Below are 54513 nucleotides of genomic sequence, written 5' to 3'. Positions count from 1 at the left end.
GACCCTGCCCGACAGCGCGACAGCGCGCCGCGCGATGATCGACAGCCAGCTGCGCACCAGCGGCGTGAACGAGGAATATGTTCTGGCGCGGATGCTGGCCGTGCCGCGCGAGGATTTCCTGCCTGCTGAAAAGAGCGCGCTGGCCTATATCGACCGCGCTGTGATGATGGGCGCTGGTGGACACCTTGGTGCACCGCTGTTCTATGGCAAGCTGCTCACGGAGGCGGCTCCCGGGAGCGATGACCGGGTGCTGGTCGTCGAAGGCGGCACGGGCTATCTGGCGCAGCTGCTACGCCCGCTGGTTGCCGACGTCGCAACCGCAACCGCCGCCGATGCCGCGGCAGGCGAGGCGCCTGCGGGCAGCTATTCGCTGATCCTTGTCGACGGCGCGATCGAGCAGTTGCCCGAAGCCCTCACCGCGCTGCTGGCCGAGGATGGCCGGATCGTTTCGGGCCTGCTGCTGCGACAGGTCACCCGGCTCGCATCAGGCCGCAAGGTCGGCGGGAGGATCGCGCTCCAGCCGGTGGAGGATATGGGAATTCCGGTGCTCCACGCCTTTGACGCACCGAAGGGCTGGTCTTTCGCGTGACACGTCTGCCCGCCTCACTGCTCCGGACCGCTTCGGCGAGCCTGCTGGCGCTGTCCTCGCCTGCGGAAGCGGACAATCTGCGCGAGGCGCTGGTACAGGCCTATACGACCAACCCCACGCTCGAAGCGGCACGCGCCAACCAGCGCGCAACCGATGAAGGCGTGCCGATCCAGCGTGCGCCCGGCCTGCCTTCGGTCGATGTCACTGCGACCCATATCGAATTCATCCGCCAGTCGGCCAACGCCTTCGCCCCGCCGGAACGTAACCTCGGCGTGACGACCGCGCTGCTGGTGCCGGTCTATTCGGGCGGAGCGGTGCGCAACGGCATCGCCGCAGCCAAGGAACGGGTCGAGGCCGGGCAGGCCGACCTGCGCAATACCGAAAGCACGATCTTCGCGCAGGTCGTTGCCGCCTATATGGACGTGCTGCGGACCGAGGCGCTCGCGGCGCTGGCGGCAAACAATGTCGCGGTGCTGCGGACCAATCTCGAAGCCACCAGCGACCGCTTCCAGATCGGCGATCTGACCATCACCGATGTCGCCCAGTCGCGCTCGCGCCTCGCTGTGGCAGAAGGCGATCTGCAATCGGCCGAGGCCAACCTGATCGCCGCGCGTGAAACCTACATCCGCCTTGTCGGCAGCGCCCCGGCCGCGCTCGAAGCGCCGCCGCCGTTGCCAGGCCTGCCCGACACGGTGGGCGAGGCGATCGTGAGCGCGCTCGAAAACAACCCCAATCTCGAAGCCGCCAAGCTGCGCGCCGAGGCCGCCGGATTCGACACCAAGGTCGCAGGCGCCGGGCGGCTGCCGACAGTCGGGCTGTTCGTCAACGGCCAGTACAGCGACTTCTTCGGCACGCTGGTCAGCAACTTCCCCGGGCTCGTCCAGCGCGAGGTGACCGCCAATGCCGGGGTGCGGGTGACCGTGCCACTGTTCCAGGGCGGCCTGCCCGCCGCCCGCCAGCGTCAGGCCGGAGCACGCGAATCTGCCGCGCTGGAAGACGTGATCGCCTCGGAACGCCAGATCGTCGCCGAAACCCGCTCGACCTGGTCGAACTGGCAGGCCGCCAATGCCGTCATCAAGAGCGCGCAGGCTGCGGTCGAAGCCGCCGAACTCAGCCTTGAAGGCGTGCGCGCGGAGAACTCGATCGGCAACCGCACGATCATCGAAGTGCTCAACGCCGAACAGGAACTGGTCAGCGCCCGCGCGCAGCTCGTGACCGCGCGGCGCAATGCCTATGTCGCCGGGTTCAACCTGCTGGCGTTGATGGGCAAGGCCGAGGCGCGCGATCTCAATCTCGATATCGAAGGCGTGCTCTACGATCCCACAATCAACGCCGACCGGGTCAGCAGCAAGATGTGGGACTGGGACCGCGATCCCGAACCGCAGGCCAAATCGACCAGAACCGTTGACATTCCGGCCCCCGACGCAACAATCGGCCCGCAACTCCTGCCCGGCGAAAAGTAAGTCCCGATTCGGGACGCCGGGTGGCGTCACAAGGGTGGAAAATGAGTCACGAAGGCGAAGCGTCGGTCGAGGAAATCCTTGAATCGATCAAGAAGGTGATCGCGCGCGACAATCGTGCCGTGGCGCTCGAAGCCCGTCGCCGCCGCGAACTCGCAGCCGACGAAAGCGAAGCGGCGCCGCAGCCGGCATCGCAGGCGCGCGACGAGGACGAAGTGCTCGATCTGGCTGACATGGAATGTTCGCCGGAGACCGAAGCCAGCGCGATGCCGCTCGGCAGCGGTCAGGCGACCGGCGACGAAACCCCGCTGATCGCCGATGCCGTGCGCAGCGCGATGCAGGAAAATCTCGCCGCGCTGGCAATGCTCGCCGAACCGGGCGCCAAGCCGCAGATCGTGCGTTCGGGCGAGACCTCGCTGGAGGGGCTGACCCGCGAATTGCTGCGCCCGATGCTGGCCCAATGGCTCGAGGCAAACCTGCCCGCCATGGTCGAAAAGCTGGTCCAGGCGGAAATCGCCCGGATCGTCGGCAAGAAGTCCTGAAGGCTGGCGCAGGCGAGCGCGGCGGGCTAATCCTGCCGCCATGCGAAACCATACCTTTTCCGGCACCCTGATCGCCGCCGCCCTTTTTTCCGCACCAGTCGTCGCGCAGGATGGCCCTGCACCCGTCGCCGCCGAAAACGAGTCCGTTCCCGGTGTCTCTGCTGCACCGATGAGCGCGCGCGACCTCGTCACGCTCCCTCGCCTCGGCGCGCCCACGGTCAATGCGGCGGGTACAATCGCAGCCTACACGGTCACCGTGACTGACCCGGAAAGCCTTGTGCGCAGCCCGCGGCATTACCTCATCGATCTGACCCGCCCGGGAGCGAAGCCGGTGGCGCTCGACTTCGGGCTCAAGGCGTCCGGTCTGGCTTTCGGGCCGGATGGCGCAGTCTATTTCCTCAGCGGCGAACATACCGACAAGAAGGCCGAGAGCCGCAGCCGCGTGTGGCGGGTGAGCCCCGGCAAGGACGGGCGCAGCGGCAAGCCGGAGGTGGTTGCCGATATTCCGGGCACCGAAATCGCCGGCTTCAAGCTCGCGCCGAACGGGAAGGCGATTGCGCTGTGGGGCGAGGTGCCGCGCGATTGCCCGCGCTTCGGTTGCCCCGACGTGGCACCCGCCCACCTGCCCGGCCCAGGCACCGGGCGGCTCTACGACGGGGCTGACGGCTTCTATCGCCACTGGGACCGCTGGGCCACGCCAGGCACGCCCAACCGCGTTTTCGTGTTCGGGCTGGAGGATGGCAAGGCAGTCGGCGACGGGGTTGCCGTCGACGGCACCGACCCTGCAACCGGCCTCGTCGCCGACACCCCCACCATGCCTTTTGGCGGGGGCGAGGACATCGCTTTCTCGCCCGATGGCGAGCAGGTCTATTTTGTCGCCCGCAAGGCCGATGGCACGGAGCCGGGCTCGACCAATCTCGACATCTATGTATCGGACCTGTCAGGCGGCGCGCCGGTGCTGCTGACGGCGAACAATGCCGCCACGGACACCGCGCCCACGCCCTCGCCCGACGGGCGTTATCTCGCGTGGCTGGCGATGGAGCGGCCGACCTACGAGGCTGATCGCCTTTCGGTGCGCCTGCTTGATCTCAAGACCGGCAAGCTGCGCAATCTCACCGCAAACACCGATCTCAGCTTTGGCACCCTGACGTGGACAGCCGACAGCAAGCACCTGATCGCCACCGCCCAGAAGGTTCTGGACACCCCCGCCTTTCGCATCGATCCGCAGACCGGCAGCGTGACCGAGCTCAATCTCATGGCGGGTAACGAGGCGCATATCGCCAACCTCGCCGCGCTGCCCGGCGGGCGGCTGCTGTTCACCCGGGATTCGCTCGGCGCACCGTCCGAGCTCTATCTGGCAGATGCAGGGCAGAAGGGTCGCCCGCTGACAGATGTCGCCACGACCCGCATGGGCGGCCTTGCGAACATCGTCACCCGCCGTTTCAGCTTTGCAGGCGCGAACGGCGGCACGGTGTGGGGTCAGATCACGCGCCTTGCCGACCAGACCGGGCCGATCCCCGCCATCCTGTATATCCACGGCGGGCCGCAGGGCAGCTTCAACGACGCCTGGTCGAGCCGCTGGAACCCGCGCGTCGTCGCGAGCCGGGGCTATGCGGTGATATCGGTCGATTTCCACGGCTCGACCGGATACGGCCAGGCCTTCACCGATGCGATCAACCGTGATTGGGGCGGCAAGCCGCTGGAAGACCTCAAGAAAGGCCTCGAAGCCGCGCTCGCGCTCGATAGCCGGATCGACGGAACCCGCGCCTGCGCGATGGGCGCAAGCTATGGCGGTTACATGGTCAACTGGATCGCGGGGCAGTGGGCCGACCGCTTCGATTGCCTCGTTCAGCACGATGGCATCTTCGACACTCGCAGCTTCTATTATTCCACCGAGGAATTGTGGTTCCCGCGCTGGGATTTCGGCGGTTCCTATGCGCAGGCGCGCGAGATCTACGAGAAGTGGAACCCCGCCAACCACATCGACAAATGGCAAACGCCGATGCTGGTGGTGACCGGCGAGCGCGATTTCCGCGTGCCCTATACCCAGGGGCTGCAAAGCTTCACCGCGCTGCAGGAACGCGGCATTCCCTCGCAATTGCTGGTGTTCCCGGATGAAAACCACTGGGTGTTGGGCGCGAAGAATTCGCTGCAATGGCATGATACGGTCTTCGCGTGGCTTGATCGCTGGCTGAAGCAGGACGCGCCCGAATGAGCCGGCAGGAGCTGCTTTCGGCGCAAACCTCGCTGGCCAAGCATTACGGCGATCCGGCCAAGGGAACCGCGATCACCCGCCACATCATGCTGTGCGCGGTGTCCGACAAGCAGAAATGCTGTTCGCGCGCTGAGGGCGAGGAGGCATGGGAGTTTCTCAAGTCGCGGCTGAAGGAACTGGGCCTTGTCGGCCCGCAACGGGGTGAGGACAGCAAGCGCGGTCCGGGCGGCGGTATCCAGCGCAGCAAGGCCGATTGCCTGCAGATCTGCGCGGCCGGACCGGTCGCGGTCGTATGGCCCGACGGGGTATGGTACCACTCCTGCTCGCCCAAGGTGCTGGAACGGATCATCCAGGAGCACTTGGTAGGCGGCGTGCCGGTGGAGGATTACCGCCTTACCCCACCCTAGTCTTCAGGGGGCATCCACAATTCGTCGCGGGCAGGCATCCGGTTATCGACCGATTCGTCATGCCCCGTTCCGTTGGACAGGAAGGCAAGGCCCATCAGCCCTCCGCCAAGCAGCATGGTGAGACTGATACCGAGCGCGACCGCGATGTAGAAATGCACGGAAATCATGCCATTATAGGCAAACAGCAGCCCCATCGCGACCGCCACCACCAGCACCGTCACCGCCAGCAGCAGCTTCATGATCTGGCGATAGCGGGCCCAGGCATGGGCCGCATTCACGGGATCATCGAGCGGGGATTTGCGGGTCATGGGCCCGACATGGCCCGCGCATGACCGCATTGCAACGCGCAAAAGCCGCAAGCACCGGTTCGCGCCATGCAAGCTGCCACTGTGCACAGATTCGCTTTTTGTGTGCGGACATGGCATTTTCCATTCCCCAGAGAGAGGGAGTCGGCCATGAACATTGCCAGCATCATCGCCCTGCGCGGCGCCTCCGATATCATCGCATGCGACGTTGCGACCCCGGTCGCAGACGCCGTGCGCGTCCTTGCCAGCAAGCGTATTGGCGCCCTGCCGGTGCTGCGCGATGGGCGCGTGGCGGGCATCGTGTCGGAGCGGGACGTGATCTACCGGCTTGCCGACCACGGCGAGGCCTGCCTGTCGATGCGCGTCGAACAGATCATGACCTCGCCCGCGGTAACGGTCGAGCCTTCGACCACCATCGACGATGCGCTGGCGATGATGACCCGCCGGCGTTTCCGCCACTTTCCGGTGGTGGACGACGGGAGGCTGGTCGCCTTCATCTCGATCGGCGACCTCGTGAAGCACAAGATCGACGAGGTCCAGCACGAGGCAGAGGCGCTGCGCAACTACATCCAGGCGGTGTAGGCCTTGAGCGCGCGCGGCTCTCGCCCTAGATTGGCAGCATGAGCGCTGAACCCCTGATCCTGACTTCGTCGGCCGCCAAGCGTGTGGCCTTCATTGCAAGCAAGCAATCGCGCCCGGCGATCCTGCGTCTGGCAGTGGAAGGCGGGGGCTGTTCGGGCTTCCAGTACAAGTTCGACCTCGCCGAAGCGCCCGAGGCGGATGATTCAATCTCCGAGACTGATGGTGTGAAGCTGGTGGTCGATCCGGTGAGCCTCGATCTGATCGCGGGCAGCACCGTGGATTTCGTCGAATCGCTCGGCGGTGCGGCCTTCAAGGTCGAAAACCCGCAGGCTGCTGCCGGCTGCGGCTGCGGGGCAAGCTTCGGGATTTAGGTTAGACCCGCGCAGCGGTTTGGGGCATCAGTAGCCCCATGAAAATTGCCACCTTCAACATCAACGGCATCAAGGCGCGCCTGCCGCGCCTCGTCGAATGGCTGGAAGAAACCCGCCCGGCGGTCGCCTGCCTGCAAGAAATCAAGTCGCAGGACGAAGGCTTCCCCGCCGCCGATATCGAAGCGCTGGGCTATGCCGCGATCTGGCACGGACAGAAGGCCTTCAACGGGGTCGCGATCCTCGCCGACAGGCAGGCAGGGTACGACATCACCGAAGTCCGGCGCGGGCTCGGTATCGACGGGCCGAAGGACGGGGAGGGTGAACAGGCGCGCTATCTCGAAGCCGATGTGAACGGCGTGCGCATCGCCTGCCTCTACCTGCCCAACGGCAACCCGCAGCCGGGGCCGAAGTTCGACTACAAGCTGGCATGGATGGAAAAGCTTCGCGGGCGCATGGCCGCCATCTGGGCCGAGGAAGTGCCCGCGGTGGTGCTCGGCGATTTCAACGTCATCCCGCATGACGATGACGTTTGGTCGGTGAAGGCGATGCGGGACGATGCGCTGATGCAGCCCGAATCGCGCGCGGCCTATGCGCGCCTGCTCGCCGACGGCTGGACCGACGCGATCCGCGCCCACAACCCGCGCGGGGGCGTGTGGACCTATTGGGATTACCAGGCCGGAGCGTGGCAGCGCGACCACGGCTTCCGGATCGATCACATCCTGCTGTCACCCGAATGTGCCGACCGGCTGGAAGCGGCGGGCGTCGACAAGGCGCATCGCGGGCGCGAGAAGGCGAGCGATCATGCGCCGGTGTGGGTGAAGTTGCAGAGCTAGGCTCTGCAACTTTCCCTCAACGATAGAAAATATGCGTGTCGATCTGGGCGAGGCGCGTCTTGCGGTGGCTCCAGCCGGGACGGACATACTTGGCGTGGAAGAACACCGCCTCGCCCGCTTCGGATTCCCACAGGCCCTGGTGGGCGATTGCGGCGATTGCGACAGCGCGGGTCCACGCAGGCGAACCAGTGCGGATCTGAGGCATCCGCGTGCCGCGCATGAAGGAGAATTGCCCCTTTTGGCGCACCACGCCGCAATAGCTTTCGGGGAAGCGGTTATCCTCGGAACGGTTGATGATCACCTGCGCCACGGCCAACTGGCCGGCGAGCGGCTCGCCGCGGGCCTCGAAATAGACCGCGCCTGCAAGACAGTGCATTTCTTCGTTCAGCGGGGCGGCGGTATCGACCATCCGGACCAGCTCGTGCAGTGAACCCGCCTCGGTCAGCACCGGCGCCTGGGCCACCTCGGGAAGCGGCTGCACCACTTCCTCGGAAATGAAAACGGGGGTTTCGGGAACCAGCTCGGTCGCCGGGGCCGGATCGGCCGCACCGGACAGGGCGAACTGCCCATCGGCCTGCGCTTGTGCGCTTTGGGCCAGAACCGCGGCGCCATCGACGCCGGGAAAGGTAATGGTTGCGGTCGCCACGGCGGCGAGGGCAATCATCGAAACGGTCTTGCGACTCATGTACTCTACAATTCGGGCGGTGAGCGCGCTCCGACGCAGGCGGAAACCCTGTGCGATTGTGTTCGCTTGAGAGAGGGGGGTTCAAAATGCCTGCCGGCGGCTCCCCGTCTGCGTGCTGCCCGGGCAACCGGATTGCCACCCGTCAGCCTGCGCGAGGAAGTGCGCGGGCCATTAGCGGCAAATGGCGAGAGGTCAAGTTAACGTATCGATTTGCGCGACGAAGCGTTCCGGAACGTCGATATCCACCTCGATCAGCCAGATATCGGCATCCTGACGCCGCCTCCGCGCCAGATATTCGGAAAAATCCTGCTGTTTTTCAGGATCTTCCTCTTTTGTCGTAACAAAGCTGCGCGAACCGTCGAGGTTGGGCATTCTTTCGTAAAGTCTTGCTGCTTTGCCACGACATGTGGTTACCAGCAGGATCGTCCCGGCATCGCGCTCGCCGCGGGCAAGCACCGTGGCAAAGCCGCCCTGCGATTCGGCCAGGCGCAGGATCGCGCCTACTTCAAGATGCGCCGGCAGGCGTTGGCTCATCCCGAAGCGCCCGCCTCAGCCGTCCGATGCATAGCCCGGCAGGCTGGAGAGCGCGATGCGCGAGCGCATGAAGGTGCCGGTGCCGCGCCCGATTTCATCGCCTTCCGCATCCACCAGCCGCGCTTCGGCCACGAACACCCGACGCCGCCCGCTTACCCAGCGCCCCTCGGCGATGACAGTGCCCTCGCGCACGGGCTTGGTGAAGTGCAGGTTGAAGCTGGTGGTGAGCAGGAAACGATCGGTTGCCAGCGTGTTCGCCGCGTAGAAGGCCGCATCGTCGAGCATCTTGAAATAGATCGTGCCATGCGCCGCACCCGCCGCGTGGTAATCCTCGGGGCTTACAGTGAAGGTCAGCCGCGAACGGCCTTCTCCCGGAATTTGGAGCGCGCTTGCAAACTTGGCGTTGACCGGCGCGGAGGCATAGAGCCGCTCCAACGCGCGGTAATGGCCCTCCGCCCCGGTGGCGGGGGCTGCATGATCGGCGTGGCTCATGGTCGGGTCACACGCGTCAGGCGGCATCCCGTTCGAACTGGTGGGTGAGCAGCGCATAGGCTGCTTCGGGATGGGGCGCATCAGCCAACATCTGCAGCTTCGCTTCGTCACGGGTCAGGCGCGAGATTGCGGCAAGCGCATGCAGGTGGGTTGCCCCGGCATTCTCGGGCGAGACCAGACCGCAGATCAGCGTCACGGGCCGGGCATCGGCCGCAGCGAAATCGATCGGCGCCTCAAGCCGGATCAGTGCGAGGCTTGGCCGGCGCACATCCTTGCTGCGACAATGCGGGATCGCCACCCCGCGCCCGAAACCCGTGCTGCCAAGCGCCTCGCGCGCTTCGAGGTTCTCGAGCACCTCGTGCGCGTTGAGCCCGTAGGCATCGGCCAGCAGCTGCGCGACCGCAGCGAGCACCTTGGGCTTGCTGTCGATCCGGTCGAACAGGATCGCTTGCGGGGAAAGAGCGAGGTTGACGTCCATTGTATTGCGAATCCCGAAAAAAATTGCCTGCATGCAGTGCAAGACCGGCCTGACAGGTTGGCAAATGCTCCTGCCGGCCGGGGCGATTGCCCCTCCTGCTGCTGCCGCGTGAGCCCTGTGCCTTGCATTGAAACCGCCCCTCCGCGGCTTGCCCGGACTCTATCTCGGCTCGACCCATCCAATCGAACCATCGGCGCGCCGATAAACCATATTATGCCGTCCGGTGCCAGCGTTTTTGAAGAACAGCGCAGGGGTATTCCTCAGATCCATCAGCATCACCGCGTCAGCGACCGAGGCGGTGGGGATGTCGACGCGGGTCTCGGCGATCACCAGCGGGGCATCGGCGGCGACCTCTTCCTCCTCGTCCTGATCGATGGCGAAGATAGTGTAGGCCGCCTCTTCCTCGTCACGGGCATGATCGGCCTGTTCGTGGCGATCGGTGAGGCGGCGCTTGTAGCGGCGCAGCTGCTTGTCGATCTTGGCCGCCGCATCGTCGAGCGCGACGTGGGCATCATGGGCCGAGCCCTGCGCCTTGAGGATCAGGCCCTGCATCACATGGGTCACGATATCGCAGGTAAACGCCCCGGCGGGCGCCTTGCCGAAGGTCACGTGGCTGGAAAGGGCCTTGTCGAAATACTTGTCCACCACGCCGCCGAGCCGCTCGGCCGCATGTTCCTGCAGGGCGGCACCCGTATCAACCTGGTGGCCCGAAATCCGTATATCCATGTCATTGCCCTCCCGTCCAAGATGGCGTTCGCTTGTAGTCCCGCGCGCCGACCCCTCAGCGCGCCCAGATGGCTTTTTCGATGCCGGCAATGAACGTGCGGTGGCGCTCCAACTCCTCCTCGCTGGGCGCATGGGGGCGAGGCGCACGCACGGGTCGTCCGGCAACAGGAGCGGTGACGACCACCGCTGTCTCGACCGCCGTCACGCTTTCGCTCTCGACCAAGCCGAGCCCGATCTGCCGCCCGCCGGTCAGCTCGACATAGACCTGGGCCAGCAATTCGGCGTCGAGCAGCGCGCCGTGCTTGACCCGGTGCGAGCGATCAATGCCGTATCGGGTGCACAGCGCATCGAGCGAGTTCTTGGCGCCGGGATGCTTCTTGCGGGCAATGGCGACGGTATCAACCATCCGGTCCATGGCGACGGGCGCGCGGCCGATGCGTTCAAGCTCGGCATTGAGAAAGCCGAAATCGAAGCCGGCATTATGCGCCACCAGCGGAGCATCGCCGAGAAATTCGAGCAATTCGTCGGCGCTTTCGGCAAAGCGCGGCTTGGTGGAAAGGAAGGCGGCGCTGAGGCCGTGGACACGCTCTGCCTCGGCCGGCATGTCGCGTTCGGGGTTGAAATAGGCATGGAAGGTGCGGCCCGTTTCGACCCGCCCGACCATTTCGATGCAGCCGATCTCTACCATGCGATCCCCGGATTTGGGATCGAGCCCGGTGGTTTCGGTATCGAAGATGATCTCGCGCATTTGCTCTACTATCTGCCCAAGATCAGCCGCTGGCAAGAGGCGCTTGCCGTCAAAGTGAAGCGATCAGCGCGGCCACCTCGGCGCGAGTTTCTTCAAGGCTGGTGCCGGTGTCGATGACATGATCGGCGCGCTCGCGTTTCTCCGAATCGTGGAGCTGGAGGCCATAGATATGTTCGAACTTGTCCACGGTCATGCCGGGACGTGCGAGCACGCGCGCGCGTTGCACCTCTTCGGGCGCGGAGACGACCACGATCATGTCGACGCTCTCGTGCCCGCCGCGCTCGAACAGCAGCGGAATGTCGAATACCACGGCGCGCTTGTCGGCATGGCGTTCGAGAAAGGCGGCGCGGCGCGCGGCGACGGCGGGGTGGACGATGGCCTCCAGCCGGGCGAGCGCGGCTTTGTCGGCAAAGACCTGATGGCCCAATCTGTCGCGGTCAACGCCGTCTGGCCCGGTCGATCCGGGAAAGGCGGCTTCGATGGCGGGGACAAGCTCGCCGCCCGGCCCCTGCATGCGGCGCACCTCGGCATCGGCATCGAACACCGGAATGCCCGCCTCGGCGAACATCGCCGCGACGGTCGACTTGCCCATGCCGATGGAGCCGGTGAGGCCGATGATCTTCGGTTTGGTCATACGGTAAGTATCCGGCGAAGTTCGGCATCGTGTTCGCGCGGCGGAGGTGCGCCGAAGAACCGCTCGAAAGCCACTGCCGCCTGTCCGATCAACATGGAAAGCCCATCAATGGTGCGGTGGCCCGCTGCGCGTGCGTCTTGCAGGAAGGGCGTGTCCAGCGGGGCTGTGACGATGTCATAGGCGATGCTGCCGGGCGGGGCGTGGCTCCAGTCGAAGGCGAGGGGGGGCTGGCCCAGCATGCCAAGGCTGGACGCATTGACGACAAGATCGAGGCATCCCTCGCGGTCGTCGAAAGCAAAGTCGGTCGGGTCGGCGAAATGGGCGAGGTCAATCGCATGATGCTCGCCCTTCGGTGCCAGTTCATCCAGCAGAGCGCGCGCCTTGGCCGGATCGCGCCCCGCGACGACCAGAGTGAAGCCCTCGCAGGCGAGCGCCGCGATGATCGCCCGCGCCGCCCCGCCGGTGCCGATGATGCGCGCCATGCGGAAGTAATGGGTCTTGGCCAATTCGTGGCTGAGCGGTTCGAGGAAGCCTGCCGCGTCGGTATTCGTTCCGGCCAGCAACCGATCAAAAGCGGGATAGATGGTGTTCACCGCGCCGATGGTCCCGGCGGGCGGCTCCAGGCTGTACAGCAACGGCATCACCGCCTGCTTGTGCGGCATGGTGACGTTGCAGCCGCGCCAGTCGAGGTCTTCACGGCGCGCGGCGAGATAGTCGGCCAGTTCTTCCGGGCGAACATGGCACGCGCGATATTCCGCCTCGATCCCCAGCTTGCCGAGCCAGAAGTTGTGGATCGCGGGGGACTTGGATTGGGCGATGGGATCACCGATCACCTCGGCATAAGGGCAGGTCATGCCAGCAGCACCCCTTCCTCCCGCAGCGCGCCGAGCAAGGGCAGCAGCGGCATGCCGAGCACGGTGAACTGGTCGCCCTCGATCCTTTCGAACAATTGCACCCCCGGCCCCTCGATGCGGAAGGCGCCGACGGTGTGGCCGATCGCCGGCCATTCGAGAGTGAGGTAGTGTTCGATGAAGTCCTCGGACAGGTCGCGCACATGCAGGCGGGCGATGCTGGCGTGGCTCCATTCGCACCCGTCTCCGCGCACCAGCGCGGCGGCGGAGTGAAGCTCCATCAGCTGGCCCGAGAAGAACCGCAGATGCTCTCCCGCCTCATCCCGGCTGCGCGGCTTGTCGAAACGGCGGCCCGCGCAGACCACCAGCGAATCCGATCCCAGCACCAGCGCCTCGCGGTGAAGCACGGCCACGGCAGCCGCCTTGGCTACGGCCAGCGCTTCGGCCACTTCGGCAGGGTCGGCGCCTTCCAGCCCGGCCTCCACCGCGCGTTCGTCAATATCGGCGGGGATGCTCTCATAGACGACCCCTGCCGCATCGAGCATCGCCCGGCGCGAGGCGCTTTTGCTGGCGAGGATCAGCCGCGGCGCGTCCGTCATATCGGTTTGCCCTGCCCCGCAGTCCCGGCCGGACGCCGCCCGCGTTCCTGCACCAGCCGGATGATCGCGGCGGCGGTCTCCTCGATCGAGCGGCGGGTGACGTCGATCACCGGCCAGCCATTATCGCCGAACATCCGGCGAGCGAATTGCAGTTCGGCCTTCACCCGGTCATTGTCGACATAGGCGGTCTCGGTCGCCTCGTTCAGCGACAGCAGCCGGTTGCGGCGGATCTGCACCAGCCGTTCGGGGCTGGTGGTCAGCCCCACCACCAGCGGGTGGCGCAGGCCGTAGAGCGCCTTGGGCGGCGGGCTTTCCACCACGAGCGGAATATTGGCGACCTTGTAGCCGCGGTTGGCGAGATAGATGCTCGTCGGCGTCTTGGACGAGCGCGATACGCCGACCAGCACGATGTCGGCCTCTTCCCACTCCTCGTAACCGATGCCGTCATCATGGGCGATGGTGTACTGGATCGCCTCGACCCGGCGGAAATAGTCCTCGTCCATCGCGTGCTGGCGGCCGGGGCGCCCGTGCGCCTCCTCGCCGAGCTGCGCCTCGAGCGCGGCGGTCACCTGATCGAGCACCGGAACGGCCGGCAGGCCCAGGTGGCGGCAATGTTCCTCCAGCCGCTTGCGCGTCTCGGGATTGACCAGCGTGTAAAGCACCAGCCCGGGATGGGCGGCGAGATCGGGCACGATCCGGTCGAGATGCTGGAGCGAGCGCACCATCGGCCAGAAATGGCGGCTGATGTCAGGATTGTCGAACTGCGCGAGCGCCGCCTTGGCGATCATTTCCAGCGTTTCGCCGGTCGAATCCGATACCAGGTGAAGGTTGAGTCGGTTCATGCGCGTGAGGCTCGGCGGGGGCTGTGGACAGACAGGCGCATAAACCACGGGAGGGGATGCCGAACAAGCTGCGGAGCGAATTTCCTGCCCGCTGCAAGGCTTTTCACCGGAGCATTTGTCGACACGGGACAAGTGTTGTCGACAGGCTGGGAAGAGTGGGGATAAAGCCCGCTTGACGTCGATTCCCGGCGGATTCGGTGGTCGTCAATCGGGGTTGTGCAACGGGGGGTTAATCGGGCAGGAACCGGTAATTCCCACTTTCCACAGGGCCAACAGACTCCATCAATCCTTTTATAATTTGATTTGTTTTGTTTTAAGGAACGCCATGCCCGGTCCGCTTCTCGATACGCTCAAAGGTGTCCGTCAGGACGTCGCCCCCGTCTGGCTCATGCGCCAGGCAGGACGTTATCTTCCCGAATACAGGGAGTTGCGCGCGGAAAAGGGCGGGTTCCTTGAACTCGTCTATGACAGCGAAGCCGCCGCCGAAATTACGGTGCAGCCGATCCGGCGTTTCGGCTTTGACGGAGCGATCCTGTTTTCCGACATCCTGATCGTACCGCACGCCATGGGGCAGGGTCTTGCCTTCATGGCTGGCGAAGGGCCGAAGCTGTCCCCTACCCTGCTCGAAGTGGGTCTTGATAGCTTCACCCCCGCCTTCGAGCGGTTCGAACCAGTGTATGAAACCGTGCGCCTCACCCGCCAGCAGATCGGGCCGGAGGTGACCATGCTTGGCTTTGCGGGCAGCCCCTGGACGGTCGCCACCTACATGATCGCTGGCGAGGGTTCCAAGGATCAGGGGCCGGCGCGACTGCTGGCCTATCGCGATCCGGAGCGGCTTCAGGCGATCGTGGATGCCATCATCGAGGTTTCGGTCACTTACCTGCGCGGCCAGATCGATGCGGGCGCCGAAGCGGTGCAGCTGTTCGACTCCTGGGCCGGCAGCCTTGCCCCCGACCAGTTCGAAAAGTGGGTGGTGGCGCCTAACGCCGCGATCACCGCGAAGCTGAAGGAAAGCCATCCGGACACCCCTGTGATCGGCTTTCCCAAGGGCGCGGGGGCGAAACTGCCCGCCTATGCCCGCGAGACGGGTGTGGACGCCGTCGGCCTTGACGAGACGCTCGATCCGGTCTGGGCGCATCAGAGCCTTCCGCAAGGCATGCCGGTCCAGGGCAATCTCGATCCGCTGCTGGTGGAGGCTGGCGGCCGGGCGCTGCCCGAGCGGGTACGCACCATCATCGCCGCTTTCGAGGATCGTCCGCATGTCTTCAACCTCGGCCACGGGATCGGGCAGCACACGCCGATCGCCCATGTCGAGGAACTGCTGGCTGCATTGAGGGGTTAGAACGCGATGGATTCCCTGCTTACCATCTATCCTTTCCTCAAGATCGGCCATGTGATCTTCATGGTTTTCTGGCTGGCCGGGCTCTTCATGCTCCCGCGCCAGTGCATCTACATGCTCGATCACGCGCCGGGGTCCGAAGGTGAGGCCAAATGGGCGGTGCGGATGGGCAAGCTGCGCAAGATCATTCTCACCCCGGCGCTGATCATCGTGTGGGTGCTCGGGCTTGCCATGGCGATTGCGGGCAATCATTTTGTCGGCGCGGGCTGGCTCCATGCCAAGCTGGCTCTGGTTCTGGTGATGACGGGCTTTCACGGCTGGCTGGTGGCGCAGACCAAGAAGATGGCCCGCGGGGAACGCCCGCTGACCGAGGCGCGGCTGCGCTTGCTGGGTGAACTGCCTGGTATCCTGCTGATCCTGATCGTGGCTCTGGTCTATCTGAAGCCGTTCTGAAGCCCGCTGCGCTCGAAGCGCATTTTCCGCGATTGACCGCGCCGCGCGGTGCATCTATTTCGCGTTCCACCATTCCGGTGACCGGGGCAATTCCCGCCTCGTCAGGTCTGCTTTCTCCAAGCCCGGCCCCGCGCACAAGGGGCGCCTCTGTCGCCCAGAGGTACTGACCATCCGGCCACTCCTGCTTTCGGAAATACACAATGCATCTCAAGGACCTCAAGCGAAAGACCCCGGCCGAACTGGTCGCGATGGCGGAAGAACTGGGCGTTGAAGGCGCCTCGACCATGCGCCGTCAGGATCTGCTGTTCAGCATCCTGCGCGAACTGGCCGAGGACGAGGAATACGAAGAAAAGATCATGGGTATCGGCACCATCGAGGTGCTGCAGGACGGCTTCGGCTTCCTGCGCTCGCCCGAGGCGAACTACCTTGCCGGGCCGGACGATATCTATGTCTCGCCCAACCAGGTCCGCCGCTGGGGCCTGCGCACCGGTGACACCGTCGAAGGCGAGATCCGTGCGCCCCGTGATGGCGAGCGCTATTTCGCGCTGACCAGCCTAGCCAAGGTCAATTTCGACGATCCCGAGGCGGTGCGCCTGCGCACCAATTTCGACAACCTGACCCCGCTCTATCCGGACCAGAAGCTGCGGCTCGATACGCTCGATCCGACCATCAAGGACAAGAGCGCCCGCGTCATCGACATCATCGCCCCGCAGGGCAAGGGCCAGCGCGCGCTGATCGTCGCCCCGCCGCGCACGGGTAAGACCGTGCTGCTGCAGAACATCGCCAAGGCGATCACCGACAACCACCCCGAGGTGTTCCTGATCGTCCTGCTGGTCGACGAACGCCCCGAGGAAGTCACCGACATGCAGCGCTCCGTGAAGGGTGAGGTTGTCTCCTCGACCTTCGACGAGCCTGCCCAGCGCCACGTACAAGTCGCTGAAATGGTTATCGAAAAGGCTAAGCGCCTGGTCGAGCACAAGCATGACGTGGTGATCCTGCTCGATTCGATCACGCGTCTCGGCCGTGCTTACAACACCGTGGTGCCGTCCTCGGGCAAGGTGCTGACCGGCGGTGTCGACGCCAACGCGCTCCAACGGCCCAAGCGCTTCTTCGGCGCGGCGCGCAATATCGAGGAAGGCGGCTCCCTGTCCATCATCGCCACCGCGCTGATCGACACCGGCAGCCGGATGGACGAAGTGATCTTCGAAGAGTTCAAGGGCACCGGCAACAGCGAAATCGTGCTCGATCGCAAGGTCGCCGACAAGCGCATCTTCCCGGCGCTCGACGTCGGCAAGTCCGGCACCCGCAAGGAAGAACTGCTGGTCGAGAAGGACCGCCTGTCGAAGATGTGGGTGCTTCGCCGCATCCTGATGCAGATGGGCACCGTAGATGCGATGGAGTTCCTGCTCGACAAGATGAAGGATTCGAAGACCAACGACGATTTCTTCGATACGATGAACCAGTAAGGTTGCGCGCGCCGGGGGGTGCGTTGCGAGAACGGACAGTGGACGGGTCGGGAAAAGTGCTTAGCCAGTATCTCTATATCAGCACCGCGCCGACTTTGCCGCGCGAGGAAGTCGACGCGATCCTTGCCACCAGCGCGCGGAACAATCCGGCGCGTGGCATCACCGGTCTGCTGTTGTTCAACGGCCGCAACTTCCTCCAGTTGCTGGAAGGCGAGGAGGGCGAAGTGGCGGTCCTGATGGAAAAGATCACCGCCGATCCGCGCCATTCGGGTGTCTCGGTGCTCGATCGCCGCGGGATCGATGTGCGCACCTGCCCTGACTGGGCGATGAAGCGGGTGATGATCGCCGAAAGCATCGAGGCGCGCCGCGAGATGCTCGAACGCGACCTGCCAGAGGCGCTCGACCCCGAAGTGCGCAAGATGATCGTCAACTTCGCGGTGCTGAACTAGTCGCTAGCTCTTCGCCTTCGCAAGCTGCGCGCCCATCATCTCCCAGACCTTGTTGATCGCCTTGAGTGGTCGGACCATCACCTTGAAATCGGTAATCTTTCCATCTTCGTTGAAGCGGATGATATCGACCCCGTTGATGCTGATCCCATCGATCTCGGTCACGAATTCGAGCATCATCTCGTCCCCGTCGACCAGCTCGCGGACATAGTGGAACTTGTCGTTTCCGAGCACGTGGCTGGCAGCCACGAGATAGGCCATGACGATTGCCTTGCCGGCCTGGGGCGTGTGGACCACCGGCGAGTGGAACACTGCGTCATCGGCCAGCAGGTCTGACAGGAGGGCAGGATCGCCGCCCCCCTCCATATAGGCATGCCATCGGGCAAGATTGGTCCGGCTCATCCCAGATGCTCGGCGAAAAAGGCGGCGGTGCGGCTGTCGGCAAGGTTTGCCGCATCCTCGATCCGGCGCTTGCCGTGCTCGGTGGCGAACCCGTGGTCTAGCCCTTCGTAATCGTGCAGGGTCACGCGCGGGTGATCGTCCAAGCCCTCGTGCATTGCCTTTTGCGTTTCGGGCGGGACGAAACCGTCCGCGGTGGGAATATGCAGCATCAGCGGATTGGCGATGGCGTGCTTTTCGCCCAGCAGGCCGTCGATGCCGACCCCGTAATAGCCTACACTCGCATCGATATCGGTGCGCGCTGCGGTCATGTAGGCGAGCCGCCCGCCAAGGCAGTAGCCCACGCAGCCGACTTTGGCGACGCCGAGCGTGCGGCGGATGTGGTGGATGGTCGCCTCGATATCGCGGATGCCTGCGTCCTGATCGAACCGCCCCATCATCTCGAGCGCGGTCTGGAACTCGGCTTCCACATCGGGATCGAATTCCACTCCCGGTTCCAACCGCCAGAACAGATCCGGTGCGACCGCGAGGTAGCCATCTGCGGCTAGCTTATCACATTTCTGGCGGATACCGGGGTTTACCCCGAAAATCTCTTGTATGACGATGATTGCACCCCGCGGCGTGCCTTCCGGCGCGGCGACATAGGCACCGAAGCTGGCATCGCCTTCTAGGGTGGGAATGGTTTGGTTGAGGCTCATGGTCTCTCTCTCGCTTTTGCGGGGGTCTCTGTCGCAACCCCTATCTCTTGCCTTGGCGGCCTGCCAAGCCCAAATGGGTGAGGAGGCAGGAGGAGCGCCCCATGAAGATCACCATCGAGTTTGACTGCACACCAGAGGAGGCTCGCAGCTTTCTTGGCCTGCCGGATGTCAGTGCGGCCAATAATATCTATGTCGAGAATATCGCCAAGGCGATGCAGGGCGTTTCCAGCCCCGACCAGCTCCAGCAATATGCCGCCGCGCTCGCGCCGATGGGACAGGTGGGGCTCAAGCTGTTCCAGAGCTTTGTCGAAGGCGGGATGAAGGCTGCATCGGGTTCGAAGTCTTCCGATTGAGCAGGTGAGCGACGGGCCGACCATCTTCGCACTTTCGAGCGGCGCGCCGCCTGCCGGGGTCGGTATAATCCGTGTCTCCGGCCCCGCAGCGCGTATGGCTCTGGAGAATCTGGCGGGCAGGGTGCCGCCGCCCCGTCGGGCTTCGTTGGCGCATTTGCGCGACGGTGTCGGAGGTCTGCTCGACGTTGCACTAGTGTTGTGGTTTCCGGGCCCCGACTGCGCCACAGGAGAGGATCTGGCAGAGTTCCATTGCCATGGGGGCCGCGCGGTGGTTGCGGCTGTGGAGCGGGCGCTGGCCGCAATTCCCGGCCTGCGCCGGGCCGAGGCGGGAGAATTTACGCGCCGTGCCTTTGCCAATGGGCGTATCGACCTGGCCGAGGCCGAAGGGCTGGGCGATCTGCTCGCCGCCGAAACCGAGCTTGCCCGTGCCGCTGCGCTCGCCAATGCTGGTGGGGCCTTGTCGCGCCAGGTCGAGGGTTGGCGTGAACGTGTCTTGGGTCTTTCGGCGGAGGTCGAAGGGGTGCTGGACTTCTCTGACGAGGAGGATTCTGCTGACCTGCCGGAATGTTTCACGTGGAACATTGCCGCCCTGGCCCAGGATCTGCGCCAATGGCTGGCGCGCCCGCGCTCGGAACGGCTCGGTGAGGGTTTCCGGGTGGTGCTCGCCGGGCCTCCCAATGCAGGGAAATCAACTCTTTTCAATGCATTGACCGAGAGTGAAGCAGCCATCACCTCGCCGATTGCCGGCACGACCCGCGATGTCATCGAACGCTCGGTTGCGATTGGCGGCGTGCCGTTCACCTTTGTCGATACAGCCGGTCTGCGCGATGATGGCTTGGCCGACGAGATCGAGTCGATCGGAATTGACCGCGCCAAGAGCCAGCTCGCCCGCGCCGATCTTGTACTTTGGCTCGGGCCGGAGGGCGGGGGACCGCCGGGTGCCTGGGAAATTGCCGCCCAGGCGGATCGCGATGGGTTCGTGCCCAAGCGATCGGCCAGCTTCACCTTGTCGGCAACCTCGGGCGAGGGACTGGGCGCACTCAAGTCAGGCTTGGTCAAGGCGGCGCGCGATGCTCTGCCCAAGCCGGGAGAGGCGGCGCTCAATGCCCGCCAGCATGCGCGCCTGTCGGAGGCGGCTGAGGCGCTGGAGGGGGCGCAGGGGTTGTCGGACCCGCTTCTGATTGCCGAAGAGCTGCGCCGCGCCCGGCTTGCTTTCGACCGCCTGATCGGGCGGGCGACAACCGAGGACATGCTCGACACACTGTTCGGGCGGTTCTGCATCGGCAAGTGATGCTGGCGGCAAAATGTTTCACGTGAAACATTGGAAGCGCGCAGCGTATCCAAATCCGCTTTGACGATTCCCCTTGCGCACCTTATTTGCGCGGCCATGCACCACTACGATGTCCTTGTCATCGGCGGCGGTCACGCCGGGGTCGAAGCCGCCTGCGCGGCGGCGCGGATGGGTGTGCGTGCAGCGTTGGTGAGTTTTGACCTGGATGCCATCGGCGCGATGAGCTGCAATCCTGCCATTGGCGGGCTGGGCAAGGGCCACCTGGTGCGTGAAGTCGATGCGCTCGACGGCGTGATCGGGCGCGCAGCGGATGCGGGGGCGATCCATTACCGGATGCTCAACCGCTCCAAGGGCAGTGCCGTGTGGGGTCCGCGCGTGCAGGCCGACCGGGTGCGGTTCAAGGCGGCGGTGCAGCGAACGGTGCGTGCGCAGGCCAACCTGACGCTGGTTCAGGGCGAGGCTGCTGCGCTGGTGCTGAAGAGCGGGGTGGTTGCGGGGCTGGAGTTGGCCGATGGGACGGTGCTTGATGCGCCGCGGGTTATCCTGTGCACCGGGACCTTTCTTGGCGGGATCCTCTATCGCGGCGAGGAACGCTTCGAAGGCGGGCGCATCGGCGAGAACGCGGCCAAGCGCCTTGCGCAGCAGTTGCGCGCGGCCGATCTGCCCATGGCTCGGCTCAAGACGGGAACGCCTCCCCGCCTCGATGGACGCACGATTGACTGGGCGGCGTTGGAGGAACAGCCTTCTGATGGCGAGGAGTGGACGATGTCTCCACTCACGCCGCGCCGGGTTAATCCGCAGGTGTTCTGCGCGATCACCCGCACGATGCAGGCCGGGCATGACGCGATCCGCGCCAATCTCCACCGCTCGCCGCTGTTCTCCGGCGCGATTGCGGCAGCAGGGCCACGCTATTGCCCGTCGATCGAGGACAAGATCCACCGCTTTGGCGACCGTGAGGGGCATCAGGTATTTCTTGAGCCCGAGGGGCTCGACACCCATCTCGTCTATCCCAACGGCATCAGCACCTCGCTTCCCGTCGATGTGCAGGAGACCGTGGTGCGCACCATGCCCGGCTGCGAGAGGGTGGCAATCGTGCAGCCGGGCTACGCGGTTGAATATGACCACATCGATCCGCGCGCGCTGACGCCCGACCTCCAGTTGCGCGCGATTCCGGGGCTCTATTGCGCCGGACAGATCAACGGTACGACCGGATATGAAGAAGCCGCTGCGCAAGGTCTGGTGGCCGGGTTGGAGGCCGCGGCTGCGGTTCTCGGCAAGGCCGCTCCCCAGCTTGACCGCGCCAATTCCTATATCGCGGTGATGGTTGACGATCTCACCCTCCAAGGGGTGACCGAGCCCTACCGGATGCTTACCGCGCGCGCCGAATACCGGCTGCGGCTGCGCGCCAACAATGCTGCCACGCGCTTGACCGGCCTCGGGATCGAGGCGGGGTGCATCGGTCCGCAGCGCCGTGCATGGTGGGAGCGCCGCGAAGACGTGCGGGAAATGTTTCACGTGAAACATTCCACGAAGGTTCACGCGCGCGAACTGGCCGAACTCGGCCTGCCGGTCCGCCGGGATCATGGAGAGAAGGCGCTGTCCGAGTGGCTTCGCCATGACGGGGTGACTCCGGCTGCGCTCGCGCCCTGGCTTGAGGAAGTGACCACCCTTGACCCTCTTCTGGCCGAGGAAATGGCCGAGGATGCGGCCTATGCGCCCTATCTGGCGCGGCAGGACGCCGAACTGCGTGACCTTCGCGCGAGCGAGGCGCTGCCGCTGCCGGCCGATTTTCCGTATGCCGAGGTGCCCGGGCTGTCGAATGAAATGGTCGAGCGCCTGACCAGGGCGGCGCCCGGGACGCTGGCGGCCGCAGGACGCGTGCCCGGCGTTACGCCTGCGGCGCTCTCGGCGCTGCTGGTCCATGCCCGTCGCCGGATTGCGGCGTGATTATCACCGAGGACGACGCCCGCGCTTATGTGGCCGGGCTGACCGATGCCGAGGGTATGGCCCGCCTCGAGCAATTCGCTGCGCTGGTGCTCGCGGAAAACCAGCGCCAGAATCTTATCGCCAAGGCAACCGAACCGCATATCTGGCAGCGCCACATCGCGGATTCGGCCCAGCTTCTGGAAAATGTTTCACGTGAAACATTGGGACCGAATGCGCAGGGGCCGTGGCTTGATCTGGGCAGTGGGCCGGGCTTTCCCGGGCTGGTGATCGCGGCGCTTTGCCCCAATATGCCCGTGGTGCTGGTTGAATCCCGCGCGAGGCGCGTGGAATTCCTCGAATCCGCGATCGCCGCACTCGGCTTGCGCAAATGCCGGGTCGAGGGGCAAAGGCTCGAGCGCGTCGAACCGTTCCCTGCCCGCGCCATTTCGGCACGCGCCTTTGCTCCGCTGGCAAAGCTGCTCAGCTTGTCCGCACCCTTCTCCACAAGGCAAACCGCCTACGTCTTGCCCAAGGGACGTTCCGCGGCGCAGGAATTGGAGAGCTTGAAGCCTTCGATTCGGGCAATGTTTCACGTGAAACATTCCTTGACCGATCCCGACGCGGGAATCATTGTGAAGGCCTGACACGCGAAAGGCGCTTCGGATTCAACGGGAATCCCCCGCGCGGGAAGGACGGACGCATCATGCTGACCATCGCGATCGCCAACCAGAAGGGTGGAGTTGGCAAGACGACCACTGCAATCAACATTGCAACGGCGATGGCGGCGACGGGCTGGCGTACCCTGCTCATCGACCTCGATCCGCAAGGGAACGCCTCGACCGGCCTGGGCGTCCATTCCGCTGCGCGCGAGGTTTCGAGTTATGACCTGCTGGTTGACGAGGTTGCGCTGGAAGACGCGGTCGTTCCCACCAGCATCCCGCGGCTCGATATCGTCCCGGCGACAGTCGATCTCTCCGGCGCCGAGGTAGAACTGGTCTCGGTTGAAGAACGCACCGCACGCCTTCGTCATGCGCTGGAGAACCATACGGGCCATGATATCGCCTTCATCGATTGCCCGCCTTCGCTCGGATTGCTGACGCTCAACGCGCTGTGCGCTGCCGATACGTTGCTGGTGCCGCTGCAATGCGAGTTTTTCGCTCTCGAAGGGCTTTCGCAGCTGCTCCAGACGGTCGATCAGGTCCAGCAGCGCTTCAATCCGCGTCTCGGCATCATTGGCGTCGCGCTGACGATGTTTGACCGTCGCAACCGTCTGACCGACCAGGTTTCCGATGATGTGCGCGACTGCCTCGGCAAGCTGGTGTTCGACACGGTGATTCCCCGCAACGTCCGCCTGTCCGAGGCGCCGAGCCATGGGCTCCCCGCGCTGGTCTATGACCAGCACTGCACGGGCAGCCGCGCCTATATGGCCCTGGCGCGCGAGCTGATCGGACGATTCCCTGCAGAAAGGCAGGCCGCATGACCGAAAATACCACCCAACCATCTGATATTTCGTCCACTTCACGCACTTCGGCGGATAAACCACGGCGCCTTGGCAAGGGGCTTGGGGCGCTACTGGGCGAGACCCGTCGTGAAGAGCCGCTGGTGCGCCGCGAGGAACCAATCGATGGCCCGCCTTCGTCTGCCGGATCGATGCTGCGAATGCTCGCGCTCGCCAATATCAAGCCGCTTCCGGGCAACCCGCGCAAGCATTTCGACGAGGATGCGCTGAACGAGCTTGCCGCCTCGATCGCGGCGCGCGGGGTGATCCAGCCGATCATCGTGCGCCCCCATCCCGACGGCAGCGGCTTCCAGCTGGTCGCGGGCGAGCGGCGCTGGCGGGCGGCGCAGAAGGCCCGCCTGCACGAAATTCCGGCGCTGGTACGCGACCTGTCCGAGCGCGAGGTGATGGCGCTGGCCCTGATCGAGAACCTCCAGCGAGAGGATCTCAATCCGGTCGAGGAAGCGCGCGCCTATCACCGCCTGTCAGAACAGGAAGGGATGATCCAGGTCGACATCGCCAAGATGGTCGAGAAATCGCGCAGCCACGTCGCCAACATGATGCGGATGATGACCTTGCCGGATCGGGTGCTCGATCTGGTGGAACAGGGCGCGCTGTCGGTCGGTCATGCCCGTGCACTGGTGGGGCGGACCGATGCTGCCGAGCTGGCTGAGATCGCGGTCAAGGAGGGGCTCTCGGTACGCGATATCGAAGTGCTCAGCCGCAAGCTTGCCAAGGGCAAGAGCGCGGGCAAGGCGCCAGGGTCCCGCACCGAATCTGCCGAGAATGCGGATATTCTTGCCGTTCAACAACACCTCGAGGAATTTCTGGGACTTGGCGTTAAGATCAAGCCCGAGGCCGACCCCCGAAAGGGCACGATCACGATCCGCTATACGACGCTGGATCAGCTGGATCTGGTCTGCCAGCGCCTCACGGGCGGGGAGTTCTGACCTGCTCAACTGGCTGGACTGAATAGCAAAAAGCCCCGGAAGTCCGCGCTGTGCCGACTTCCGGGGCTTCGTGTATCTTCCATGCGCTCAAGGGAGCGTATTAGCGCTCCAGCTTGATCATCTTCGGCGAGGGCGCCGGGATCATCCTTGCGGCGCCGGGAACGGTGTAGCTTTCCTCGCGCACCGTCTCGCGCACCACCACTTGCTGCTGCATCTCGCTGCGCACCGGCACCATGACCATTTGCGGCGGCGGAGCATAGGAATAGCCGTAGCTTGCCGGATAGCCATATCCATAGGTGTAAGCCGGGGCTGAAGGATAGGGCGCATAAGGGATGGTGCGACTGGCGATGCGTGTCGTCGGCGCGCCATACTGGGTCAGATAACTGTCGAGTGCGGCCTCGCAATCATACAGGTTCTTCTTCTTGTCGCCGTTGAACAGGCTGCCGATCAGCCCGCCGAGAAGACTCCCGCCGCCTATGCCAAGCGCCGTGCCGAGCACGCGGTCACCCGCGCCGGCGATCTCGTAGCCGGCAAAGCCACCCGCGATCGCGCCGAGCAAGCCGCCGATGATCGTGCCGGTGTCGTTCTTGCTGCGTCCGGCAGTCCGGCGGCGGCATTCCTCGATCCACTGGTCGCGTTCGAACACCACGGGCGCCGGCGCATAGGCCATCGCCGGCGCGTAGCCGTAGGTTTGGCGCACAGCTCCCTGAGCCGGCTCGGCGGGCAGTTCGATCCGGCGGGTCCGGGTGATGGTCTCCACACCGTCGACATTGGTGACCGTCTCGGTCGTCTGCACGACCTGCCCTGCAGCGGCCGGAGCGGTACGGTACTCCGGTGGCAGGGTGCGAACCTCGGCTTCGCTGAGCGGGGCCAGCGGCGGGAGGTCGCTGTAATCCTGCGCCTGCGCCAGCGCCGGAAGGGCAAGAGCAAATGCGGCGAGAGGAAGAGTGGGCAGACGCTTGGGCATGGTGATTCCCCCTGAGGCAGCCAGGTCGGGCTGATGGTTACCAAGGGCTTATCATCGACTCGCCCGGGCTCCCAAGCAGTGCTGCGGAGGCTGTCCCGTTTCGGGAAGCTTGCGCGCCCGAATCTGTCAGATCCGCGTCGAAAGCAGCTCTGCCAGGGCGGTAATGCCCTCCGCATCGTCCGGCGTGAAGCGGGCGGGCGAGGGGCTGTCGAGGTCGATGACCGCAATCACCTCGCCATTGCGCAATACCGGCACCACCAGTTCCGACCGGCTGGCCGCGTCGCAGGCGATATGCCCGGGGAAGGCATGGACATCTTCCACAAGTTGCGCCGCGCGACTTTCCGCTGCGGTGCCGCACACGCCCTTGCCAAAGGGAATGCGGATGCAGGCCGGACGGCCGACGAACGGCCCAAGCACCAGTTCGCGCCCCGCACCGTTCTTGTCCGGCGCGACGCGGTAGAACCCGGCCCAGTTGAGATCGGGCAGCAATTCCCACAAGAGCGCGGCGACGTTGGCCATGTTGGCAATCGCGTCCGGCTCGCCCGAAGTGAGGGCATCGGCCGCGCCAAGAAGCTGGCGGTGGATTTCGCCTGCATCGGACGCCGGATCGGGTTTGAAATCGTACATGGCGCTTTCGGCCTTCCCTTGCTTGGCAGTTGCCGCCGGGCTTGGGCGGCTCTATCTCCCCCCACATGGCAATCTTCCGCAAAATCGCAATCGCTCTCGGCATCATCCTTGTGATTGGTGCTGCCGGCCTGTTCTGGCTTTCACGCGGCGACACCGCCGATCTTTCGGTCGAGGAAGTCGCTGGCACCGATCCGGTGCTCCAGGAAGGAGATCCGCAGAGCTTCCCCACTGTCCAGATCGCCGAGCCGGTGGGCTGGGCGGAAGGCGAAGCGCCGCTACCGGCCCAGAGCCTTGAAGTCGGGCGATTTGCCGAAGGGCTTGATCATCCGCGCGTCCTCTATGCCCTGCCCAATGGCGATGTGCTGGTGACGCTGACCCGCGCGCCCAAAAGTGCGGGCGAGGGTGGCGGATTGATGGACACGATCCGCGGCTGGATTGCGGCCGCCCTGTTCGAGAAAGCCGGATCGGCAGGCGAATCCGCGAACCAGGTCGTGTTGCTGCGCGACGAGGACGGCAACGGCAGTGCGGAAAAGCAGATCGTGATTCTCGAGGAGGGGCTCGAATCGCCCTCCGGCATGAGCTGGCAGGATGACACGCTTTATGTTGCCAACCACAATGCCGTGCTGGCCTTTCCCTACACCCTCGGCAGCGACAAGGTCACGGGCAGCCCGCGCAAGCTGATGGACCTGCCGGGCGGCGGCGGCCACTGGATGCGCAACATGGAGCTTTCCCCGGACGGTAAGAGCCTGTTCGTCGCTGTCGGATCGGTCAGCAATATCGGCGAATCCGGGATGGAGGTCGAAGAGGGCCGGGCAATGATCTGGGAGTATAACCTCGAAACCGATCGTCAGCGCCAGTTCGCCGTCGGCCTGCGCAATCCCAACGGCATGGACTTCAGCCCCTGGACCGGCGAGCTGTGGACCACGGTGAACGAACGCGACATGCTCGGCTCCGACCTCGTGCCGGACTACCTGACCAACGTTCCCGTCGGCGCGCAATACGGCTGGCCCTGGGTCTACTACAAGACCAACATCGATCGCCGGGTCGAGGCACCCATGCCGCGCTTCCTCATGGAATATGTCCGCAACCCCGAATTTGCGCTTGGCCCGCATGTGGCGGCGCTGGGGCTGGTGTTCAGCAAGGAAGGCAACGTCATGGGCAAGGATTTCGCCAGCGGAGCCTTCATTGCCCGCCATGGTTCGTGGAACCGCAAGCCGCCCTCGGGATATGACGTGGTTTTCGTCGAGTTCGATGCGCGCGGCAATCCGGTGGGCAAACCGAAACCGGTGCTGACCGGATTCCTGCAGGACAACGGTACCACCCGCGGGCGTCCGACCTGGGTCGAATGGGCTGACGACGGTGCGCTGCTGGTGTCTGACGATACGGCCGGGATTATCTGGCGGGTGCGCTCGCCATCGGCCTCGCCTGCGCCGGGCATTGCGCGCCTGACCAGCGAACGGCTTCCCCCGCAACGCGAGCTGCGCGATCCGCGCGCGGTGTTTGAGGAAGATTACCTGCGCCAGCAAGCGGGGCAGAAGGCGAACTAGAGCGCCAGTCCCGCGCGTCCCGCAAGCTCCGTCGCGAATTGCAGCGCGGTGCGGCCAGACCTGTTGCCACGCTGGATTGCGAAGGCCAGCGCCTCTTCGGAATCAAAGGCAAGGCCGAGCGGCGCGGTGTAGCTCTCGAGAATCGCGAGATAGGTGTCCCTGTCCGCCGGGTGAAAGCCCAGCGTCAGCCCGAAGCGGTCGGCCAGCGCCAATGCATCGTCACGCTCGTCGCGTTCGTGGATCGCGGCAGAGGTATCCTCGCGCTCAACGATGGAGCGGCGGTTGGCGGTCACGGCAATGCGGATATGCGCCGGGCGCGGATCAATGCCCCCGTCGAGCAGGCTGCGCAAGGCGAGCATCTCCGCGCGGCCGTCCTCCCCGAAGCCCAGATCGTCGATGAACAGCAGGAAGGCGCGGCGCTGGCTCGCCAGTTCGGCGATCAGCGCGGGGAAGGAAGGCAGGGTGCCGGGGGCGAGCTGGACGAGCGCGAGAGCGTTCGTTTCGGCCTGGATGTCCGCCACGCAGGCGCGCACCAGCGCCGATTTGCCCATGCCGCGCGCCCCCCAAAGCAGCGCGTCATGCGCAGCGGCACCCGAAGCAAGGCGCGCGCACAAGTTGCGCAGCGCGACTTTCTGGGCGTCGATTCCGTGCAGGCCCGACAGGGGCAGCGCATCAAGTACCGGCACGGCGCGGGCGCGATCGCTTTCCCAGACATAGGCTGGATGGGCCAGCCAGTCGGTCGGCGGCGGGGGCGGCGGCGCGAGCCGCTCGAGAGCGGCGGCGATCCGTGCCAGTTCGCCCTCCTTGTCCATCTCAGCCGACCAGCGCCTCGGCGGGGAGAGTGTAAAGCAGATCGGCCCCGGCAACCGCACCTGCCTTCAGGCCGGCCGCTTCAGGCACGATCCGGTCGAGGAAGAAACGCACCGTCACCGGCTTGGTGCCTGCGAGTTCCGGCGCTGCGCCTGCCGCGACCGCCTCGGCCTGCTTCATCAGTTGCCAGCCGGCGACAGTGACCGCGGCCATGGTGCAGAACGGCACGCTGCCTGCGAGGCGATCGTCGAGGCTCGCATCGTCACGCATCCAGCAGGCGACGTTGGCGCAGTCGCGCGCGAGCGCGGAGAGCGCGAATTCCTCCGCAGTGTCCCGCGCAATGGTTTCGAACAGCGTCACCATCGCCTCGCCGCCCTCGAGCCCGAGCTTGCGGGTGACGAGGTCGGCGGCCTGAATCCCGTTGGTGCCTTCGTAGATCGGGGCGATGCGCGAATCGCGCCAATGCTGCGCTGCGCCGGTTTCCTCGACAAAGCCCATGCCGCCGTGGATCTGGATGCCGAGGCCGGCAACTTCCACGCCGATATCGGTGCCCCACGCCTTGATCAGCGGGACGATGATCTCGCCGCGCGCGCGGGCAGCTTCGTCGCCCAGATTGCCGCGATCGACCTGGCCGGCGCAGTAATAGAGCAACGCGCGGCTGCCTTCGGTCAACGCCTTCATCCGCAGGATCATGCGGCGCACGTCGGGGTGCTCGATGATCGCCACAGGAGTCTTGTCGGGCGAACCCGCGCGGGCCGACTGGACCCGGTCGCGGGCATAGGCGAGCGCCTGCTGGGTGGCCCGCTCGCCGATCTGCACGCCCTGGTTGCCGACATTGATGCGCGCATTATTCATCATCGTGAACATCGCTGCGAGGCCCTTGTTCGGCTGGCCGACCAGTTCGCCGATGCATTCGCCATTATCGCCGTAGGACATGACGCAGGTGGGCGAGGCATTGATGCCGAGCTTGTGTTCGAGGCTGACGCACCTGAGGTCGTTCTTCGGGCCGAGCGAGCCGTCGTCATTCACGTGATACTTGGGCACCACGAACAGCGAGATTCCCCGCGATCCTTCGGGCGCGCCCGGCAGGCGGGCGAGAACGAGGTGGATGATGTTCTCCGCGAGATCGTGTTCACCCCAGGTGATGTATATTTTCTGTCCGGCAATCAGATACTTGCCTGCATTCGGCCCCTCGGTGATCGGCTCGGCCGTCGAACGCAGCGCGCCGACATCGCTTCCGGCGGCAGGCTCCGTCAGGTTCATCGTTCCCGACCACTTCCCGCTTACGAGGTTGGGGAGATATTTCGCCTGCTGGTCCTTCGACCCGTGATGTTCCAGTGCCTCGATCGCCCCGACGCTCAGCATCGGTAACAGCGTGAAGGCCATGTTGGCCGCGCCAAGGTTTTCGAGCACGTTGCAGGCCAGCGTGAAGGGCAGGCCCTGTCCGCCATGCGCCACCGGAGAGGCAATCGCGTTCCAGCCCTGCTCGACATAGGCCTTGTAAGCAGCCTCGAACCCTTCGGGCAGGCGCACGACGCCGTTCTCGAGTTTCGCGCCCTCCAGATCGCCCTTGCGGTTGAGCGGCGCGAATTCGCCGGCCGCAAACTGGCCCACACCTTCTACGATCGCTTCGACCAGATCGGGCTCGGCATGGGCGAAGCGTTCGCTTTGCGCCAGTTCGTCGATCCCGGCATTGACGCGGATGGCGAGCAGCTGGTCGGCGGTAGGCGGGGTAAAGGGGGTCACTTGCGGGGCGTCCTTCGGGTGGTCGGAAACGGGGTGAGAGACGGCCGCACTTGGCAGGCCGTGCGCCAGTCTATAGCGCGAGGACCATGAGCGGCAAGAACGTTACGGAAGTGGTGCTGGCAGGGCCTGAGGGGATCGCCAAGGCGGCGCGCATCCTCGAATCGGGCGGGCTGGTCGCGGTGCCGACCGAGACGGTCTATGGCCTCGCCGCAAGGGCCGATTCGCCTGAGGTGGTGGCGCGGATCTACGCCGCCAAGGGCCGCCCCGATTTCAATCCGCTGATCGTCCATGTGCGCGATGTGGAGCAGGCGGCGCGCTATGCCGCGTTTTCGCCCGCCGCGCTGGCCCTGGCGCAAGCGCACTGGCCCGGCCCGCTGACGCTCGTGCTGCCGCGCCGGGCGGAGGCCGGGCTGGCCGAAGCCGTGACGGCAGGACTGCCGACGGTGGCCCTGCGCGCGCCAGCCCATCCGGCGATGCGCGCGCTGCTGGAAGCCGTGGACTTCCCGCTCGCCGCGCCCTCGGCCAACCGTAGCGGCTTTATCAGCCCGACCACAGCGAAGCACGTGCTCGCCTCGCTCGACGGCCGGATTGATCTCGTGCTCGACGGCGGGCCGACCACGGCAGGCGTGGAATCGACGATTGTCGCGGTGCGCTATGATGGGAGCGTGGAGGAACTGCGCCCCGGGCCGCTCTCAATCGGAGTGCACGGCGAAGGAAAGGGCATCGCGGCGCGCATCGAGGCTCCGGGCCAGCTTGCCAGCCACTATGCGCCGGGCAAGCCGGTGCGGCTGGAGGCGAGTGAGGCTGCGCCGGACGAATTCCTTATCGGGTTCGGCGCGGTGAAAGGTGACGTCACGCTGTCGGCCAGCGCCGACGTCAGCGAAGCGGCAGCCCGGCTTTATGCCTGTCTGCACGAGGCAGCGCGCGCCCCGCAGCCGCGCATTGCGGTGGCCCCGGTGCCGGACGATGGCGTGGGCCGCGCCATCAATGACCGGCTGCGGCGCGCGGCGGCACCGGCGGCTTAGTAAGCGTCCGGCTTTATTCGTAACTCGGGCAGGAGGGACTCGATCTCCGCTGCGATTGAGCGGGTCTTCTCGCAGGCCCGATCATTGCCATCGGCGCAGCGCTCGGCCTGCTTTTCGAGCTCCCGGTTGAGCGCGCCCAGCCGTTCCTCGCGCTTGCGGATTTCGCGCCCGCGCTTTTCGTCGGCTTCGGACTGGCTGGTGGTCGCCGCATCGACCCCGGCGCTGACCGCCTTGACCGGCAGGGTGACGACATCCACCGCCGCACGGGCAAGGCAGCCCTGCAGGGCGAGCGAGGCGAGGCCGAGGGCCAGAAGGGCAGGAGCGCGCATGATGCGAAGGTGTCGCGCGCTCCTTGCCGAAAATCAAATATTATTCTGCGGGTTCTTCCGCTGTCAGAGCCGGTGCGGGGCTGTCTGCCGCCGGATTGCAGGTCAGTGTGCCGGACCCGAAGGCATTGACGGTGCACTTGGCATTGCCGGTCACCTTCACATCACCCGCGCCGGCGATACTGGCTTCAACCGTTCCATCCGATGCAAACGCGACATCACCCGATCCGCCGATCGCGACCTCCGCCCTGTCGGCCTTGAGCGCGGCCAGATCGACATCGCCCGATCCGCCGATATTGATCTCGAGCCGTTCGGCTGTGCCGGCGCCCTTGATCTTGCCGCTGCCGCCGATGTTGACCTCGAAGGTCTTAGCCGCGACGCTGGCGAAATCGACCGAACCCGATCCGCCGATATTGATCGAGGAGGTGCTGGCCAGCGACTGCGCCTTCACGCTGCCGCTGCCGGCGATCACCAGTTCTTCCGGCGGGGGCATGGTGATGCGGATCGTGGCCTTGCCTTCGCCGTTCCAGCCGTCCTTGCGGGTGATGCCGATCAGCTTGTCGTCGCGAACGAAGCGCAAGCTATCGGTGCCTTCGCCCTCGACCGTCAGATCGAAGGTCTGTCCTTCGGTCAGGATCACCTCGTCGCCCGAGGACAACACCAGCTCGGTGGGCGCGGGGCCGCTCATGTCCAGTTCGGCGAGCGGGACACCTTTCTGTCCGTTGATCTCGATGTCTGCGCCATCGCAGCCCGACAGCGCTGTGCCGAGCGCGAGCACGGCGAGCGGGGCCATGTGTTTGAACAGGCGGTGCATCATGCTTTTCTCTCCTTGGCGTATTGCCGATATAATACACTAATCCGGGAGGTGCAAGCCGGACAAATGAAAAGGGCCGCCCCGAAGGACGGCCCCTTTGTTTTGCGCGCTGCGGCTAAGCCTCAGGCTTCTTCGGCGCTGTCGTAATATTGCGGTGCGTGTTCGCGCAGCACGTCGAGGATCTTGCCGAGCGCGGTGGGCTCGTCCGTTTCCTCCATCGCCGCGAGTTCGCGGGCGAGGCGACTGGAAGCCGCTTCGAAGATCTGGCGTTCCGAATAGGACTGCTCCGGCTGGTCTTCCGGGCGGAACAGATCGCGAGTCACTTCGGCGATCGACACGAGGTCGCCCGAATTGATCTTCGCTTCATATTCCTGCGCGCGGCGCGACCACATCGTGCGCTTCACTTTGGGCTTGCCCTTAAGGGTTTCCATCGCCTGCTTGAGGGTCTTGTCGGAAGACAGCTTGCGCATCCCGATCGATTCGACCTTGTTGACCGGCACCCGCAGGGTCATGCGCTCCTTTTCGAAACGCAGGACATAAAGTTCGAGCTGCATTCCGGCGATTTCCTCGCTCTGCAGTTCGATAACCCGCCCCACGCCGTGCTTGGGGTAGACAACATAATCGCCGACGGTGAATGCGTTCGCGGTGCTTGCCATGCAAGTTCCTTTCTGTGGGCCGTTCCGGCAACGGGAGAGAGGGGCCATGATCCCGGCGGCGCGACCCGCCCTCGAAAGAGGGAAAGCGCCGGGAGCGGACTGACCTGCGGGGGTTGCTGGTGTGTAGCCTTCCTGGTTTCAACGCCTGCGCGAGCCCCAGCCATCTGCCTTGGCCCGCGCGGTTCATAGATTATATAGCACACCCGCAACAAAATTGCGAGTCAGGGATTGCGAAGGTTCACAAGCCTTTGCAGATTGGCAACCTCGCTTGGCGTGTCAGTCGCCCTCGCCCGGCTCGGGGCTGAAATACTTCTCGAACTTGTTGGTCTCGCCCTTGTGCTCGTCGGCATCGTCGGGCGGGGACTTCTGGCTCGTGATGTTGGGCCACTGGGCCGAATACTTGGTGTTCAGCTCGAGCCACTTTTCCAGCCCGTCCTCGGTATCGGGCAGAATCGCCTCGGCGGGACATTCCGGCTCGCACACGCCGCAATCGATGCATTCGCTGGGGTTGATCACCAGCATGTTCTCGCCTTCGTAGAAGCAGTCGACCGGGCACACTTCCACGCAATCGGTGTACTTGCACTTGATACAATCTTCGGTGACGACGTAGGTCATTGCGGCTCTTTCACACGAGGTCTTCGGGAACGTCGGGCGGCTGGCTGGCAGCCATGAGAGGCGACGCTGCTAGGGACTTTTGCCCTTTAGGGTCAAGATTGCCAGCGTCAACCTCACGATAATGCGAAAGCGCAAGCGCGGGCGAAAGACGGCGGCCGGGCAGCGCCAGCAACTCGATGACCCGCACGCGCTCTCCCTGGGCCAGCGTCAGGACATCGCCGATACGGACCTGTTCGGACCCGCGCAGCACGTGCTTGCGGTTGCGCCGCAGGGCATGGGCATCGATCAGCGCCTGCGCGGCGGAACGGGTACGGGCGAAGCGCAGATAGACCAGTAGCCGGTCGATCCGGATCGAACCTGCACCCTCGCTTTCGCTCATCGCTTGAGCAGGTCCGCCAGCTTGTCGAATGCACCGCCGGCGCGGGCCGGGCCGGTATCGGGCTTGGGGGCGGGGCGTGGCCCTGCCCGGCGGCTATCGGACCGGCCCTTGTGTCCGGCCCGGTCGCGGCCTTCGCCCTTGCCGGCGTGCTTGGCCGGCCGATCATGCCGCTCCCGCCTCGCCTCGTCGGGCCGGCGCGGGCGCCAGTGCCAGCGGTCGGGCGCGGGCGCACCATGGGCGCCTTCGGGCAGAGCGCGGGCGCGATCGCAGCGGAACCCCGCGCTGCCCAGCAGACGGCGGGCATTGTCCTCCTGCAATCCGATCGAGACTGCCAGCGCCAGATCCAGCGCGAAGCGGATGTTGCGGTCCTTCGGGCGAGCGGCCGCCACCTTTCCGCGAGCTTCAAAGGCGGCGCGCAGGATCTTTTCGGCCAGATCGACCCGGATGGCTTGCGTCCCGGCCAACCGGTAACCGGCCGGCAGGCGGCCCTTCGGCCAGCTGCCCTCGGCCAGCACCGGCAGCATCGCCTCCTGAAGGCTGCGCGGATCAAGCCCGAGCGCGTGCAGCAACCGGCGCGGCGCGGGCTTCAAAATCGGTGCAGCGAAGATGTCGAGTGTACCGAAAGTGACGCCCAGCTTGCGCAGGTAAGGCCGCATCTCCTTGGGCAGGTGTTCGAGCCGCGCTTCCTCGCGTCCCACCACGCCGCGCGCCTCGATCAGCGCGATGACGACCGCGCGTGCCTCCGGCCCGGCCTCGGGATCGCGGGCAGCCTCGGCCAGCTTGCGCAAGGGTTCGAGCGGTTCGAGCTGCTGTTCCAGCCACGCCGCAAGCTTGGCCTCGAGCTTCGTCCGCGCACCTTCGGGCAACAGCGCGAGGTCGCGGGAAAGGGTCAGCCTCGGCGTCCCGAAATTGCCCGCGCCCGGTTGGCCCGGAAAGGCAATGTCCGCCAGGGTGCGGTTCTGCCAGCGGATCGCGCCGCCGGAAATCTCCAGCTCTGCAAAGCCCCGCGACAGCAGCCAGTCGGCCCGTTCGGCCAGCAGCGCGGGCAGCGCTTTCTCGCCTGCCGCCAGCAGCATCCGGCGATCGGCCACGCCTGCGTCAGGATCAACATGGAAACGGAAGCCTTCGAGCCGCCCGATGCTTTCGCCCTCGACCGTCAGATGGCCGTCAGGTTCGAGCGTGACGGGCAGCGCGCCCGCGTCCTGGCCCAGCGATTTCATCAAGAGTGTCGTCCTCCGGTTGACGAAGCGCTCGGTCAGTCGCGCATGCAACGCATCCGAGAGCTTCGCCTCGACCGCGCGTGCGCGTGCGGCCATTTCGTCCCGCGCCAGCACCCAGTCAGGCCGCTGGCAAATGTAAGCCCAGCTGCGAATCGCAGCGATGCGCCCCTGCAGCGTGTCGATGTCGCCCTGCATCCGGTCAAGCTCGGCAATGCGCGCAGCGACGAAATCGGCGCCGAGATAGCCTTGTGCCAGGTCTTCCCACAAGCGTGCGACGAAGCGGGCATGGGGCTCGACTCCGAGATTGCGGAAATCGGGGAGCGAGCAGGCTTCCCAGAAACGCCGCACCGCGCCCGCGCCCTTGACGGAGTCGGCAATACGCTCTCCGGCGAGCCGCTTGAGCACGGCGAGATCGATCGCTTCGGGTGCGGCGCGCAGTACAGGTTCCCCCGGCCGCGTTTCGAGATCGGCAATCAGTGTGTCGAGATTGTCGAAGCGCGGTTCGGCCTCGCGCCAGAACAGGTGGGTAAGCGGCGCGAACCTGTGTTCCTCGATCGCGTAAACTTCCTCGTCGGTGAAGGCGAGCGGTTCCCCGTCGCCCTTTCCGGTGCCCGACAGCGTGCCGAAGGTGCCGTCGCGCTGGTGTCGTCCCGCACGCCCGGCAATCTGCGCCATTTCCGACGGGGTGAGCCGCCGCTTGCGCCGCCCGTCATATTTGGAAAGCGCTGCAAAGGCGACATGATCCAGATCGAGGTTCAGCCCCATCCCGATAGCATCGGTGGCGACGATGTAATCGACCTCGCCCGACTGGAACAATTCCACCTGCTTGTTGCGGGTCTCAGGCGATAGCGCGCCCATCACCACCGCCGCCCCGCCCCGGAAACGCCGCAGCGCCTCGGCCATGGCGTAGACTTGTTCCACCGAGAAGGCGACGATCGCGGAACGCTTGGGCAGGCGCGACAATTTGCACACCCCTGCATGGCGGAGAGTCGAAAAACGCGGGCGGCCGGTGATCTCTGCCTTGGGGATCAGCGCCTTGACCATCGGTTCCAGCGTCGCCGAGCCGAGGATCATGGTTTCTTCCCGCCCGCGCGCATGCAGCAGCCGGTCGGTAAAGATATGGCCGCGTTCGGGGTCCGCGCCGAGCTGCGCCTCGTCCAGCGCGACGAAGGCGTGTTCGCCCATGCTCCGCGGCATGGCTTCGGCGGTGCAGAGGAAATAGCGCGCTTGCGGCGGCTCGATCCGCTCCTCGCCGGTGATCAGGGCGACCTGATTGTCCCCCTTGATAGCGCGTACACGGTCATACACCTCGCGCGCCAGCAATCGCAGCGGAAAGCCCATCAGCCCCGACGAATGGCCGCACATCCGCTCGATCGCCAGATGGGTCTTGCCGGTATTGGTCGGGCCGAGCACCGCACGGACCCGCTCGTCGCGCGAAGTGCCTGCGCGCTGGGGAACGGGTCTGGCAGGATGAGGGGAGGTCACGGCGCCGACCGTTCTGTCAGGCTTGGGCCATCCGGGCAAGGCCGCGTCCGGCCCCGGTTCGCTCATACGGGCAACAACTTATCGCACCCGTGATGCATTTGGTCGCTGGTTAATGCGAAGTTTACTTTGATCGGGCAGAGAAATGCGACAAGGCGGGCGGGGTCTGCCCGCAAGGGGCACGACAGTCGGGGCAATGATGTTGGACCACGCGCGCAATCCAGGCGAGCTGCCCGAGGCAGATAGCGCGCCCGAAACGGGCGACCGCGCGCGCGCACCAATGCCGGTCGGGCCCGTCCCTGCCGCCGTCCCCGTGGATCCCGAGGCCGCGCGCGAATTGCTCCCCTACCTGCGCAATTCCAGGAAGCTCGCTCCCCCGACCAAGGCCGAGCAGGCCCGGCGCAAGGTGGTGGCCCGGGTCAATGGTTTCAGCGAGCGATATGACGAATGGAAGCTCGCCGCCTCGCGCTGGTTCGACGGCCTCGATCTCGCGCCCGATCTGGCCGAGAATATCGGCAGCCGCCGCTGGTTTCGCGGTGTCGGCACGATGGTCGGTCTCGGCGCGCTGGCGCTGGCATTCTGGCCCGACCTGACCCCGCTCGAAGCGCGTCCTGCCATGCCGCAGGATGACGAGGTGGTCAGCGAAATGCGCAGCCAGATGATCCTGCCGCTGGCGCTGGGCGCGGATTCGGGCCGCCGCATGGGACCGACCGGGCATGTCATCCCCCTGAAGAGCGCGCCGGAACGGCCCCAGATCCAGCTTGTGGTCACGCTGGCGCCGGGCGACAGCTTTGCCAGCATGCTGCGCCGCGCGGGCGTTGCATCCGGCGACATCGACCGCGCCGAGGCGCTGGTCGGGCAGGCTGTGCCGCTGTCCGATATCGCTCCGGGCACCCAGCTTGACGTATTGCTGGGCCGCCGCCCGGCTCCGGGCCAGCCGCGCCCGCTGGACAGCCTCGCCTTCCGCGCCCGCTTCGATCTCGAACTCGAACTCACCCGGCCCGGTGTCGGCGAAACCGCCGAGGATGGCACGCCAGTCATCCCGAGCGGACCCCTGGCGCTCAAACGCAACATCATCCGCGTGGACGAGACCCCGCTGCGCGTGCGCGGCACGGTCGGCAGCAGTCTGTACCGCTCGATGCGGCAGGCCGGGGTCCCGGCGAGCGCAGTGCAGGACTATCTCAAGGCGCTCGATGCGCAGGTCGATATGGAACGCGAAGTCCGCTCCACCGACGAATTCGATATCATCCTTGCCTATCGCCGCGCCGCAACCGGCGAGCGCCAGGCGGGGCAATTGCTCTATGCCGGGGTCGATCGCGGCGGCAAGCCGCGCACCCAGCTGATGCGCTGGGGCAAGGATGGTCGTTTCTACGAGGCATCGGGCGTGGGCGAGCAGCGGGGCGGCTTGCTGGCTCCGGTGCCGGGCCGGATCACGTCGGGCTTCGGGATGCGCCGCCATCCGATCCTGGGTTACAAGCGGATGCACGCCGGGATGGACTTCAAGGCGCGCTACGGAACGCCGATCGTCGCCGTCAGCGACGGGCGGGTGAGCGCTGCGGGCCGCGCGGGCGGCTGCGGCATCGCGGTGCGACTGGAGCATGGCGGGGGCCTGTCGACCCGCTATTGCCACATGAGCCGCATGGCGGTGGGCCGCGGCCAGCAGGTGCGCCGTGGACAGGTGATCGGTTATGTCGGCTCGACCGGGCTTTCGACCGGCCCTCACCTCCATTACGAAATGTATCGCGGCGGGCGGGCGATCAATCCCGCCAGCGTCAGCTTTGTCAGCCGCGCCGAACTGACCGGCACCGAACTGATCGATTTCCGTCGCCAGCTGATCCGGCTGAAGGAAGTGGAAACCGGCGCAGCGCTGAAGGATCTCGAACCCCTGCCGACCGAGATCGAGGAGCCGGTGCGCGAGATCGAGAAGATCGACCTTGCCAAGCGGACCGGACAGGCGCGTTCGCTGTAACGAACTGCCGGTAACGAACCGCTTGTCGCGCGGGCGCCATTGCGCCTAAACCTCGGGCTATGACCGGAAGCTATCCCAACACCCGCCTGCGTCGCACCCGCCGCCACGGCTGGAGCCGCGCGCTGCACCGCGAGACGGTGCTGACTCCCGCCGACCTCATCTGGCCGCTGTTCGTCACCGCTGGCGAAGGCGTGGAGGAACCGGTGGCGACCCTGCCCGGTGTTTCGCGCTGGTCGGTCGATGGCATCGTGGCGCGCGCGAAGGAGGCAGCCAGCCTCGGCATTCCGGTCGTGGCGCTGTTCCCCAACACGCCGCGCGAATTGCGCAGCGACGACGGGGCCGAGGCGCATAATCCCGACAACCTGATGTGCCGCGCGATCCGCGCGATCAAGGACGCCTGTGGCAACGACATCGGCGTGCTGACCGACGTGGCGCTCGATCCCTATACCAGCCACGGGCAGGACGGGCTGATCGACGAGAGCGGCTATGTCGTGAACGACGAGACGGTGGCGGTGCTGGTCGACCAGGCGGTGAACCAGGCCAATGCGGGCGCGGACATCATCGCGCCTTCGGACATGATGGACGGCCGCATCCACGCGATCCGCATGGCGCTGGAGATGAACGGGCATCCCAATGTCCAGATCATGTCCTACGCCGCCAAATATGCCAGCGCCTTCTACGGCCCCTTCCGCGATGCGGTGGGCAGCGGCGGGCTGCTGAAAGGCGACAAGAAGGCCTACCAGATGGACCCCGCCAATGCCGACGAGGCGCTGCGCGAAGTGGCGCTCGACATTGCGGAAGGGGCGGACAGCGTGATGGTCAAGCCGGGCCTCGCCTATCTCGACATCATCTACCGCGTGAAGCAGCGCTTCGATGTGCCGGTGTTCGCCTATCAGGTCTCCGGCGAATACGCGATGATCGAGGCGGCACAGGCCGCCGGCATCGGCGATCGAGACGCGCTGGTGCTGGAAAAGCTGATCGCCTTCAAGCGCGCCGGATGCAGCGGGGTGCTGACCTATCACGCCGCCCATGTCGCCCGCCTGCTGAATGGCTGAGTCCTCCGATGCCTTCCGGCATGAAACCGACCGCCTTGCCTTGCGCGACTGGCGCGAGGAGGACTGGCCGGAGTTCTGGCGCGTCACCAATACGCCTGCCGTGATGCGCTGGCTGGGCGGGGTGGCGGACGAGGCCGCGCGGGCTGCCGCGCGGGCGCGGCTCGAATCCTACAGGCACGATCACGGCCATACCTTCTGGGTGGTCGAGCGCAGGGAGGATGGCGTGCTGCTCGGCTTCTGCGGATTGAAGCGCTCCAATCAGGCGGGCGGACCGCAGGGGATGATGGAGGTCGGCTGGCGGCTGCGCGAGGATGCCTGGGGGCAGGGTTATGCAAAAGAGGCCGCCACCGCCGCGCTTGCACTCGCCTTTGACCGTTTCGGCGCGGACGAGGTTATCGCGCTGACGGTGCAAGGCAACACCGGCAGCTGGGGCCTGATGCTGCGCCTGGGAATGGAACGGCGCGAGGATCTCGATTTCGACAGCGCCGATTTCGATTCCGAAAATCCGCGCATTATCGCCTATGCCATGGCCCGCGAAGAATGGGAGAGCCAGCAATGACCAGTCGCAACCCCGAACGACCGGGCGTCAACATCATCCCGATCCACGGGAAAACCCCGAAAATCCACGACACCGCCTTCATCGCGCCGGGCTGCACCATCATCGGCGATGTCGAGATCGGCGCGGGTTCATCGATCTGGTATAATTGTGTGCTGCGCGCTGACGTCTTCACGATCCGCATCGGCGAGCGCACCAATGTCCAGGACGGTTCTGTGCTCCATTGCGACCCGCCGCGCCCCGGCGATCCCGATGGCTGCCCGCTGGTGATCGGCGATGATGTGCTGATCGGCCACATGGCGATGGTGCATGGCTGCACAATTCACGACCGCGGCTTTGTCGGGCTGGGTGCGATCGTCATGAACAAGGCGGTGATCGGCTCGGATGCGATGCTGGCCGCAGGCGCGATGCTGACCGAGCGCAAGGTGATGGGCGAGCGCGAGCTCTGGGCCGGGCGGCCCGCGGTCAAGCTGCGCGACCTGCCTGAACCGGCCATCGCCGGAATGCGGATCGGGGTGGCGCATTATGCCGAAAACGCGAAGCACCACGCCAAGGCGGTGGCCGCGGCGCTTGGCTAGCCTGCGGGCTGCTTCAGATATTTCATCATGTAGCCGAGGTAATCCGCCTTGCCGATCGCAAGGCCCTCGGCGCGCAGGATCGCATAGGCGGCCATCAGGTGGAAATAGACCTGCGGCGTGGCCCAGTCGCGGCAATATTCGTGGGCCTGCATCGCGAAGGCCATGCCGTTGGGCAGGGTGAACTCGACCGTATCGCCGCTCGCGGGCCAGGTCGCGGTGTCGGTGTTTGCGACCACATCGCGCGCGGCGGCGATGCGGGCGCGGGCATCGGCGAGGGAGGTGATGTCGCTATCGTCGGCAGCGAATCCGGCGTTCCCGAGACGGTTCAGCGCTGTCGCTACCTGATCGATGGTGAAGCGGATCTGGGTGTGGAGCGGGAACATGTCCTCGGCCAGCCGGGATTGCAGCAGCGCCTCGCCCTTTTCATGGCCTTCGGCCTTGGCGACGAGGTGATCGAGCGTGCCGAGCATGTTGGCATAGGTGGCAAGCGCGGCGGTGGCATAGGACATGAATCTCTCCCGTGGTGTGCGGGTGAAGTAGGCCGCGCTCAGTCCTTTATCAATGCGCGCAACCCCTCCACCCGGTCGGCTTCGTGCGCGGGCTTGTCCCAGCGGATGCGGTGGATGCGGGGGAAGCGCATGGCGAGGCCGGACTTGTGGCGCTTGCTGGTGTGGACCGAATCGAAGGCCACCTCGAAGACCAGTTCGCGCTTCACCTCGCGCACCGGGCCAAAGCGACCCACCGTGTTCTGGCGCACGAATTTGTCGAGCTTCTTCAGCTCCGCATCGGTGAAGCCCGAATAGGCCTTGCCCACCGGGAGCAATTCCGCGCCCGCATCGGGATCGCCGTCCCAGCAGCCGAAGGTGTAGTCGGAGTAGAAGCTTGACCGCTTTCCCGAGCCGCGCTGGGCATACATCACCACGCAATCGACGAGCAGCGGATCGCGTTTCCACTTGTACCACAGCCCGACCTTGCGCCCGGCGAGATAGGGGCTTGTCCGGTGCTTGAGCATCAGGCCCTCGATCGCCTCGTCGCGCGCGGTTTCGCGGATGGCGGCGAGCGCGGCGAAGTCTTCCGCCTCGACCAGTTGCGAGAGATCGAAATGGCTTTCCGGCAGGCGCGGCATCAGCCCTTCCAGAGTTGCGCGGCGCGACTTCCACGGCGCCTCGCGCCAGTCGGTGCCTTCCAGCAGCAGGACATCGTAGAGGCGGATGAAGGCGGGATACTCCTTGAGCATTTTTCCCGAAACCGTCTTGCGTCCGAGCCTTTGCTGGAGCGCATTGAAACTCGCCGCGCCTCCAGCCTTGCCACCCTGCGCCGACCCGCGCACCAGCAATTCCCCGTCCAGCACCCCCTCTACCGGCAGGGCATCGAGAAATTCCGGGAAGGTGGCTGAAATATCGTCGCCCGAACGCGAATAGACCCGCGTTTCTCCTCCCGCGCGTACCAGTTGCACGCGGATCCCGTCCCACTTCCACTCGGCGGCATAGTCTTCGAGATCGACCTGCGTTTCTTCCAGCGGGTGGGCGAGCATGAAGGGCCGGAAGCGCGGGACGTTGGCCAGGTCGGGCGCGGGCTCGCCCTGCGCCGCCCAGCGGAACAGCGCGTCATAGGGCGCGGTGAGCGCGTGCCAGTATTCCTCGACCTCCTCGACCGCCACGCCAAAGGCCTGTGCGAAGGCGGTCTTGGCGAGGCGCGCCGAAACGCCCACCCGCATCCCGCCGGTTGCCAGCTTGATCAGCGCATAGCGGCCTTTGGCATCCATCCGGTCGAACAGCGCGGGCAGCTCTATCGGCGCGGTCGTCCTGGTGAGCGCTGACAGGCGTTCGACCACCTCGGTCAGCGTCAGGCCTTGCCCTGGCGCTTGCGTTTTCGGTTCGGGCCACAGCAGGCTGGCGGTCTCCGCCGTGTCGCCGACGAAATCGCGGCTCAGCGTCCACAGCACCGGATCGACCCGCTCCATCATCAGGCCCCGGATAGTGGAGGATTTGACCGCCGGAAAATCCAGCCCCCCGGTCAGGCCCGCCAGCGCCCAGCCACGGTCAGGATCGGGCGCGGCGCGCAGGTAGTCCGCGATCAGCGCCAGCTTGCGATTGCGGCTGGTGGTGTAGACCAGCGCATCGAGGAGGGCGGCGAATTCCTCCATTAATCGTCCTCGTCCTCATAGCCCACCAGCGCCAGTGCGCGGGCGCGGCGCTGGTTCAACTGGCACCAGCGCAGCAGCGCCTCCTCGCGGCCATGGGTGATCCAGGTTTCCTGCGGGTTCACTTGCGTGATGGTGGCGGTGAGTTCGTTCCAGTCGGCATGGTCGGAGATCACCAGCGGAAGCTCCACCCCGCGTTGGCGGGCGCGGGCGCGCACCCGCATCCACCCGCTCGCCATGGCGGTGATGGGATCAGGCAGGCGGCGGCTCCAGCGGTCATTGAGCGCGGAAGGAGGGGCGATGACGATGTGGCCGCGCAGCGCCTCTTTTGATGGCGCATCGCTGACGAGCCTGAGATCACCGAGCGCCACCCCGTGTTCTTCATAGAGCCGGCACATGGCCTCCATCGCCCCGTGCAGCCAGATGGTGTCATGAAGTCCTGCCGCCCGCAGCTCTGCGATCACCCGCTGCGCCTTGCCCAGCGCATAGGCCCCCACGAGGATGCAGCCGTCGGCATTTTCCTGCAACACTTTCAGAAGCTTGCCGATCTCCTCACCGATGGGCGGGTGGGTGAAGACCGGCAGGCCGAAGGTCGCCTCGGTGATGAAGATGTCGCAGGGGGTGACGGCAAAGGGCGCGCAGGTGGGATCGGGCACGCGCTTGTAATCGCCGGTGATAATGACGCGTTCGCCTGCATGTTCGAGCAGGATCTGCGCCGAGCCGAGCACGTGTCCCGCAGGCAGGAAGGTCGCGGTGACGCCGCCGCCCAGACTGACGGTTTCGCCATACTCCGCCGGGCGCGCGCCTTCGCGGGTGTTGTAGCGCAATTGCATGATCGCGAGGGTCGCCGGGGTCGCAATGCTCTCTCCATGTCCGCCGCGTGCGTGATCTGCGTGCCCGTGGGTGACGAGGGCGCGCGGAACCGGGCGCGACGGGTCAACCCAGATATCGGCTGGCGCGACGTAAATGCCCTGCGGCGCGGGCCGGATCCAGGAGAAGGGGGCGGTCATCTTGCCTCAAACAAAAAGGGCGCGGAAGAGGTTCCTCTCCCGCGCCCCTTTCGTTTTGCGATCGGTCTCAGCTCTCGTCCGTTTCCGGAGCGGCCTTCTTGGCGGCGGGCTTTTTCCTTGGCGGAGCCTTGCGCTTGGCCTTCACCTTGGGCGGGGCCGGGGTCATCTCGAAGGCGGGCTTGCCGTCCTTGATGCTGACATGCACCTCGCCGCCGTCGGACAGCTTGCCGAACAGCAGTTCCTCCGCGAGCGGCTGCTTGATCTTTTCCTGGATCAGGCGACCCATCGGACGCGCGCCATAGAGCTTGTCGTAGCCCTTGTCCGCCAGCCAGCTCCTCGCATCGCTGTCGAACTGGATGTGGACGTTCTGTTCGGCCAGCTGCAGTTCGAGCTGGAGGATGAACTTGTCGACCACGCGCGCCACGGTGCTCTTGCCGAGATAGGCAAACGGCACGATCGCATCCAGACGGTTGCGGAATTCGGGGGTGAACATCTTCTTCACCGCCTCGTCGCCCGCGTCTTCTTTGCTGACGTCGCCGAAACCGATCCCCTGCCGCGCCATGTCGGCGGCGCCCGCATTGGTGGTCATGATCAGCACCACGTTGCGGAAATCGACCGTCTTTCCGTGGTGGTCGGTCAGGCGCCCGTTATCCATCACCTGCAACAGGATGTTGAACAGGTCGGGGTGGGCCTTCTCGATCTCGTCGAGCAGCAGCACGCAATGCGGGTTCTGGTCGACCGCATCGGTCAGCAGCCCGCCCTGGTCATAGCCGACATAGCCCGGAGGCGCACCGATCAGGCGGCTGACCGAATGGCGTTCCATGTATTCCGACATGTCGAAGCGCTTCAGCTCGATGCCCATGATGCTGGCGAGCTGGCGCGCGACCTCGGTCTTGCCGACGCCGGTGGGGCCGGAGAACAGGAAGCTGCCGATCGGCTTGTCCGGATCGCGCAGGCCCGCACGGCTCAGCTTCATAGCGGTGGCGAGGCGGGTAATCGCCTCGTCCTGGCCGAAGACGACATGCTTGAGATCGCGTTCGAGGTTTTCGAGCGCCTTTTTGTCGTCCTTCGATACCGACTTGGGCGGGATGCGCGCCATGGTCGCGATCACCGCTTCGATTTCCTTGGCGGTGATGGTCTTCTTGCGGCGGCTGGGCGGCACCAGCATCTGCATCGCTCCGACCTCGTCGATCACGTCGATCGCTTTGTCGGGCAGCTTGCGGTCATTGATGTAGCGCGCCGAGAGCTCGACCGCGGTCTTGATCGCATCGGGCGTGTACTTGACCTTGTGATGCTCCTCGAAGGCAGAACGCAGGCCCTTGAGGATCTTGACCGTGTCCTCGATGGTCGGCTCGTTCACGTCGATCTTCTGGAACCGGCGCAGCAGGGCGCGGTCCTTTTCGAAGTGGTTGCGGAATTCCTTGTAGGTGGTCGAACCGATGCAGCGGATCGCGCCCGACGACAGGGCGGGCTTCAACAGGTTCGAGGCATCCATCGCCCCGCCGCTGGTCGCGCCCGCGCCGATCACGGTGTGGATCTCGTCGATGAACAGCACCGCGTGGGGCATCTGTTCGAGTTCGGAGACGACCTGCTTGAGCCGTTCCTCGAAATCGCCGCGATAGCGCGTGCCCGCCAAGAGCGCGCCCATGTCGAGCGAGTAGATCACCGCTTCCGAGAGGACTTCCGGCACATCGCCTTCGACGATCTTGCGCGCCAGACCTTCGGCGATCGCGGTCTTGCCCACGCCGGGATCGCCGACATAGAGCGGGTTGTTCTTGGAGCGGCGGCACAGGATCTGGATCGTCCGGTCAACCTCCGGCCCGCGCCCGATCAGCGGATCGATCTTGCCGCTTTCCGCCTTGGCGTTGAGGTTCACCGTGAACTGGTCGAGCGCCGTTTCCTTCTTGTTGCCGCTTTCCTTGCTTGTTTGCGCGGCTTCTTCGGGCTTGTCGGTGCCTTGCGGTGTCTTGCTTTCGATCTGGCGGCCGCCCTTGCCGATGCCGTGGCTGATATAGCTCACCGCATCCAGCCGGCTCATGTCCTGCTGCTGGAGGAAATAGACCGCATAGGAATCGCGTTCCGAGAACAGCGCGACCAGCACGTTGGCGCCGGTGACGGTGTCCTTTCCGCTAGACTGCACGTGCAGGATTGCGCGCTGGATCACCCGCTGGAAGCCCGCGGTGGGCTGCGGATCGGCCCCGTCCTCGGTCTTCAGCGACTGGTATTCCTGATCGAGATACTGCTTCACCACCTCGCCCAGTTCGGCAAGATCCACCCCGCAGGCAGCCATCACCTGGGCGGCATCCTCGTCATCGATCAGCGCCAGCAGCAAGTGTTCGAGCGTCGCATATTCGTGCTTGCGTTCGGACGCATTGCCGAGCGCGTTGTGCAGGGTCCGTTCGAGGTTCTGTGCGAAGCTGGGCATGGGAAATCTCTACGAGAGGGCGAAGGATGCTCCTGACGAGGGAGCGGTCGGAGTCGTGCGCAGACTATATGGGATGGTCGCAGGAAATTGCGAATCCGTTTGCGCGCGCAATGGCGGAAAAGCGGTGCGGTTCATGCGCCCCCCTTCCCGAACAGCGCATCGGCTGCGGCGCGGTGCGCGGCGGCCTTGCCCTTGTGCGCGGTGACACGGACGATTTCGGCTTGCAGCAGAGCGATGCGCTCGTCGAGTTCGGCTTGTGAATAGGGGCCGAGATCCTCGGCGGCGAGGCGCGATGCCGCGTCTCCTTTGGCGCGTGGGAGATCCGGTTCTTCCATTGCCGTGCAGCATCAGCCCCAAGCGGCTTGCTGTCAATCGGCAAGGCGGTTATTTGCCCTCGCGACGTGGTAAACGCGCGGCAATCAGGGGGATAGCGGTGATGGTAGTGGGTTCCGGGGCAGACCTGCCCGAAAGCATGTCTGCCATCGTCTACGATGCGCCGGGGCCAGCCGACGTGCTGCGCATCGACAGCCTGCTCCTGCCGCGTCTGCGCCCGGACGATGTGCTGATCAAGGTTGCCTATGCCGGGGTCAACCGTCCTGACTGCCTGCAGCGCGCGGGCGCCTATCCGCCGCCGCCGGGAGCCTCTCCGCTTCTGGGGCTGGAAGTTTCGGGCGAGGTGGTCGCCGTGGGCAGCGAAGTGCCCCGCGAGCTGATCGGGCAATATGTCGCCGCCCTCACGCCCGGGGGTGGCTATGCCGAATATTGCGCGGCGCACTGGCAGCATTGCCTGCCCGTGCCTGAAGGGATGCTGCTGGCAGAAGCCGCCGCGCTGCCCGAAACCCTGTTCACCGTGTGGCACAACCTGTTCGAGCGCGGCCTTGCGCGTGACGGGGAGAGCGTGCTGATCCACGGCGGCACCAGCGGCATCGGGACCATGGCAATCATGCTCGCCAAGGCCTTCGGGATGGAGGTCGTCGTGACTTGCGGGGATGCCGCCAAATGCGCCGCCGCGACCCGGATCGGCGCGGACCTCGCGGTCAATTACCGCGAGGCCGATTTCGTCGAGGCGGTGATGGCGCACACCGAAGGGCGCGGCGTCAACGTGGTGCTCGACATGGTGTCGGGCGATTATGTCGCGCGCAATCTCAAATGCCTCGCCGAAGATGGCCGCCATGTCACCATCGCCGTGCTGGGCGGGGCAAGAGCGGAACTAAGCATGGCGCTGGTGATGATGCGCCGCTTGACCCTGACCGGATCGACCCTGCGCCCGCGCACCGATGCCTTCAAGGCCGCACTCGCCGACGAGATCGCCGACAATGCCTGGCCGCTGTTCTGTGACGGGGAGCTGTCGCCGGTGATGGACATGACCTTCCCGCTGGCGCAAGCCGCCGCCGCCCATGCGCGGATGGAGGCGGGACAGCATATCGGCAAGATCGTGCTGGAGGTCGCAGGCGGATAGGACTTGCCGCGATGAATCATAACTGACTCGTAACACTATCGGAAAATGACGCGGAACCGTCATTTACCTGTGAGTCCCTTGTAACATTTCGCTGCCATGGCTGAGCCAAAGCACGCCATGACATGCGAGGGTTGCCCATGACCGGTGCCGATCTGTCCGATCTCATCAACGACAACATCGCCAGCTTTCCGCCCGGCCGTCCGCGCACGCCCGAACCCGAAGGGGGCGCCAGGCGCCGCTATCGCACGATCTGGATCAGCGATGTCCATCTCGGCACCAAGGGCTGCAATGCCGAGCTGCTGATCGACTTCCTCGATAGCGTGGACAGCGAGACGATGTATCTGGTCGGTGACATCATCGACGGATGGCGCTTGAAGAAGAAGTTCTATTGGCCCGCCGCGCACAACGACATCGTGTGGCGCATCATGAAGCGCGCCAGACGCGGCACGCGGGTGGTCTATATCCCCGGCAACCACGACGAGATGTTCCGCCAGTTCACCGGATTGAACTTCGGCGGGATCGAGATCCGCCGTGCCGCCTTCCACGATACCGCCGATGGCCGGCGGTTGATGGTGCTGCACGGCGACGAATTCGACGCGGTGATGCTCTCGCACCGCTGGCTCGCCTTCGTGGGCGACCATGCCTATCACCTGATGATGAAGTGCAACATCGCGGTCAACACCGTGCGGCGCTGGATGGGCAAGCCCTACTGGTCGCTCAGCAAGGCGGCCAAGCACAAGGTCAAGAACGCGGTCGAATTCATCGGCAAGTACGAGGAAGTCGTCGCCCGCGCGGCAGGCGAGCGCGGGGTCGACGGGGTGGTGTGCGGCCACATCCACACTGCCGAGTTCCGCACTTTCCAGCACAATGGCAAGCCGGTCGAATACTGGAACGATGGCGACTGGGTGGAAGGCTGCAACGCGCTGGTCGAACATCACGACGGGCGGATGGAGATCCTCCACTGGCCCGAGGAAATGAAGCGCCGCGCCGAGAGTGAGGCCGCTGCCGCAGCCCCGCAGGACGATCCGGCGCGCGAGGCGGCGTGAACCGGCTGACGTCAATCCTTCCCGAGACAGGGACCTTGGCGAGCACCTCGGCATCGATCGCGCCTGCATCAATCGCTATCGTCACCGATGCCTGGCACCCGCAGACGAACGGGGTGGTGCGCACGCTTTCGACCACTTGCGAGGTGCTGCACCGCTGGGGGCATGACGTCACCGTGATTTCGCCTGAAAGCTATCCGTCGCTGCCGGCGCCGACCTATCCCGAGATCCGCCTCGCGCTGACTGTCCCGGGCGCGGTCGGGCGGCGGCTGGCGAAAATCGCTCCGGAGGCGGTGCATATTGCCACCGAGGGACCGTTGGGCCTGGCCGCCCGCCGATATTGCTTGCGGCGCAAGGTGCCCTTCACCACCGCCTATCATACCCAGTTTCCCGATTACCTCGCCCGCCGCACCGGCCTGCCTGCGCGGGTGTTCTGGCCCTATATCCGCTGGTTCCACCGCCCGGCGGAAACGATCATGGTGGCGACCGAGACGATCCGCACGCAATTGCGCGAAGAGGGCCTGACCCGGCTGACCCACTGGAGCCGCGGCGTCGATCTGTCGTGCTTTACGCCAAAAGCTGCCCCGCCGCCCGAATATGCCGGCCTCGCGGGGCCGATACTGCTCTATGTCGGGCGGATCGCGGTGGAGAAGAACATCGAGGCCTTCCTCGCTTGCGACTATCCGGGAACCAAGGTCGTGGTCGGTGACGGTCCGGCACGCGCGGCGCTGGAGGCGAAGTTCCCGGATGCCCTGTTCCTCGGCAAGAAGACCGGAGAGGCACTGGCGGGCTGCTATGCCGGGGCCGACGTGTTCGTTTTCCCGAGCCGCACCGACACCTTCGGGCTGGTGATTATCGAAGCGCTGGCGTGCGGCACGCCGGTTGCCGCCTTTCCGGTGCCGGGGCCGCTCGACATCGTCACCGAAGCCGTGGGCGCTCTCTCGGAAGACCTCACCCGCGCGATCGACGCGGCACGGTACTGCGACCGCGGCGCCTGCGCCGCCCATGGCGCATCCTTTTCATGGGAAGCGGCAACGCGGCAGTTTCTGTCGGGCCTGGTCGCGCTGGAAGAGGAGCAGGCGGTCAGCCTTCAGGCAATTCCGGCCTTCTGACTCCCTTTTCCTTGCCGTTTCGCAGCGTTTCGCCTATCTGTGCTGCCAAGGCGGCCGCTCCGAAAGGGGCGGCCCTTTCATTTTCAACGGAGATTCCCCCATGGCTACCAAGGATCAGCCCAAGCCGCTGATGCCGCACGCCACCGCGACGTGGCTGGTGGACAATACCGCCCTGTCGTTCGAGCAGATCGCCGAGTTCTGCGGGCTGCACATCCTCGAGGTGCAGGCGATGGCCGACGATCTGGCGGGCAGCAAGTATACCGGCCGCGATCCCGTCCACGCCGGCGAGCTTACCCAGGCCGAAATCGAGAAGGGCCAGGCCGATCCCGCCTATGCGCTCCGGATGCACAAGGCGCCGGTCGAGGTGACCCGCACCAAGGGCCCGCGCTATACCCCGGTGTCGAAGCGTCAGGACAAGCCCGACGGCATCGCCTGGATCCTGCGCAATCACCCCGAGGTGTCGGACGCGCAGATTTCCAAGCTGATCGGCACCACCCGCAACACCATTGGCGCGATTCGCGAGCGCTCGCACTGGAACATCCAGAACATCCAGCCCAAGGATCCGGTCACGCTCGGCCTGTGCTCGCAGCGCGAACTCGATGCGGTGGTGGCCAAGGCCGCCAAGCGCGCCGGTCCGAGCGAGGGCGGCGAGCCTGCGGTCACGGGCGAGCGCGACGAGCGCGAGAAGCTGATCGAGGAACTGCGCGCCGAGCGCGAGGCGAGCCACAAGGCCGCTGCAGAGGCAGCGCAGGAAGCCGAGGCCGAGGCCTGGCTGGCCGCGCGCCGCGCTGCCGAAGCCGAGGAAGAAAAGATCGACCCCGAAAGCGGGTTCATCTGAGCCTGACAGCGGGTTCCCGGAGTGCATCCACCGCGCTCCGGGAACCGCTTCCAGCAATTGCGAAAAATTAGCACCTGCCGCGCGGGTTTCGCTTGTGCGCGCCTGCAAACTCGGCCAATGTTACTGACATGTCTGTTAGTAGCGCGCTCTACCATCACCCTATCCCCAAGGACACCCGGTTCGAGCCGATGAGCTTGCCGGAGATGTTCGCGCGCACAGTGCGCGCCGATCCGCAGGCGCCTTTCCTGCATTTTCTCGGGCGCACCTATTCCTACGGGGAAATCCTGCGCGATGCGCAGCGCTTTGCCGCCGGATTGCAGGCGCTCGGCATCGCCAAGGGCGACCGGGTCGGCCTGTTCCTGCCCAATGTCCCGATCTATGCCGCGGCCTATTACGGCGCGATGATGGCGGGCGCGATCGTCGTCAATTTCTCGCCGCTTTACTCGGTCGAGGAACTGAGCTGGCAGGTGGCCGACAGCGGAACGCGGGTTCTGGTGACGCTCGATGTACCGGAACTCTACAAGACAGCACACAAGGTGCTGGACGCCTCGGACCTCGAAACGCTGGTGGTGGGCAGCCTTGCCGACATGCTGCCGTGGTACAAGGGGCTGGCGCTGAAGCTGCTCAAACGCAGCCAGATTGCCGATGTCGCCTATGGCCCGGCGATCCGGAGCTGGGCGGACATGACCCCGGACAAGGCGCCCGCACCGGTCGATGTCACTCCCGCCGATCTGGCGCTGCTGCAATATACCGGCGGCACCACCGGCCGGCCCAAGGGGGCGATGCTGGGGCATGACCAGCTTTCGGTGAACGCGCAGCAGGTCGCCGCGCTCAATCCCTTCGGCGATGCGCGGCACGAGGTTTTCATGGGGGCGCTGCCGTTCTTCCATGTCTTCGCCAATACCGCGCTGCTCAATCACGCCATGGTGAGCGGCGCCGCGATCGCCATGGTGCCGCGGTTCGAGACCAAACAGGTGCTGGAGACGATCCAGCGCTACAAGTGCACCGGTTTTCCCGGTGTGCCGACCATGTTCCAGGCGATCCTCGATTATCCGGCGCTTGGCGAATATGACCTTTCGAGCCTCAAGGTCTGCATTTCGGGCGGGGCGCCGATGCCGGGGCCGGTGCATGTCCGCTTCGAAGAGGTCACGGGCGTCCGGCTGGTCGAAGGCTATGGCCTTACCGAAAGCGCGGGCGTGGTCTCGGCCAATCCATACGAAGGCACCCGCAAGCGCGGCACCATCGGTCAGCTGGTGCCCGGAACGGCGGTCATCCTGCTCGACAAGGAAGACCCCGCCAGCCTCGCTCCCGAAGGCGAGCCGGGGGAACTCGCGGTATGCGGTCCGCAGGTGATGCGCGGCTACTGGAACCGGCCCGAAACCGACGCGGATACCTTCGTCGAGCGCGACGGCAAGCGCTACCTGCGCACCGGCGATGTCGCGCGGATCGATGCCGACGGGTTCCTCGAAATCGTCGACCGCATCAAGGACATGATCGCGGTCGGCGGCTTCAAGGTGTTCCCGAGCGTGGTCGAGGATGTGATTCTCGAACATCCCGCCGTGAAGGAGGCGCTGGTGATCGGCGTGCCGGAGGAATATCGCGGCGAGGTGCCGCGTGCCTATGTGACGCTCCACGACGGCGCCTCGGCCACGGCAGAGGAACTGCGCGACTGGCTCAACGCGAAGATCGGCAAGCACGAACGGGTCGACGCGGTGGTGATCCGCGCGGACCTGCCCAAGACAATCATCGGCAAGCTTGATCGCAAGACGCTGCGGGCAGAGGTGCTCTAGGCCGACTTCACCGGGGCCTAGAGCCCCCCTCGACCCTTGCCTGACCCCCTCCAGCGTGCTGCTTGCGAGGGGGTTTCACGTGAAACATTGATGGGGCGCTTATTCCGCTGCCTCGATGCTGGCGGGAGGCACGGCCTTGACCGGCTGGCGGGCATTGGGCGCAAAGCGCCCGTCGACCTGCGCGCCTTGTTCGATGGTCAGCGCGTCATAATGCACATCGCCTTCGATTATGGCGCTCTTGAGGATCACCAGCTCGCGGGCGGTAATGGAACCGGTGACACGGCCCGCAAGCCGCGCGCTTTCCGCCACCACTGCGCCGTGAATGTTGCTCGCTTCGCCCTGAACGAGGCTGGCGCACTTGATGTCACCCTCGATCGTGCCGTCGACATGCAGATCGGCGGTGGCGGCAATATCGCCCTTGATCACCACATCGGCGCCGATCACCGAAAAGGTCGAGCCGGAACCCATCGGAGTGCTCCTATTTGACGGCCGCGCTGGCGGAGGTGCGGACCGGTCGGCGTCCGCGGGCTTCTTTGAGAACATCGGGTGCGGTCTCCAGGAAGGGGCGCGGATTGACCGCGCGATCATTGAGGCGAACCTCGAAATGCAGGTGCGGGCCGGTCGAGCGGCCGGTATTGCCCATCCCGCCCAGTGTCGCTCCGGCAGCGACCTTCTGGCCGGGCTTCACGTCGATACGCGAGAGGTGGGCATAGCGGGTCACGAGACCGTTGGGATGGGTTACTTCCACCGCCTTGCCATAGCCGCCTTTCCATCCGGCGAAGGTAACGCGGCCCTTGGCGGCGGCGAAGATCGGTGAACCGACCGCGCCCTTGAAGTCGATGCCCGAATGCATTGCCGCGCGGCCGTTGAACGGGTCGCGGCGGTAGCCGAAGCCCGACGTGATGTTCTCGACTGTTGCCGGCACGACCTGCGGTATGCCGTCAAGCGCGCGTTCAAGCACTGCCATGCGGGCCAGGCTGAGGCCGAGGCGTTCGAAGCGCGGATCGATCTGCTCGCCCGCCTGCGAAATCGCCTCGAACGGACCACCCATGCCCTGCTGCGCCTTGCGGCTGAGCATGCGGGGATCGAGATTGAGCTTGCGAATCGCGGCCTCGGCGCGGCGGGCGCGGGCATCCGCGAAGCGGGTCAGGCGTTCCACCACGGCCAGCTGGCGTGCCTCGATCTGCGCGAGGCCGCGTGCCTGCGGGATCAGCGCGCCGACCTTCTCGACCGTCTTGGCCGCCTCGGCGGTGGAATCGGTGACGGTGCCGGTGGCGCTGCCTTCGGCAACGATATCTTCCGGCAGCATTCGTGCCATGTTCTCAAGGAAGTCCTGGCGTTGCTGGAGATCGTCCACCACCCGGTCGAGGTTGCCGCCATAGGCCTCCAGCCGTTCCTCGGCCTTGGCGACCCGCGCCTTTTCCTGGGCGAAGGAGGCAAGGTCGGCCTCGGCACGGTACTGGCCCCACGCCATGACGGCGAGGCTGACGAGCCACACCATCACCACGGCGAGCACCGCGGCAGCAGCGCGCATCTGCAGCTTCGACGACACCTTGATGAAGCGCACCTGCCCTTGCGAGCGCATGAAGAATTCGCGGTCCGGGAACCA

59 protein-coding genes (1 of these 59 only partly in view) are annotated in these 54513 nt (G+C 65.5%); 29 read left to right on the top strand and 30 right to left on the bottom strand.

The window, feature by feature from the left end:
- The 5 genes in view from I603_RS09865 to I603_RS09845 are tightly spaced (at most 41 nt apart) and all read left to right on the top strand, a layout consistent with a single transcriptional unit that may run on beyond the window.
- Positions 1-589, top strand: partial view of a protein-L-isoaspartate O-methyltransferase family protein gene (locus tag I603_RS09865; protein ID WP_068864805.1) — the 3' portion only. The gene continues 8 nt to the left of window position 1, outside the view; 589 of the gene's 597 nt are visible here — the last part of the coding sequence; the start codon falls outside the window, past its left edge; it ends in the stop codon at positions 587-589.
- Positions 590-594: 5 nt separating this feature from the next.
- The gene (locus tag I603_RS09860; RefSeq protein ID WP_407643899.1) at positions 595-2052 is read left to right on the top strand and encodes a TolC family outer membrane protein; all 1458 of its coding nucleotides are present in this window, start codon (positions 595-597) and stop codon (positions 2050-2052) included.
- Between the two features lie 41 nt (positions 2053-2093).
- Positions 2094-2591, top strand: coding sequence for a DUF2497 domain-containing protein (locus tag I603_RS09855; RefSeq protein ID WP_068864556.1), 498 nt, complete (start codon positions 2094-2096; stop codon positions 2589-2591).
- A 40-nt stretch (positions 2592-2631) separates the two neighbouring features.
- On the top strand, positions 2632-4806 hold the full coding sequence (locus tag I603_RS09850; RefSeq protein ID WP_084440028.1) for an alpha/beta hydrolase family protein: 2175 nt from the start codon (positions 2632-2634) through the stop codon (positions 4804-4806).
- On the top strand, positions 4803-5213 hold the full coding sequence (locus I603_RS09845; protein WP_068864554.1) for a (2Fe-2S) ferredoxin domain-containing protein: 411 nt from the start codon (positions 4803-4805) through the stop codon (positions 5211-5213). Before I603_RS09850 ends, I603_RS09845 begins: the two co-directional genes overlap by 4 nt.
- Here the strand turns inward: I603_RS09845 and I603_RS09840 are convergent.
- Positions 5210-5521, bottom strand: a complete 312-nt coding sequence (locus I603_RS09840; RefSeq protein WP_068864552.1) for a hypothetical protein — start codon at positions 5519-5521, stop codon at positions 5210-5212. The two genes, I603_RS09845 and I603_RS09840, sit on opposite strands and share 4 nt — an antisense overlap.
- Positions 5522-5668: 147 nt before the next feature.
- On the opposite strand from I603_RS09840, the gene I603_RS09835 reads away from it, so the two are divergent.
- The 3 genes from I603_RS09835 to xth are packed head-to-tail and all read left to right on the top strand — an operon-like array spanning position 5669 to position 7304.
- A complete protein-coding gene (locus I603_RS09835) occupies positions 5669-6100 on the top strand; it encodes a CBS domain-containing protein (protein ID WP_068864550.1) in 432 nt (143 codons plus the stop codon).
- A gap of 38 nt (positions 6101-6138) precedes the next feature.
- Complete coding sequence (locus tag I603_RS09830; protein ID WP_068864549.1) at positions 6139-6471, top strand: HesB/IscA family protein; 333 nt, start codon at positions 6139-6141, stop codon at positions 6469-6471.
- Positions 6472-6509: 38 nt separating this feature from the next.
- Positions 6510-7304 carry an exodeoxyribonuclease III gene (gene xth, locus I603_RS09825; RefSeq protein WP_068864547.1) on the top strand — a complete coding sequence of 265 codons (795 nt, stop codon included), beginning with the start codon at positions 6510-6512 and terminating at the stop codon, positions 7302-7304.
- Positions 7305-7320: 16 nt separating this feature from the next.
- Here the strand turns inward: xth and I603_RS09820 are convergent, their stop codons facing one another.
- The 10 genes from I603_RS09820 to I603_RS09775 form a co-directional block, all read right to left on the bottom strand.
- Positions 7321-7989 carry a cell wall hydrolase gene (locus tag I603_RS09820; protein ID WP_068864545.1) on the bottom strand — a complete coding sequence of 223 codons (669 nt, stop codon included), beginning with the start codon at positions 7987-7989 and terminating at the stop codon, positions 7321-7323.
- A 192-nt stretch (positions 7990-8181) separates the two neighbouring features.
- The gene (locus tag I603_RS09815) at positions 8182-8523 is read right to left on the bottom strand and encodes a DUF1491 family protein (RefSeq protein WP_068864543.1); all 342 of its coding nucleotides are present in this window, start codon (positions 8521-8523) and stop codon (positions 8182-8184) included.
- A gap of 15 nt (positions 8524-8538) precedes the next feature.
- Positions 8539-9015 (bottom strand): PaaI family thioesterase, encoded by a 477-nt coding sequence (locus I603_RS09810; RefSeq protein ID WP_068864541.1) that lies wholly within the window; start codon positions 9013-9015, stop codon positions 8539-8541.
- A 16-nt stretch (positions 9016-9031) separates the two neighbouring features.
- Positions 9032-9493, bottom strand: coding sequence for a PTS sugar transporter subunit IIA (locus I603_RS09805; protein ID WP_068864801.1), 462 nt, complete (start codon positions 9491-9493; stop codon positions 9032-9034).
- Positions 9494-9652: 159 nt separating this feature from the next.
- Positions 9653-10219: a ribosome hibernation-promoting factor, HPF/YfiA family gene (gene hpf / locus I603_RS09800; RefSeq protein ID WP_068864539.1), complete on the bottom strand. Its 567-nt coding sequence runs from the start codon at positions 10217-10219 to the stop codon at positions 9653-9655.
- A gap of 55 nt (positions 10220-10274) precedes the next feature.
- A complete protein-coding gene (gene dnaQ, locus I603_RS09795) occupies positions 10275-10967 on the bottom strand; it encodes a DNA polymerase III subunit epsilon (RefSeq protein ID WP_068864538.1) in 693 nt (230 codons plus the stop codon).
- Positions 10968-11016: 49 nt separating this feature from the next.
- Entirely contained in the window at positions 11017-11601 is a 585-nt protein-coding gene (coaE, locus tag I603_RS09790; RefSeq protein WP_068864536.1) for a dephospho-CoA kinase, read from the bottom strand.
- Positions 11598-12455, bottom strand: a complete 858-nt coding sequence (locus I603_RS09785; RefSeq protein WP_068864534.1) for a shikimate dehydrogenase family protein — start codon at positions 12453-12455, stop codon at positions 11598-11600. The genes coaE and I603_RS09785 overlap by 4 nt, the downstream gene beginning before the upstream one ends.
- Positions 12452-13051 carry a Maf family nucleotide pyrophosphatase gene (locus I603_RS09780; protein WP_068864532.1) on the bottom strand — a complete coding sequence of 200 codons (600 nt, stop codon included), beginning with the start codon at positions 13049-13051 and terminating at the stop codon, positions 12452-12454. Before I603_RS09780 ends, I603_RS09785 begins: the two co-directional genes overlap by 4 nt.
- Positions 13048-13893, bottom strand: coding sequence for a pyruvate, water dikinase regulatory protein (locus I603_RS09775; RefSeq protein ID WP_068864530.1), 846 nt, complete (start codon positions 13891-13893; stop codon positions 13048-13050). The genes I603_RS09780 and I603_RS09775 overlap by 4 nt, the downstream gene beginning before the upstream one ends.
- Before the next feature lie 325 nt (positions 13894-14218).
- Between I603_RS09775 and hemE the strand changes: the two genes are divergently transcribed.
- From hemE to I603_RS09755, 4 genes are all read left to right on the top strand, one after another.
- Complete coding sequence (hemE, locus tag I603_RS09770; RefSeq protein ID WP_068864528.1) at positions 14219-15235, top strand: uroporphyrinogen decarboxylase; 1017 nt, start codon at positions 14219-14221, stop codon at positions 15233-15235.
- 6 nt (positions 15236-15241) lie between these two features.
- Positions 15242-15685 carry a CopD family protein gene (locus I603_RS09765; protein ID WP_068864526.1) on the top strand — a complete coding sequence of 148 codons (444 nt, stop codon included), beginning with the start codon at positions 15242-15244 and terminating at the stop codon, positions 15683-15685.
- Between the two features lie 200 nt (positions 15686-15885).
- On the top strand, positions 15886-17151 hold the full coding sequence (gene rho / locus I603_RS09760) for a transcription termination factor Rho (protein WP_068864524.1): 1266 nt from the start codon (positions 15886-15888) through the stop codon (positions 17149-17151).
- Positions 17152-17189: 38 nt separating this feature from the next.
- A complete protein-coding gene (locus I603_RS09755) occupies positions 17190-17600 on the top strand; it encodes a BLUF domain-containing protein (protein WP_158093637.1) in 411 nt (136 codons plus the stop codon).
- 3 nt (positions 17601-17603) lie between these two features.
- Here I603_RS09755 and I603_RS09750 read toward each other — a convergent pair whose 3' ends face one another.
- Positions 17604-17999 (bottom strand): nuclear transport factor 2 family protein, encoded by a 396-nt coding sequence (locus tag I603_RS09750; RefSeq protein ID WP_068864522.1) that lies wholly within the window; start codon positions 17997-17999, stop codon positions 17604-17606.
- Positions 17996-18694, bottom strand: coding sequence for a dienelactone hydrolase family protein (locus I603_RS09745; RefSeq protein ID WP_068864521.1), 699 nt, complete (start codon positions 18692-18694; stop codon positions 17996-17998). The genes I603_RS09750 and I603_RS09745 overlap by 4 nt, the downstream gene beginning before the upstream one ends.
- 101 nt (positions 18695-18795) lie before the next feature.
- Between I603_RS09745 and I603_RS09740 the strand changes: the two genes are divergently transcribed.
- The 6 genes from I603_RS09740 (at position 18796) to I603_RS09715 (ending at position 24712) form a co-directional block, all read left to right on the top strand.
- A complete protein-coding gene (locus I603_RS09740; RefSeq protein ID WP_198157241.1) occupies positions 18796-19047 on the top strand; it encodes a DUF6489 family protein in 252 nt (83 codons plus the stop codon).
- A gap of 4 nt (positions 19048-19051) precedes the next feature.
- Complete coding sequence (gene mnmE / locus I603_RS09735) at positions 19052-20338, top strand: tRNA uridine-5-carboxymethylaminomethyl(34) synthesis GTPase MnmE (RefSeq protein WP_068864519.1); 1287 nt, start codon at positions 19052-19054, stop codon at positions 20336-20338.
- Between the two features lie 96 nt (positions 20339-20434).
- Positions 20435-22285 carry a tRNA uridine-5-carboxymethylaminomethyl(34) synthesis enzyme MnmG gene (gene mnmG / locus I603_RS09730; protein ID WP_068864517.1) on the top strand — a complete coding sequence of 617 codons (1851 nt, stop codon included), beginning with the start codon at positions 20435-20437 and terminating at the stop codon, positions 22283-22285.
- Positions 22282-22908 (top strand): 16S rRNA (guanine(527)-N(7))-methyltransferase RsmG, encoded by a 627-nt coding sequence (gene rsmG / locus I603_RS09725; RefSeq protein WP_068864515.1) that lies wholly within the window; start codon positions 22282-22284, stop codon positions 22906-22908. Before mnmG ends, rsmG begins: the two co-directional genes overlap by 4 nt.
- 59 nt (positions 22909-22967) lie before the next feature.
- Positions 22968-23744, top strand: coding sequence for a ParA family protein (locus I603_RS09720; protein ID WP_068864514.1), 777 nt, complete (start codon positions 22968-22970; stop codon positions 23742-23744).
- A complete protein-coding gene (locus I603_RS09715) occupies positions 23741-24712 on the top strand; it encodes a ParB/RepB/Spo0J family partition protein (RefSeq protein WP_068864511.1) in 972 nt (323 codons plus the stop codon). Before I603_RS09720 ends, I603_RS09715 begins: the two co-directional genes overlap by 4 nt.
- A 100-nt stretch (positions 24713-24812) precedes the next feature.
- Here I603_RS09715 and I603_RS09710 read toward each other — a convergent pair whose 3' ends face one another.
- Positions 24813-25679, bottom strand: a complete 867-nt coding sequence (locus I603_RS09710) for a hypothetical protein (protein ID WP_068864509.1) — start codon at positions 25677-25679, stop codon at positions 24813-24815.
- 126 nt (positions 25680-25805) lie between these two features.
- Positions 25806-26306: a GAF domain-containing protein gene (locus I603_RS09705; RefSeq protein WP_068864507.1), complete on the bottom strand. Its 501-nt coding sequence runs from the start codon at positions 26304-26306 to the stop codon at positions 25806-25808.
- A gap of 65 nt (positions 26307-26371) precedes the next feature.
- Between I603_RS09705 and I603_RS09700 the strand changes: the two genes are divergently transcribed.
- A complete protein-coding gene (locus I603_RS09700) occupies positions 26372-27853 on the top strand; it encodes a PQQ-dependent sugar dehydrogenase (protein WP_068864505.1) in 1482 nt (493 codons plus the stop codon).
- Here I603_RS09700 and I603_RS09695 read toward each other — a convergent pair.
- Entirely contained in the window at positions 27850-28665 is an 816-nt protein-coding gene (locus tag I603_RS09695; RefSeq protein ID WP_068864503.1) for a DUF815 domain-containing protein, read from the bottom strand. The genes I603_RS09700 and I603_RS09695 overlap by 4 nt on opposite strands.
- A gap of 1 nt (position 28666) precedes the next feature.
- A complete protein-coding gene (locus tag I603_RS09690) occupies positions 28667-30409 on the bottom strand; it encodes an acyl-CoA dehydrogenase (protein WP_068864501.1) in 1743 nt (580 codons plus the stop codon).
- 86 nt (positions 30410-30495) lie between these two features.
- Between I603_RS09690 and I603_RS09685 the strand changes: the two genes are divergently transcribed.
- The gene (locus I603_RS09685; RefSeq protein ID WP_068864500.1) at positions 30496-31434 is read left to right on the top strand and encodes an L-threonylcarbamoyladenylate synthase; all 939 of its coding nucleotides are present in this window, start codon (positions 30496-30498) and stop codon (positions 31432-31434) included.
- Here I603_RS09685 and I603_RS09680 read toward each other — a convergent pair.
- From I603_RS09680 to I603_RS09655, 6 genes are all read right to left on the bottom strand, one after another.
- The gene (locus I603_RS09680; protein ID WP_068864497.1) at positions 31431-31763 is read right to left on the bottom strand and encodes a hypothetical protein; all 333 of its coding nucleotides are present in this window, start codon (positions 31761-31763) and stop codon (positions 31431-31433) included. The genes I603_RS09685 and I603_RS09680 overlap by 4 nt on opposite strands.
- 40 nt (positions 31764-31803) lie before the next feature.
- On the bottom strand, positions 31804-32577 hold the full coding sequence (locus I603_RS09675; RefSeq protein ID WP_084440026.1) for a head GIN domain-containing protein: 774 nt from the start codon (positions 32575-32577) through the stop codon (positions 31804-31806).
- A gap of 119 nt (positions 32578-32696) precedes the next feature.
- On the bottom strand, positions 32697-33230 hold the full coding sequence (locus tag I603_RS09670; RefSeq protein ID WP_068864495.1) for a CarD family transcriptional regulator: 534 nt from the start codon (positions 33228-33230) through the stop codon (positions 32697-32699).
- 276 nt (positions 33231-33506) lie between these two features.
- Positions 33507-33845 carry a ferredoxin FdxA gene (gene fdxA / locus I603_RS09665; RefSeq protein WP_068864493.1) on the bottom strand — a complete coding sequence of 113 codons (339 nt, stop codon included), beginning with the start codon at positions 33843-33845 and terminating at the stop codon, positions 33507-33509.
- Positions 33846-33855: 10 nt separating this feature from the next.
- The gene (locus tag I603_RS09660; protein ID WP_232305345.1) at positions 33856-34224 is read right to left on the bottom strand and encodes a S4 domain-containing protein; all 369 of its coding nucleotides are present in this window, start codon (positions 34222-34224) and stop codon (positions 33856-33858) included.
- On the bottom strand, positions 34221-36809 hold the full coding sequence (locus I603_RS09655) for a helicase-related protein (RefSeq protein ID WP_232305352.1): 2589 nt from the start codon (positions 36807-36809) through the stop codon (positions 34221-34223). Before I603_RS09655 ends, I603_RS09660 begins: the two co-directional genes overlap by 4 nt.
- A 313-nt stretch (positions 36810-37122) precedes the next feature.
- On the opposite strand from I603_RS09655, the gene I603_RS09650 reads away from it, so the two are divergent.
- Genes I603_RS09650 through I603_RS09635 form a run of 4 tightly spaced genes read left to right on the top strand, consistent with a single transcriptional unit; the run spans position 37123 to position 41084 of the window.
- On the top strand, positions 37123-38895 hold the full coding sequence (locus tag I603_RS09650) for a peptidoglycan DD-metalloendopeptidase family protein (RefSeq protein WP_324613948.1): 1773 nt from the start codon (positions 37123-37125) through the stop codon (positions 38893-38895).
- 59 nt (positions 38896-38954) lie between these two features.
- A complete protein-coding gene (gene hemB / locus I603_RS09645; protein ID WP_068864491.1) occupies positions 38955-39950 on the top strand; it encodes a porphobilinogen synthase in 996 nt (331 codons plus the stop codon).
- A complete protein-coding gene (locus I603_RS09640; RefSeq protein WP_068864489.1) occupies positions 39943-40509 on the top strand; it encodes a GNAT family N-acetyltransferase in 567 nt (188 codons plus the stop codon). Before hemB ends, I603_RS09640 begins: the two co-directional genes overlap by 8 nt.
- Entirely contained in the window at positions 40506-41084 is a 579-nt protein-coding gene (locus I603_RS09635) for a gamma carbonic anhydrase family protein (RefSeq protein WP_068864487.1), read from the top strand. Before I603_RS09640 ends, I603_RS09635 begins: the two co-directional genes overlap by 4 nt.
- Here the strand turns inward: I603_RS09635 and I603_RS09630 are convergent.
- The 5 genes from I603_RS09630 to I603_RS09610 all read right to left on the bottom strand — a co-directional run bounded on the left by I603_RS09630 (position 41081) and on the right by I603_RS09610 (position 46997).
- Complete coding sequence (locus I603_RS09630) at positions 41081-41593, bottom strand: DUF1993 family protein (RefSeq protein WP_068864485.1); 513 nt, start codon at positions 41591-41593, stop codon at positions 41081-41083. The genes I603_RS09635 and I603_RS09630 overlap by 4 nt on opposite strands.
- 38 nt (positions 41594-41631) lie before the next feature.
- Complete coding sequence (locus I603_RS09625; RefSeq protein WP_068864483.1) at positions 41632-43230, bottom strand: cisplatin damage response ATP-dependent DNA ligase; 1599 nt, start codon at positions 43228-43230, stop codon at positions 41632-41634.
- A complete protein-coding gene (locus I603_RS09620; protein WP_068864481.1) occupies positions 43230-44237 on the bottom strand; it encodes a ligase-associated DNA damage response exonuclease in 1008 nt (335 codons plus the stop codon). The genes I603_RS09625 and I603_RS09620 overlap by 1 nt, the downstream gene beginning before the upstream one ends.
- A 67-nt stretch (positions 44238-44304) precedes the next feature.
- Positions 44305-46662 (bottom strand): ATP-dependent Clp protease ATP-binding subunit ClpA, encoded by a 2358-nt coding sequence (gene clpA / locus I603_RS09615; RefSeq protein ID WP_068864479.1) that lies wholly within the window; start codon positions 46660-46662, stop codon positions 44305-44307.
- A gap of 131 nt (positions 46663-46793) precedes the next feature.
- On the bottom strand, positions 46794-46997 hold the full coding sequence (locus I603_RS09610; protein WP_068864477.1) for a DUF1192 family protein: 204 nt from the start codon (positions 46995-46997) through the stop codon (positions 46794-46796).
- A 101-nt stretch (positions 46998-47098) separates the two neighbouring features.
- Here I603_RS09610 and I603_RS09605 point away from each other — a divergent pair, with 101 nt between their 5' ends.
- The 5 genes from I603_RS09605 (at position 47099) to I603_RS09585 (ending at position 52904) form a co-directional block, all read left to right on the top strand.
- Complete coding sequence (locus I603_RS09605; RefSeq protein WP_232305344.1) at positions 47099-48121, top strand: NAD(P)H-quinone oxidoreductase; 1023 nt, start codon at positions 47099-47101, stop codon at positions 48119-48121.
- A 122-nt stretch (positions 48122-48243) separates the two neighbouring features.
- Positions 48244-49167 (top strand): UDP-2,3-diacylglucosamine diphosphatase, encoded by a 924-nt coding sequence (locus tag I603_RS09600; RefSeq protein WP_232305343.1) that lies wholly within the window; start codon positions 48244-48246, stop codon positions 49165-49167.
- A gap of 5 nt (positions 49168-49172) precedes the next feature.
- Positions 49173-50276: a glycosyltransferase family 4 protein gene (locus I603_RS09595; protein ID WP_407643900.1), complete on the top strand. Its 1104-nt coding sequence runs from the start codon at positions 49173-49175 to the stop codon at positions 50274-50276.
- Positions 50277-50376: 100 nt separating this feature from the next.
- Positions 50377-51114: a DUF1013 domain-containing protein gene (locus I603_RS09590; protein ID WP_068864475.1), complete on the top strand. Its 738-nt coding sequence runs from the start codon at positions 50377-50379 to the stop codon at positions 51112-51114.
- Positions 51115-51242: 128 nt separating this feature from the next.
- Positions 51243-52904, top strand: a complete 1662-nt coding sequence (locus tag I603_RS09585) for an AMP-binding protein (RefSeq protein ID WP_068864474.1) — start codon at positions 51243-51245, stop codon at positions 52902-52904.
- 99 nt (positions 52905-53003) lie between these two features.
- Here the strand turns inward: I603_RS09585 and I603_RS09580 are convergent, their stop codons facing one another.
- Positions 53004-53372, bottom strand: a complete 369-nt coding sequence (locus I603_RS09580) for a bactofilin family protein (protein WP_068864472.1) — start codon at positions 53370-53372, stop codon at positions 53004-53006.
- 10 nt (positions 53373-53382) lie between these two features.
- Complete coding sequence (locus I603_RS09575; RefSeq protein WP_068864784.1) at positions 53383-54489, bottom strand: M23 family metallopeptidase; 1107 nt, start codon at positions 54487-54489, stop codon at positions 53383-53385.
- Positions 54490-54513 lie beyond the last annotated feature (24 nt).

Origin of the sequence: Erythrobacter dokdonensis DSW-74 (assembly GCF_001677335.1) — a bacterium.
Classification (GTDB): domain Bacteria; phylum Pseudomonadota; class Alphaproteobacteria; order Sphingomonadales; family Sphingomonadaceae; genus Erythrobacter; species Erythrobacter dokdonensis.
This window is presented reverse-complemented; position numbering and strand designations above follow the sequence as displayed.

What these genes read in the sequence shown, in the direction of transcription:
- I603_RS09855 (WP_068864556.1), top strand. Translation starts at nt 2,094, where the DNA reads ATGAGTCACGAAGGCGAAGCGTCGGTCGAGGAAATCCTTGAATCGATC.
- I603_RS09850 (WP_084440028.1), top strand. Translation starts at nt 2,632, where the DNA reads ATGCGAAACCATACCTTTTCCGGCACCCTGATCGCCGCCGCCCTTTTT.
- I603_RS09845 (WP_068864554.1), top strand. Translation starts at nt 4,803, where the DNA reads ATGAGCCGGCAGGAGCTGCTTTCGGCGCAAACCTCGCTGGCCAAGCAT.
- I603_RS09840 (WP_068864552.1), bottom strand. Translation starts at nt 5,521, where the DNA reads ATGACCCGCAAATCCCCGCTCGATGATCCCGTGAATGCGGCCCATGCC.
- I603_RS09835 (WP_068864550.1), top strand. Translation starts at nt 5,669, where the DNA reads ATGAACATTGCCAGCATCATCGCCCTGCGCGGCGCCTCCGATATCATC.
- I603_RS09830 (WP_068864549.1), top strand. Translation starts at nt 6,139, where the DNA reads ATGAGCGCTGAACCCCTGATCCTGACTTCGTCGGCCGCCAAGCGTGTG.
- xth (WP_068864547.1), top strand. Translation starts at nt 6,510, where the DNA reads ATGAAAATTGCCACCTTCAACATCAACGGCATCAAGGCGCGCCTGCCG.
- I603_RS09820 (WP_068864545.1), bottom strand. Translation starts at nt 7,989, where the DNA reads ATGAGTCGCAAGACCGTTTCGATGATTGCCCTCGCCGCCGTGGCGACC.
- I603_RS09815 (WP_068864543.1), bottom strand. Translation starts at nt 8,523, where the DNA reads ATGAGCCAACGCCTGCCGGCGCATCTTGAAGTAGGCGCGATCCTGCGC.
- I603_RS09810 (WP_068864541.1), bottom strand. Translation starts at nt 9,015, where the DNA reads ATGAGCCACGCCGATCATGCAGCCCCCGCCACCGGGGCGGAGGGCCAT.
- I603_RS09805 (WP_068864801.1), bottom strand. Translation starts at nt 9,493, where the DNA reads ATGGACGTCAACCTCGCTCTTTCCCCGCAAGCGATCCTGTTCGACCGG.
- hpf (WP_068864539.1), bottom strand. Translation starts at nt 10,219, where the DNA reads ATGGATATACGGATTTCGGGCCACCAGGTTGATACGGGTGCCGCCCTG.
- dnaQ (WP_068864538.1), bottom strand. Translation starts at nt 10,967, where the DNA reads ATGCGCGAGATCATCTTCGATACCGAAACCACCGGGCTCGATCCCAAA.
- coaE (WP_068864536.1), bottom strand. Translation starts at nt 11,601, where the DNA reads ATGACCAAACCGAAGATCATCGGCCTCACCGGCTCCATCGGCATGGGC.
- I603_RS09785 (WP_068864534.1), bottom strand. Translation starts at nt 12,455, where the DNA reads ATGACCTGCCCTTATGCCGAGGTGATCGGTGATCCCATCGCCCAATCC.
- I603_RS09780 (WP_068864532.1), bottom strand. Translation starts at nt 13,051, where the DNA reads ATGACGGACGCGCCGCGGCTGATCCTCGCCAGCAAAAGCGCCTCGCGC.
- I603_RS09775 (WP_068864530.1), bottom strand. Translation starts at nt 13,893, where the DNA reads ATGAACCGACTCAACCTTCACCTGGTATCGGATTCGACCGGCGAAACG.
- hemE (WP_068864528.1), top strand. Translation starts at nt 14,219, where the DNA reads ATGCCCGGTCCGCTTCTCGATACGCTCAAAGGTGTCCGTCAGGACGTC.
- I603_RS09765 (WP_068864526.1), top strand. Translation starts at nt 15,242, where the DNA reads ATGGATTCCCTGCTTACCATCTATCCTTTCCTCAAGATCGGCCATGTG.
- rho (WP_068864524.1), top strand. Translation starts at nt 15,886, where the DNA reads ATGCATCTCAAGGACCTCAAGCGAAAGACCCCGGCCGAACTGGTCGCG.
- I603_RS09750 (WP_068864522.1), bottom strand. Translation starts at nt 17,999, where the DNA reads ATGAGCCGGACCAATCTTGCCCGATGGCATGCCTATATGGAGGGGGGC.
- I603_RS09745 (WP_068864521.1), bottom strand. Translation starts at nt 18,694, where the DNA reads ATGAGCCTCAACCAAACCATTCCCACCCTAGAAGGCGATGCCAGCTTC.
- I603_RS09740 (WP_198157241.1), top strand. Translation starts at nt 18,796, where the DNA reads ATGAAGATCACCATCGAGTTTGACTGCACACCAGAGGAGGCTCGCAGC.
- mnmG (WP_068864517.1), top strand. Translation starts at nt 20,435, where the DNA reads ATGCACCACTACGATGTCCTTGTCATCGGCGGCGGTCACGCCGGGGTC.
- I603_RS09720 (WP_068864514.1), top strand. Translation starts at nt 22,968, where the DNA reads ATGCTGACCATCGCGATCGCCAACCAGAAGGGTGGAGTTGGCAAGACG.
- I603_RS09715 (WP_068864511.1), top strand. Translation starts at nt 23,741, where the DNA reads ATGACCGAAAATACCACCCAACCATCTGATATTTCGTCCACTTCACGC.
- I603_RS09710 (WP_068864509.1), bottom strand. Translation starts at nt 25,679, where the DNA reads ATGCCCAAGCGTCTGCCCACTCTTCCTCTCGCCGCATTTGCTCTTGCC.
- I603_RS09705 (WP_068864507.1), bottom strand. Translation starts at nt 26,306, where the DNA reads ATGTACGATTTCAAACCCGATCCGGCGTCCGATGCAGGCGAAATCCAC.
- I603_RS09700 (WP_068864505.1), top strand. Translation starts at nt 26,372, where the DNA reads ATGGCAATCTTCCGCAAAATCGCAATCGCTCTCGGCATCATCCTTGTG.
- I603_RS09695 (WP_068864503.1), bottom strand. Translation starts at nt 28,665, where the DNA reads ATGGACAAGGAGGGCGAACTGGCACGGATCGCCGCCGCTCTCGAGCGG.
- I603_RS09685 (WP_068864500.1), top strand. Translation starts at nt 30,496, where the DNA reads ATGAGCGGCAAGAACGTTACGGAAGTGGTGCTGGCAGGGCCTGAGGGG.
- I603_RS09680 (WP_068864497.1), bottom strand. Translation starts at nt 31,763, where the DNA reads ATGCGCGCTCCTGCCCTTCTGGCCCTCGGCCTCGCCTCGCTCGCCCTG.
- I603_RS09675 (WP_084440026.1), bottom strand. Translation starts at nt 32,577, where the DNA reads ATGATGCACCGCCTGTTCAAACACATGGCCCCGCTCGCCGTGCTCGCG.
- I603_RS09670 (WP_068864495.1), bottom strand. Translation starts at nt 33,230, where the DNA reads ATGGCAAGCACCGCGAACGCATTCACCGTCGGCGATTATGTTGTCTAC.
- fdxA (WP_068864493.1), bottom strand. Translation starts at nt 33,845, where the DNA reads ATGACCTACGTCGTCACCGAAGATTGTATCAAGTGCAAGTACACCGAT.
- I603_RS09660 (WP_232305345.1), bottom strand. Translation starts at nt 34,224, where the DNA reads ATGAGCGAAAGCGAGGGTGCAGGTTCGATCCGGATCGACCGGCTACTG.
- I603_RS09655 (WP_232305352.1), bottom strand. Translation starts at nt 36,809, where the DNA reads ATGTGCGGCCATTCGTCGGGGCTGATGGGCTTTCCGCTGCGATTGCTG.
- I603_RS09650 (WP_324613948.1), top strand. Translation starts at nt 37,123, where the DNA reads ATGATGTTGGACCACGCGCGCAATCCAGGCGAGCTGCCCGAGGCAGAT.
- hemB (WP_068864491.1), top strand. Translation starts at nt 38,955, where the DNA reads ATGACCGGAAGCTATCCCAACACCCGCCTGCGTCGCACCCGCCGCCAC.
- I603_RS09640 (WP_068864489.1), top strand. Translation starts at nt 39,943, where the DNA reads ATGGCTGAGTCCTCCGATGCCTTCCGGCATGAAACCGACCGCCTTGCC.
- I603_RS09635 (WP_068864487.1), top strand. Translation starts at nt 40,506, where the DNA reads ATGACCAGTCGCAACCCCGAACGACCGGGCGTCAACATCATCCCGATC.
- I603_RS09630 (WP_068864485.1), bottom strand. Translation starts at nt 41,593, where the DNA reads ATGTCCTATGCCACCGCCGCGCTTGCCACCTATGCCAACATGCTCGGC.
- I603_RS09625 (WP_068864483.1), bottom strand. Translation starts at nt 43,230, where the DNA reads ATGGAGGAATTCGCCGCCCTCCTCGATGCGCTGGTCTACACCACCAGC.
- I603_RS09620 (WP_068864481.1), bottom strand. Translation starts at nt 44,237, where the DNA reads ATGACCGCCCCCTTCTCCTGGATCCGGCCCGCGCCGCAGGGCATTTAC.
- clpA (WP_068864479.1), bottom strand. Translation starts at nt 46,662, where the DNA reads ATGCCCAGCTTCGCACAGAACCTCGAACGGACCCTGCACAACGCGCTC.
- I603_RS09610 (WP_068864477.1), bottom strand. Translation starts at nt 46,997, where the DNA reads ATGGAAGAACCGGATCTCCCACGCGCCAAAGGAGACGCGGCATCGCGC.
- I603_RS09605 (WP_232305344.1), top strand. Translation starts at nt 47,099, where the DNA reads ATGGTAGTGGGTTCCGGGGCAGACCTGCCCGAAAGCATGTCTGCCATC.
- I603_RS09600 (WP_232305343.1), top strand. Translation starts at nt 48,244, where the DNA reads ATGCGAGGGTTGCCCATGACCGGTGCCGATCTGTCCGATCTCATCAAC.
- I603_RS09590 (WP_068864475.1), top strand. Translation starts at nt 50,377, where the DNA reads ATGGCTACCAAGGATCAGCCCAAGCCGCTGATGCCGCACGCCACCGCG.
- I603_RS09585 (WP_068864474.1), top strand. Translation starts at nt 51,243, where the DNA reads ATGTCTGTTAGTAGCGCGCTCTACCATCACCCTATCCCCAAGGACACC.
- I603_RS09580 (WP_068864472.1), bottom strand. Translation starts at nt 53,372, where the DNA reads ATGGGTTCCGGCTCGACCTTTTCGGTGATCGGCGCCGATGTGGTGATC.
- I603_RS09575 (WP_068864784.1), bottom strand. Translation starts at nt 54,489, where the DNA reads ATGCGCTCGCAAGGGCAGGTGCGCTTCATCAAGGTGTCGTCGAAGCTG.